Below are 54,594 nucleotides of genomic sequence, written 5' to 3'. Positions count from 1 at the left end.
AATGGAAGAATTCGCTCTATCAATAAATGGCGCAACGCCTAAGAAGCAGGACATTGAAGATGCGTTTTTCGTTCTTTTACCGCCCATAACTCGCCTGCCGTAGGATCCGCTCAACTTCAAATTGGAGTGGCATTCCAAGAAAGCAAAACGCTGCTGCGGTTTCGTACTTCTTTCTGACGGCCTTACTGCGCGAACCGCCCATGCTTGTAGAGTTGGCGCAGAACCCATGAAATCCCGGTTGCTCCGCGGGGGCGCGAGCAGATAGCGCGGTATTGACATGCACTGCCGCGAGGCAAATACTTCACCGAATGGTTGAGTATTTTTGGCTCGCCCGCCGCGCGTCCGTCGCGCAATGGGCTTCACAGGAGACTCCCATGCTCGGAAACATCAACGCCGTGGCCAACCTCGCGGTGAAAGACCTGGCCGTGGCGCGCCGCTTCTACGAAGGCACGCTGGGCCTGACGCAGGTCGATGCGCAAGGCGAGGAGGTGATCGTCTATCGCAGCGGCACTACGCGGATCAACGTCTACCGCTCCTCATTTGCCGGCACCAACCAGGCCACGGCCGTGACCTGGTCGGTCGATGGCGATATCGAGCGGCTCGTGGCGGCGCTCAAGGCCAAGGGCGTGCGCTTCGAGCACTACGACATGCCCGGCATGAAGCTCGAAGGCGACATCCATGTCATGGACCACATGAAGGTCGCCTGGTTCAAGGACCCGGACGGCAACATCCTCAACCTGATCAACGGCTGATGAGGATGCCGCGCCCGGACCCGGTTCAGCCGAAGTTCTTCGCCGCGAAGTCCCAGTTCGCCAGCTTGGCCAGGAAGGTCTCGACGAACTTCGGGCGCAGGTTGCGGTAGTCAATGTAGTAGGCGTGTTCCCACACGTCCACCGTCAGCACCGGGGTGTCGCCGGTGGTCAGCGGCGTGCCCGCGGCGCCCATGTTCACGATGTCCAGCGAGCCGTCGGCCTTCTTCACCAGCCACGTCCAGCCCGAGCCGAAGTTGCCCACGGCCGACTTCACGAAGGCTTCCTTGAACGCGTCGTAGCTGCCCCACTTGGCGTCGATGGCCTTGGCCAGGGCACCGGTCGGAGCGCCGCCGCCCTGGGGCTTCATGCAGTTCCAGAAGAAGGTGTGGTTCCAGATCTGTGCGGCGTTGTTGTAGATACCGCCGCTGGACTTCTTGACGATCTCCTCGAGCGTCATCGATTCGAACTCGGTGCCCTTCTGCAGGTTGTTGAGGTTCACCACGTAGGCGTTGTGGTGCTTGCCGTAGTGGTATTCGAGGGTTTCCTTCGAATACTCGGGCGCCAGTGCGTCGAGGGCGTAAGGCAAGGGAGGGAGCATGTGTTCCATGGTGGGTTTCCTTTGGTGGTGATGAAAAAAATCAGGTGCCCTGCCTGGGGCTGACCTGGTAGGCGCAGCGCCGCGCGCCCGCGAGCACGTGCTCGACGCGGCTGACGCTCACGTCGGGCCCCAGCACCGCGTCGAAAAGCTGCAGTTCGCTGCGGCAAAAGCCCGTGCAGGCCTGTGCCGCGGTGCAGATGGGGCAGTGGTTCTCGATGAAGAGGAAGCCGTCGCCCTCGGGCCGGAACTCGGCCATGTAGCCTTCGCGGCTGCGAATGTCGGCCAGCCGCTCCAGCCGCGTCTGGAGGCTGCGCGCGCCGCGCAGGGCCTCGGCGTAGTTGGCGCGCATGGTGTCTTCGCGCGCGGCGATGAGCTGGTCCATGCCGGTGTTTCCGAACACGCGGATCACGGCACTGATCATCTGCACCGTCATCTCGGCATGCGTGTCGGGAAAGCGCTTGTGGCCTTCGCCGGTGAGCCGCCAGATCTGCGTCGGCCGCCCGCGCCCGCCGGGGCGGCTTTGCGCATCGACCAGGCCGTCGGCCTCCAGCTTGACCATCTGCTGGCGCACCGCTTCCACCGTGACCTTCAGCACCTTGGCGATGTCGGGAATGCCGAGTGCCCCGCGCGTCTTGAGCGTGGACAGGATGCGGTCGGCCGGCTGGTGCGGCAACCAGGCGGGCTTGGCGTCGATGGGCGTGGGCATGGACGGCTTCGTGAGGGATGCGCAGGATCGACCTGCCATTTATCAAGCAAACGCTTTGATTATTGAGCAAGGCCGCGAACGCTGTCGAGGACTGCGGCGCGATGACCTCGGCAGGCCGCGGGGCTATCGGGGACGGGGGCGCGTTTTTACGTTTTCTTTATGCGGCCCCACGGACTCTGTTCCCCGTTTTTATGCACCGCTGCCGAGACTGAAGGTCTTGAATTTCGCTGCAGGAGTTGATGAATGGACATCGTCTGGATGGGCGCCTTGGTGGCGCTGTGGGCCGTGGTGGGGGCCATGGTGGTCAGGCTGAACAGGCTCGATGCGCCGAAGAACCCGTCGAACAAGGCGTCGAACGCCGCCGATGGAGCCGCGTCGTGATCAGCCTCGAAGTTCTTTACGGCTTCGGCGCGTTGATCGCCGTGGTTCTTTTCGCGTACCTGGTGTTCGCGCTGATCTGCGCGGAGGAATTCTGAAATGACTTCTTCCGCCTGGGGCCTGCTGGCCCTTTTCCTGGTCCTGCTGGGACTGCTCGCGTGGCCGGTCGGCAAGTTCCTTGCCGCACTGTGCAACGAGCGCGTGCCGCGCTGGATGCAGCGCGTCGAGGCGCCGCTCTACAAGCTCGCCGGCACCAAGCCCGAGCAGTCGATGCACTGGCTGCGGTACGCCTTCGCGCTGCTGGCCTTCAATGCCATCGGCGCGATCTTCGTCTACGCCCTGCAGCGCCTGCAGGCCTGGCTGCCGCTCAACCCCGCGGGCATGGCGGCCGTGTCGCCCGACTCGGCCTTCAACACCGCGGTGAGCTTCGTCTCCAACACCAACTGGCAGGGCTACGGCGGCGAGTCGACCATGAGCTATCTCACGCAGATGCTCGGGCTCTCGGTGCAGAACTTCTTCTCCGCCGCCACCGGCATCGCGGTGGCCTTCGCGCTGGTGCGCGGCTTCGCGCGCCGCGGCGACGGCAAGGGTCTGGTGGGCAACTTCTGGGCCGACATCACGCGCGTCACGCTGTGGGTGCTGGTGCCGATCTCCTTCGTGCTCGCCGTGGTCTTCGTCGGCCAGGGCGTGATCCAGAACTTCGACGGCTACAAGGAGGTGAGCACGCTCGAAACCACCGCCTTCCAACAGCCGAAGAACGGCGCCGACGGCCAGCCCCTGAAGGATGAAAAGGGCCAGCCGGTGATGGAAGACGCCACCACCAAGACGCAGACGCTCGCCATGGGCCCGGTCGCTTCGCAGGAAGCGATCAAGATGCTCGGCACCAACGGTGGCGGCTTCTTCAACGCCAACTCGGCGCACCCGTACGAGAACCCGACGGCGCTGGTGAACCTGCTGCAGATGCTCGCCATCTTCCTGATTCCGGCGGCGCTGTGCTTCACCTTCGGCCACGTGGTGGGCGACATGCGCCAGGGCTGGGCCGTGCTCGCGGCGATGACGGTGATGTTCGTCGTTGCCGTGATGGTCATCACGCCCGCCGAGCAGGCCGGCAACCCGCTGCTGACTTCGCTGGGCGTCGACCAGATGCACGGCGCGCTGCAGGCCGGCGGCAACATGGAAGGCAAGGAAGTGCGCTTCGGCATCGATGCCTCCTCGCTCTTCGCCGCCATCACCACGGCCGCTTCCTGCGGTGCGGTCAACGGCATGCACGACTCGCTCACCCCGATGGGCGGCATGGTGCCGCTGGTGCTGATGCAGCTCGGCGAGGTGGTGTTCGGCGGCGTGGGCTCGGGCCTGTACGGCATGCTGATCTTCGCGATGCTCGCTGTGTTCATCGCCGGCCTGATGATCGGCCGCACGCCCGAGTACCTCGGCAAGAAGATCGAGGTGCGCGAGATGAAGCTGATCTCCATCGCCATCCTGGTGACGCCGATCCTGGTGCTGGCCGGCACGGCGGTGGCGGTGATCGCGGACGCGGGCAAGGCCGGCATCGCGAACCCCGGCGCGCATGGTTTCTCCGAAATCCTGTACGCGCTGACTTCGGCCGCCAACAACAACGGCAGCGCCTTCGCGGGCCTGTCGGCCAACACGCCGTTCTACAACGGGCTGCTCGCGCTGGCCATGTGGCTCGGCCGCTTCGCGATGATCGTGCCGGTGCTCGCCGTGGCCGGCGCGCTCGCGGCCAAGAAGCGCCTGCCCGTCACCAGCGGCACGCTGCCCACGCACGGCCCGCTGTTCGTCTCCTTGCTGATCGGCACCGTGCTGCTGGTCGGCTTGCTCAACTACGTGCCGGCATTGGCCCTCGGGCCGATCGTCGAACACCTCGTGCTCTGGAAATAAGGAGCGCACCATGACTGTCCACACCAAAACATCTCTTTCGCTGTTCGACGCAGCGCTGGTCAAGCCCGCCCTGTGGGGCGCCTTCGCCAAGCTGAATCCGCGCACCCAGTGGCGCAACCCGGTGATGTTCATCGTCTACATCGGGAGCATCCTCACCAGCCTGCTCTGGGTGCACGCGCTGAGCTTTCCCGGTGACACCGGCATGAAGCCCGCCTTCGTGCTGGCCGTGACCATCTGGCTGTGGTTCACCGTGCTGTTCGCGAACTTCGCGGAAGCCTTGGCCGAAGGCCGCAGCAAGGCGCAAGCGGCTTCGCTGCGCGGCCTGCGCAAGGACACCTGGGCCAAGAAGCTGCACGAGCCGCATCACGGCGCGCAGTGGCTGCCGGAGCAGGCGCCCAACCTGCGCAAGGGCGACGTGGTGCTGGTCGAGACCGGCGACGTGATTCCGCTCGACGGCGAAGTGATCGAAGGCGTGGCCTCGGTCGATGAAAGCGCCATCACCGGCGAATCGGCGCCCGTGGTGCGCGAATCGGGCGGCGACTTCTCGGCCGTGACCGGCGGCACCCGCGTGCTGTCCGACTGGCTGGTGGTGCGCATCTCGGTGAACCCGGGCGAGTCGTTCCTCGACCGCATGATCGGCATGGTCGAGGCGGCCAAGCGGCAGAAGACGCCGAACGAGATCGCGCTGACCATCCTGCTGATCGCGCTCACCCTCGTGTTCCTGATGGTCACGGTCACGCTGTTGCCGTTCTCCATCTTCAGCGTGGAGGCCGCGGGCGCCGGCACCGTGGTGTCGCTCACCGCGCTGGTCGCGCTGCTGGTGTGCCTGATTCCCACCACCATCGGCGGGCTGCTGTCGGCCGTGGGCGTGGCCGGCATGAGCCGCATGATGCAGGCCAACGTGATCGCCACCTCGGGCCGCGCGGTGGAAGCGGCTGGCGACGTCGACGTGCTGCTGCTCGACAAGACCGGCACCATCACGCACGGCAACCGCCAGGCCAGCGCATTCCTGCCCGCGCCTGGCGTGACCAAGTCGCGCCTCGCGCGCGCCGCGATGATGGCCTCGCTGGCCGACGAGACGCCCGAGGGCCGCAGCATCGTCGAGCTCGCGCGCCGCGAAGGCCTGGAGCCGACGCCGGTGGAGGGTGCCCGCTTCGTCGCCTTCACCGCGCAGACGCGCATGAGCGGCGCCGACCTGCCGGCCGCGCCGAACAGCCTGGACACCGACCCCGTGCTGCTGCGCAAGGGCGCGGTCGACGCGGTGCGCCGCCACGTCGAGGCCATCGGCGGCACGGCGGCGCCAGAGGTGCTTCGCGCGGCCGAGGAAACGGCGCGCCGTGGCAGCACGCCGCTGGCGGTGGCAGAGGGCAACCGCGTGCTCGGCATCGTCGAGCTCAAGGACATCGTCAAGACCGACATCAAGGAGCGCTTCGCCGAGCTGCGCCGCATGGGCATCAAGACGGTGATGATCACCGGCGACAACAAGCTCACGGCAGCAGCCATCGCCGCCGAAGCCGGCGTGGACGACTTCCTGGCCGAGGCCACGCCCGAGGACAAGCTCGCGCTGATCCGCCAGTACCAGTCCGAAGGCCGCCTCGTGGCGATGACCGGCGACGGCACCAACGACGCCCCCGCGCTCGCTCAGGCCGACGTGGCCGTGGCCATGGGCAGCGGCACGCAGGCCGCGAAGGAGGCCGGCAACATGGTCGACCTCGATTCCAACCCGACCAAGCTGCTGGAAGTGGTGGAGACCGGCAAGGCGCTGCTGATGACCCGCGGCTCGCTCACCACCTTCTCGATCGCGAACGACGTGGCGAAGTACTTCGCCATCATTCCGGCGATCTTCATCTCGACCTATCCGCAGTTGGGCGCGCTCAACGTGATGCGGCTGGCGAGCCCGTCGTCGGCGATCCTGAGCGCGGTGATCTTCAACGCGCTGGTGATCGTGTTCCTGATTCCGCTGGCGCTCAAGGGCGTGCGCTACCGGCCGGTGGGCGCCGCCGCGCTGCTGCGCCGCAACCTGGCCATCTACGGCCTGGGCGGCCTGCTCGTGCCTTTCATCGGCATCAAGCTGATCGACTGGCTGCTTGTCGCCGTGCATCTCGTCTGAGGAGTATTCCGTCATGAACAACAACATCGTCAATGGCAACGGCAATGGCAGCGAGGGCGGCATCGTCCGCCCCGCGCTCGTGCTCTTCGTGCTGCTGAGCGCGCTCACCGGCCTGATCTACCCGATGGCCGTCACCGGCGTCGCGAAGACGGCGTTCCCCGCGCAGGCGGACGGCAGCCTCATCGTGCTCGACGGCACCGTGGTGGGCTCCAAGCTCATCGGCCAGAACTTCAGCGATCCGAAGCACTTCTGGAGCCGCCCCTCGGCCACCGCGCCGCAGCCCTACAACGCGAGCGCTTCGGGCGGCTCCAACCAGGGGCCGCTCAACCCCGCGCTGGCCGATGCGGCGAAGGCGCGCGTGGAAGCGCTGCGCGCGGCCGATCCGGACAACACCGCGCCGGTGCCCGTCGACCTGGTCACGGCCTCGGCCAGCGGGCTCGATCCCGACATCAGCCTCGCCGCCGCTCAGTACCAGGCGGCGCGGGTGGCGCGCGTGCGCGGCATGCCGCTGTCCGAGGTCCAGTCGCTGATCGACAGGAACACGCAGAAGCCCCTGCTGGGCTTTCTGGGCGAATCGCGCGTCAACGTGCTGGCGCTGAACATCGCGCTCGATGCGGCTTCGGGTTCCTTCAGCCCTTCCACTGCGCGTTGAGGAGAAACAAACCATGGCTTATGCCGCTTACCGAGAACACCCCGGCGTGCCGAGAACGCACGCCCTCATGAACACGCAGGACAGCAAGGGCAACAGCCCGTTCTACGTGCTCGACGTCACGGTCTGCTGCGCCGACGCGCTGCGCGTGCGCCGCAGCATCGCCGGCTGCCCCGAGGCCGGCGTGGTGCGCTGCGAGCCGCTGCTGCATGCCTGCAGCTCGCAGGAAAGCGACGCGCCCTGCGTGTGCCTGATGATCCGCCTGCCGCTCGCGCGTTATGCCGACGTGCTGCACCGGCTGATCGAATGCGTGCCTTCGGGCGAGATCGGCCGGCTCGTGAGCTGGCGCGAACACCTCGCGCGCTGCGGCCTGCGCCATGGTCACTGACCTGTTGATGGCGCTGCTGGCCATGGCGGCGCTGTTCGTGCCGCCGGGCTTTGCCTGGTGGGTGCTGTCGCGCACCGCTCGGCGCCATGCAGGCCGCCGCAAGGATCGCCCGATGCGCTAACCTGTGCCGCCGATGAACGAAGTGCTCCGCCCCGATCCCGACGCGCTGCTCGCGCAGCTGCGCAGCGACGAGGCGCGCGCCCAGCGCGGCAAGCTGCGCATCTATTTCGGCGCCAGCGCGGGCGTCGGCAAGACATGGGCCATGCTCAGCGCCGCGCAGCGCGAGCGTGCCACCGGGCGCGACGTGCTGATCGGCGTGGTCGAGACCCATGGCCGCAGCGAGACCGCCGCGCTGCTCTCGGGGCTGGAGGCGCTGCCGCTGCGCGAACTGGACTACCGCGGGCGCACGCTCGCCGAGTTCGACCTCGACGCCGCGCTCGCGCGCAGGCCCGCCGTGCTGCTGGTCGACGAACTGGCCCACACCAATGCCCCCGGCTCGCGCCACGCCAAGCGCTGGCAGGACGTGCAGGAGCTGCTGGCCGCCGGCATCGAGGTGTGGTCGGCGCTCAATGTGCAGCATCTCGAGAGCCTCAACGGCACGGTCGGCGCCATCACCGGCGTGCGCGTGCACGAGACCGTGCCCGACACCGTGCTCGACGAGGCCGACGAGGTGGTGCTGGTCGACGTCACGCCCGACGAACTCACCGCGCGGCTCGCGGCCGGCAAGGTCTACCTGCCCCAGCAGGCCGAGCGCGCCGCGCAGAACTTCTTCCGCAAGGGCAACCTGATCGCCCTGCGCGAGATCGCGCTGCGGCGTACCGCCGAGCACGTGGAGGACGACGTGCGCGGCTGGCGCGTAGAGCAGTCGGGCCCGGGCGGCGCGGGCGCAAACGGCAAGGGCCCCGGCCTGCAGGCCTGGAACACATCGGGGGCGATCCTCGCGTGCGTCGGTCCGCACGAGGGCGCGGCGCAGACCGTGCGCACGGCCGCGAGGCTCGCGGGACAGCTCAACGTGCGCTGGCACGCGGTGTACGTCGAGACGCCCCGGCTGCAGCGGCTGGCCGCGGCGGAGCGCGACCGCATCCTCGCGGTGCTCAAGCTGGCGGAAGAACTGGGCGCGGCCACGGCCGTGCTCACCGGCTCCGACGTGGCCGAGCAACTCGCCGAACAGGCACGGCGGCTCAACTGCGCCACGCTGGTGCTCGGGCGCTCGCAGCCCGAGGCCGGCTGGCGGCGCTGGTGGCCCGCGAGGGCGGTGCCGCTCGCGCGCGCATTGGCGCAGCGCGCGCCGGCGCTCGACATCATGGAAGTGGCGCCCGCCGAAAGCTCGCGCCGCCTGTCGCGCGCGCCGCTGCAGGGCGCGAGCATCGACAGCGACGACCACGAGAAGGCGCCCATCTACTGGCCCGGCTACGCATGGGCGGCGGCCACCAGCATCGCGCTCACGCTGGCGTGCACGCCGCTGGTCGGCGTGCTGGAGCTGTCGAACATCGTCATGCTGTTCCTGCTCGGCGTGGTGGGCGTGGCGATGCGTTTCGGGCGCGGGCCCTCGGCACTGGCCGCCCTGCTCAACGTCGCGGCTTTCGACTATTTCTTCGTGCCGCCGCGCCTGTCGTTCGCGGTGAGCGACGTGCAGTACGTGCTGACCTTCGCGGTCATGCTCGGCGTCGGCCTGCTGGTGGGCCAGCTCATGGCGGGCCTGCGCTTCGCGGCCGGCGTGTCGACCAGCCGCGAGCGGCGCGCGCGCTCGCTGTTCGAGCTGACGCGCGAACTGTCCGCCGCGCTCGAAAGCTCGCAGGTGATCGCGCTCGGCGCCGCTGCCGTGCGGGGCCACTTCGGTGGCGATGCGCTCGTATTGGTGACCGATACATCCGATCAGCTGGTGCAGCCTTCCGACCCGCCTCAGGGCTTCGACCCGCAGGTCGCCGATTGGGCCTTCCGCCACGGCCAGCCGGCAGGACTCGCCACGGCCACGCTGGCCGCGCAGCCCTGGCACTACGTGCCGCTGCAGGCGCCGATGCGTGTGCGCGGCGTGCTCGCGCTGTCGCCCGCGCAGCCGCGCTGGCTGCTTATTCCCGAGCAGGCGCAGCAGCTCGACACGCTGGCGCGGCAGATCGCGATCGCGCTGGAGCGCGTGCACTACGTCGAAGTGGCGCAGCAGGCCGTGGTCGAGATGGAGTCGGAGCGCTTGCGCAATGCGCTGCTCGGTGCCATCTCGCACGACGTGCGCACGCCGCTCACCGCGCTGATCGCACTGGCCGAGTCGCTGCAGACCCTGCCGCCGGAGGAGCATGGCAACGCCGCGCGCGCCATCGTCGCGCAGGCGCACGAGCTGCATGCGCTGGTGAGCAACCTGCTCGACATGGCGCGGCTCGAAAGCGGCATCGCCGGCGGCGCGGTGAACCTGCGGCGCGACTGGCAGTCGGTGGAGGAAGTGGTGGGCTCTGCCATCCGCGCGGCGCGCACTTCGCTGGGCGGCACCGTGGTGCAGACCGCGCTCGACCCCGAGCTGCCGCTGGTCGAGTTCGACGCCGTGCTGATCGAGCGCGTGCTGGTCAACCTGCTGGAGAACGCCGCCAAGTACGGCGCGCCGCCCATCGTGGTCGGTGCGCGCGCCGAGCCCGGCACGCTGGTGCTCACGGTGCGCGATCACGGGCCCGGCCTGCCCGCCGCGCTGCTGGGCCACGAGCAGAAGCTGTTCGACAAGTTCACGCGCGGCGAGACCGAATCGGCCACACCCGGCGTGGGCCTGGGCCTGGCGATCTGCAAGGCGGTGGTGAGTGCGCACGGCGGTGAAATCGCGGCCGGCAACGCGCGCGACGGCGGTGCAGAATTCACGGTCACCCTGCCGCGCCGCGAGCCACCCGAGCCGGCCGAAGCCCAACTCTGACCCCATGCCAGCCCCCACCGCCATCGTGATCGAAGACGAGCCGCAGATCCGCCGCTTCGTGCGCGGTGCGCTCGAGGCCGAGGGCTGGGTGGTGCATGAAGCCGGCAGTTTGCGCGACGGGCTCGCCGCAGCGGGCACGCGCCAGCCCGACCTGCTGGTGCTCGACCTGGGGCTGCCCGATGGCGACGGCGTTTCGCTGATCCGCGACGTGCGCGGCTGGTCGGCCGTGCCGATCATCGTGCTGTCCGCGCGCAGCGACGAGGCCGACAAGATCGCCGCGCTCGACGCGGGGGCCGACGACTACCTCACCAAGCCCTTCGGCACAGGTGAACTGCTGGCGCGCGTTCGCGCCAACCTGCGTCGTCCGCGTGCGGTGGGCGGCAGCGCGGACGAGGCGCCCGAGGCGCTGTTCCGCTTCGGCGAGATCGAGCTCGACCGCGCCGCGCGCCTCGTCCGTCGTGCGGGCACCGAGGTGCACCTGACGCCGACCGAATACCGCCTGCTGTCGGTGCTGGTCGCCAATGCAGGCCGCGTGTTGACGCAACGCCAGCTATTGCGCGAGGTGTGGGGCCCGTCGCACACCGGCCAGAGCCACTACCTGCGGATCTACATGGGGCATCTGCGGCAGAAGCTCGAAGACGATCCGGCGCAGCCTCGGCATCTGCTGACCGAGACGGCTGTGGGGTATCGGCTGGTTGTTTAGCTCTCGGGTGCGTGCGTTCAGGGCGCAACGTTCAAACAGCAACACCCTTGTTCGGATTCAGCAAGAACTTCTCCCCCGTAGCCTGCTTCCCATAAACCCCGATCGCATCGAGCTGCAGCGCCTCGACCAGCGAAACCTCACGCGTGTACCTGCTCGCGAACGTGGTCTTCAGCTCCGCGACGACGCGCGCCTTCAAACGCTTGGTGCCTTCGTCGCCGAGCTTCCCGAGGAACGGGAACAGCAGCCACCCGCCCATGCCCCACGCCATGCCGAAGTTGCGCACGAACTCGGTCGGGCTGCGGTCGAGGCCGCCGTAGATGTACACCTGCTTGTGCGTGGTCGAACCGTAGCGGCTGTATTCCTTGGCCGTGCGGTTGATCGCGGCTTCCATGCAGCCGAGGATCTGCCCGGCGAGCTTGCCGCCGCCGGTGGCGTCGAAGGCCAGCGTGGCGCCGGTCTCGACCAATGCCTGCGTCAGGTCTTCGAGGAAGGTGGGCGAGGTCGCGTTGCACACATACTTCGCGCCCAGGCCGCGCAGCAGGTCTTCCTGCTCCTGCTTGCGCACGATGTTGACGAGCGCGATGCCGTCCTTCTGGCAGATCTTGTTGAGCATCTGGCCCAGGTTCGACGCGGCGGCCGTGTGCACCAGCGCCTTGTGGCCTTCCATGCGCATGGTCTCGACCATGCTCAGCGAGGTGAGCGGATTGACGAAGCACGACGCGCCTTCGGCCGGTGTGGTGCCTTCGGGCAGTTCCATGCACTGGGCAGCGGCGAGGCAGCGGTACTGCGAATACATCGCGCCGCCGATGGCCGCCACGGTCTTGCCGAGCAGCGCCTGCGCAGCCGGCGACGAACCGGCCTTGACCACCACGCCCGCGCCTTCGTTGCCGACCGGCAGCGACTGGTCGAGCCGCGCCGCCATGGCGGGAAGCGCGCGCTCGGGCACCGTGGCGGTGACGACCGGGCGCTCGGCGGTGCCCGAGGCCTTGGCGGTGCTCATGTCGGCCGCACCGAACAGCAGGCCGAGGTCCGACGGGTTCAACGGCGACGCCTCGACGCGGATCACGACTTCGTGGGCCTGCGGTTCGGGGATCGGGTCGTCGTGCAGCGAGAGTTCGAGTTCGCCGTTGGCGCGGATGAGGGAGCGGATTTGCAGTGCCATGGGAGGCCCCTTTTCAGACGGTTCGCAGATGGCCTGTGGCCACGGGGCGGCCAGTATAGGAGCGCGGTGCGAAAGCTGCAGGCGCCTTCAGGACACCACGGGAACCACCGGCGCATGGGCCAGCGCGTGGCGCATCCTCACCGGGTCGAGCCGCTCGATATAGCGCGGAATGTTGCGCCACAGCGTGTGGTAGCCGTAGCCGCCGCGCAGCATTTCGTTGCGTGCGCTGTCCTTGTCCCAGTCCTGCACCGCCATGCGGTAGACCGCCGCGATCACGCCGGTGCGGTCGGCGCCGTGCATGCAGTGGATGAGCACCGGGCCATGCTTCCCGGCCTCGCGGATCGCCACCAGCGCGCGCAGCACCTTGGCGTCGTCGATGGACCAGGTGTTGATCGGCACGCGCACCAGCCGGATGCCGGTGCCCGCGAACACCTTCCTGTCGTCGTTGAAGGAGCGCAGGCTCACCACGGTGCGGATGCCCAGCGACTGCAGCGCCGCCATGTTGGCGCGCCGCGGCTGCGCGCTGCGGTAGAGCGTGGGCGTGATGCGGTGCAGGTTCTCGACCTGCAGTTCGTCCAGTGGGTCGGCCCAGTGGCCGGGGCGCGGGTCGGCGATGCCTTCTTCCGCTGTTGCTGCTGCTGTCCAGTGCTTCTTCGTCATTGCTTTTTCTTCTTCTCGCGCCGCCAGTGCCGCGTCCCCAGGATCAGCGCCGCCACCGCGAGCCCGCCCCAGTAGTCGACCGGTGCGCCCCACACCCAGTGCTTGTGCCAGAACGCATCCACCGCATTGAAGCGCGCCCAGCCGAAGGCCGGGTTGATGATGAACCACAGGAAGTCTTCGCACACCCAGAACACGATGAGCCCCGCCACCGCTAACCCGACGTCGCGCCACGTCCAGCGCCCGTTGAAGGCCAGCGGCGAGAAGAACACCAGCGCCATGAAGGTGAACACCCAGGCGTGGTAGCCCGTCATCGCGCGGCCGCCCCAGAAGAGATCGAGCCAGATGCTGTTCTCGATGCGCCAGGTCGGCAGCGAGGTGGCCCAGCCCGCGCCGCCTTCGATCTGGATCTCGGCGTTGGCGAAGAAGAAGGCCATGACAGCCACCCAGGCGAGATAGCCGAGCGTGCGGGCCACGCCCGTCTTTTCGGCGGCGCCGCTCACGCCGTCGTTCCCGCCGGCGCAGCCAGCACGTGCTGCAGTACCGTGCGCGCGGCCTGCGGCTTGCCCAGCGCCCGGCTGCGCGAGGCCATGTGCGCGAGCTTGGCGGGGTCGGCCATCAGGCGCGCCACCTTGTAGTCGAGCCCGATGGCGTCGTAGGCGAGCCAGGCCGCGCCTTCCTCCATCAAGAAGCCGGCGTTGTGTTCTTCCTGCCCCGGAATGGGCGAGATCAGCAGCATCGGCTTGCCGAGCGCCAGGCACTCGGACACCGTGAGGCCGCCGGGCTTGGTCACGACGAGGTCGGCCGCGGCCATCATCTTGTGCATCTCGTTGGTGAAGCCGATGGCCACCACGCGGCCCGGGTGGCGCCTGGCCAGGGCTTCGAGCTTGCCGTGCGCTTCCACGTTGCGGCCCGCCACGGCGATGACCTGGAAGTTGCCTTCACCGCCGAGGCCGAGCACGCGCTCGACCATGCTCGCGAGGTCGCCGACCCCCGCGCCGCCAGACGCCATCAGCAGCACGGGCCGAGAAGGATCGAGGCCGAGTTCCGCCACGCAGGTGTGGCGTGCGAGCGCCGGCACATCGGGTTCGGAAAACGCCGGCATCACCGGAATGCCGGTGACGTGGATGCGGTCTGCAGGAATGCCGCGCGCGCGCAGGCGGAACGCCACCTCTTCGGTTGCGGCCAGGTAGCCGGCCATGCCCGGCACCAGCCACATGTTGTGCAGGTCGTAGTCGGTGATCTGCAGCCACACCGGGTAGTCGATGCGGCCGCGGTTGCGCTCGCGCATCAGCAGCTCGGCCGGCAGGAAGTGCGTGCAGACCACGGCATCGGGCTTCTCGCGGCGAATCTCCTTCACGAGCGCGCCGGTGCTCAGCCGTTCGATGCCGCGGCGCAGGCGTTGCGAGGGCGCGTGGTGCGGCGTGGTGTCGGTGCGCTGGTGCAGGTACGACCACAGCTCGGGTGCGCGGTTCACGAGCTGGATGTACCAGTCGGTGTAGACCTTGCGGAAACCGCCGGCCACGTGGGCCATCGCGTCGATGTGGACCGCTGTGCAGGGCGGGGCGAGGGACTGGGCGGTGGCGGCAAGCGCCTGTGCTGCACGCACGTGGCCGTTGCCGGCGCTCACGCTGAGGATCAGGAGTTTGGTCATGAAATCCGGAAGTTGCGCGGATTATGGCGATGCCTTGTGGCACTTGCTGCGGTCTTCGGGGCCTGTGCACACGCCCCGAAAGACCGCGCCTCAGAGCGGCGCCCGAGAGGTAATGAACTGATTCACCCCAATGGCCGCCCGCTCCCGAACAGCCTCAAACGTAGTGCTCTCGACGATGCGACCGTTCTCGAACACCGTCTGCAGCAGATCGCTCTGCCCCGCCGAGAGCGCCTCTTCGCGCAATGTCTGCACCTCGCCGCGCGCGTTCTTCACCAGCGCGAGCCGTCCCTTCTTCGAGGCCTTGCCCACATCGCCCACCGGCGACTTGTACACGTCGCGCCACTCGCCGTTCACCTGCATGGCGGAGGACTTCATTGCCCACTGCATCGTGTCGCGGTTGACCTGCTGCAACAGCCCGCCGCCCATGCCGAAGGAGATGTTCTCCGTCGAGAAACCGTTGTGGAAGAAGTTCGACAGGCACAGCCGCAGCGAGTCGAGGTTCACGCCATCGCCCTGGATGATGCGCACGTTGTTCAGCACGCGAAAGCCCTTGGCATTGGTCGTCGTACCGAAGCGCTCGGCCAGGATCTGCGCCACCTTGAGCGTGGTCTCGGCCGGGTCGCCCGAGTCGGGCCGCACCACCAGCGTCGCGCCCGAAGCCACCACCTTCGCCTTCAGCTCGCCGCCCCAGATGCGCGCGCAGGCGTTGAAGATGTCGTAGCTGTCGCTCACCACCGCGAAGGTCGCGCCGGGCTTGCCGAACTGGTCGACCATGTTGCTGTACGCGTCGGCTTCGTGCTCCCGGCCCCAGCCCGTGATGGTGCTGTGTTCCGCGGCTGGAATCGAGAAGCCCGCCACGTCGCAGTCGTAATACCGGCGCGCGGCCACCAGCGCGGCCAGCGTGTCGGTGCCCATGAAATTCACCAGGTGGGCCATGCCGCCGAGCGCGGCCGATTCGAGGCTCGACACGCCGCGCGCGCCGAAATCGTGCAGCCTGAAGGCGATCTGCCCTTGCGGGTCGTCGCAGGTCGCCTCGAGGTACCGCAGCAGCGTGGTGCGCGCGGCGGCCGAGAGGGTTGCCACCGTGGTCGGATACCAGATGGCGCGCAGCAACTCGGTCTCGAGGAAGCTCGTGACCCAGAAGAACTCGGGGTCGGTGTTCTCGATGGTCGCGAGCACGTTGTGCACCGGCAGCACGCTGCCCTCGGGCACCGCGCGGATGCGCACCGGCATCAGCCCGCCATGCTTCTCGATCAGGCGCAGCCAGCCTTCGCGGTTGAAGGGCTCGCCGTGCACTGCCATGAGTGCTGCGGCTTCCTCCACGTCGGCCAGCGTCACGGGCGTCTGCAGGTATTCGCGCAGGTAGGCCTGCAGGCCGAAGAAGAGGGAGTGGCTGAAGATGCCGCCGCGCGATTCGATGTAGCTGTACACCGTCTGCGTGCCGGGCGGGTACTGCATCCAGTGCGACACCTTGTAGGAGTCGGTGCGAAGCAGCAGGTTGTTGCCCAGGGGCGTGGAGGTGAGATTGCGGTTCATGTGTGAAAGCTCCTTTCACTGTGGCGCCCGTCAACCGGGGCCGTTCTTGCTGACAAAGCCTGGTCGTTCAGTTCTTGCCCAGGCCACCCAAAAAATGATTCGCGATGAAGAAGTGGTCTTCGTAGATGCGCTCCTGCATGTCGAGGAACTCGGCGATGGGCACCCAGCGCACCTCGGCCGCATCGTCGTCGGCGCGCACCTCCGACAGGCCTGTCCACTGGTTGTGCGCCAGCTCGAAGAAGAAGCCATGCGTGATGGTGCGCCCGCGCTGCGAGCGGTCGGGCGCGTCGAACACGTGGCTGGCCTTCATGCTGCCGTTGAGCACGGGCACGGGCACCTTGATCCGGGTTTCTTCCTTCAGCTCGCGGATGGCCGCGTCCTGCAGGCGCTCGTGCTGGCCGACGAAGCCGCCGGGCAGCGCCCAGGTGCCCTTGCCGGGATGGAACTTGCGCTGCACGAGCAGGATGTGGCCGGCCTCGACCACGATCGCGTCGACCGTGGTGTAGATCGGCGGAAAGCTGCTGCCCGCATAGCGGTACTTGTCGCGATAGTCGGCAAGGAACGCGCGCTCTTCGCAAAGCTCGGCGTAGTCGGCGGTGTTCGAGAACTGCTCGAGGAAGGCCGCGGTGCCGTCGGGCAGGTCGGCGCGTGCCAGCTGGCCGCGGTTCTCGGGGTCGAAGTAGAGGCTGCGCACGTCGGTGGCGTTGAGGCTCTCCACGCTGTTCTGGCCGGCGAACTCCCAGTGCGGGAAGAGCTTCAGGTAGTAGCTCGATGCGTCCTTCAGGTGGCCCACCAGTGCGACCCTGGCCTTGGCCGGCGCATGGCCGTCCTGCGTGATGAGCCGCTCGACCGCCGACTGGATCGACGCGATCCAGATCTGGTCGTTGTAGGGCGAATCGCCCACGCCCACCACGCTCACGCGCATCTGCTCGGTGCCGCGCAGGCAGGCGCGCACCATGCGTTCGCGCTCGTCGAAGGTGAAGGGGTTCTTGACGCTGCGTGGCTTGCGGTCGGAGCCGACCACCACGATGACCCGATCGGCGGCGCGAAGGCCTTCTTCGATGAGTCGTTGATGTCCGAAATGGACGGGCTGGAAACGCCCGATGACGATGGCGTATTGAAACTTGCGTGTGCTCACTTGGGAATCCCCCAAAAAGGGCGCGATCAACTCGCGCTTGCGTTCAGGATAGCATCGGTGCCGCACATTGATCAAGCCTTCCGATGACCGAGCCCTCCACTTCCCCCACTGGTGCCGTGCGCCTCAACAAGCGCATGGCCGAACTGAAAATGTGCTCGCGCCGCGAGGCCGACGAATGGATCGCCAACGGCTGGGTGAAGGTCAACGGCAAGCCGGCCGAGATGGGCGTGAAGGTCGTGCCGTCCGACCGCATCGAGATCGACAAGGCGGCCAGGGGCCAGCAGGCCAACCAGGTCACCATCCTCATCAACAAGCCCATCGGCTACGTGAGCGGGCAGGCCGAAGACGGCCACGAGCCCGCGGTCACGCTGTTCACGCCGCAGAACCGCTGGGCCGACGACAACGCGCGTTTCTTCTTCAGCCCGCAGCAGCTGCGCGGCCTCGCGCCGTGCGGGCGGCTCGACATCGACTCCATCGGCCTGCTGGTCATGACGCAGGACGGCCGCATCGCGCGCCAGCTGATCGGCGAAGACTCGGTGATGGAGAAGGAATACCTCGTGCGCGTGGCCTACCACGGCCTGGGTCAGCCCGCGCCCACGGGCCAGCTGGTGCGCATGGACGACGACGATCCCGTCACCACCAACGTGCAGGCGGTCTTTCCACCGGCCATGCTGGCGAAGCTGCGCCACGGTCTGAGCCTCGACGGCCAGGCGCTGAAGCCGGCGCGGGTCGAATGGCAGAACCCCGAGCAGCTGCGCTTCGTGCTCACCGAAGGCAAGAAGCGGCAGATCCGCCGCATGTGCGAGCTGGTCGGCCTGAAGGTGGTGGGGCTGAAGCGCGTGCGCATCGGCAAGGTGATGCTTGGCAACCTGCCGCTGGGGCAATGGCGCTACCTCGGACCGCACGAGAAGTTCTGAGCCTGCGGGCGCTGAACCGCGCCACGCTGGCACGGCAGATGCTGCTGGCGCGGCGCAAGCTCACGGCGGTGCAGGCCGTCGAACGGCTTGCCGGGCTGCAGGCACAGGCACCCAACCCGCCCTACATCGGCCTCTGGAGCCGGCTCGAAGGCTTCGAGCGCGAGCAGCTGACCGAGGCAATGCGCAGGCGCCGCATCGTGCGCATGTCGACGATGCGCTCCACCCTGCACCTGATGACCGCGCACGATGCGCTGGCATGGCGTCCGCTGCTGGAGCCGGTGCATCAGCGCGGCCTGCTTGGCAACCACAAGCGCGCGCTCGAAGGCCTCGACCGCGAGGCGGTGGTGGCGGCGGCGCGCGCGCTGCTCGGCGAGAAACCGCACACCAGCGCCGAACTCGGCCAGGCCCTCGGCATGCGATGGAAGGGCTGCGAGACCGCCTCGCTCGCCGCGCTGATCCGCAACAACCTGCCGCTGGTGCACCTGCCGCCGGCCGGCAGCTGGAACTCGCACCAGAGTGCATTGCTGCAGCCCCTGGGCGACTGGCTGGGCAGCGTCGAGGCACCCCGGGCCACGCAGGACGATCTGCTGCTGCGCTACCTCGGCGCCTTTGGTCCCGCCACGCTGGCCGATGCTGGCGCATGGTCGGGCCTCACGGGCTGGAAGGCGGTGGCCGAGCGCCTGCGGCCGCAGCTGCGCGTGTTCGTCGGCGAAGGCGGGCAGGAGCTGTTCGACCTGCCCCGCGCGCCGCGCCCCGACCCCGACACGCCCGCGCCGCCGCGCCTCGTGGCCGAGTGGGACAGCCTGCTGCTTGCGCACGCCGACCGCAGCCGCGTGCTGAGCGAAGTGCACCGGGCCCGCGTGTTCACCGTCAACGGCATCGTGCGCGGCACGGTGCTGCTCGATGGGTTCGTGGCGGGTGTCTGGAAGATCGAGCGCGCGAAGAACACCGCGACCGTGGTGCTGGAGCCGTTCACGCGCTGGTCCAAGGCCGACCGTCTCGGTGTGGAGGAAGAGGCCCTGGAGCTGCTGGCCTTCACCTCCGACGGCGAGGGCGAACGCCATGCCGTGCGCGGGCCCTTAAGTCCCACGTAACTCTGCGCCACTACGCTGCGCCACGGCGCAGGCTCTTCCGATCATCCCGGTCGCGTGCTACCTTGCGGCCGAAGGAGTTGCCGCGATGCGCGTGCTGTTGGTGGAAGACGATGAAATGATCGGGCGCAGCCTGAAGCAGGCGCTCGAGGGCGCGGGCTGGTCCGCGGACTGGGTGCGCGACGGCGAACTGGCGCAGAGCGCGCTCGGCGACGGCGGCTACACCTGCGTGCTGCTCGACCTCGGGCTGCCGAAGCACGACGGCACCGAAGTGCTGCGCCGCGCGCGCGAACGCGGCGACGCCACCCCGGTGCTGGTGCTCACGGCGCGCGACGGCCTCGATGACCGCATCCACAGCCTCGACCTCGGCGCCGACGACTACCTGCTCAAGCCCTTCGAGTTCCGCGAGCTGCTCGCGCGCATGCGCGCCGTGGTGCGGCGCCGCGACGGCGCGGCGCATTCGCTGGTCGGCAGCGGTGCATTGCAGCTCGACCTCACCACGCGCGAAGTGGTGGCCAACGGTGCGCGCGAGGCACTCACCGCGCGCGAGTTCGCCCTGCTGCACGCGCTGCTGGAGCGGCCCGGCGCCATCCTTTCGCGCGAGCAGCTCGAGAACCGCATCTACGGCTGGGGCGAGGAAGTCACGAGCAACGCGATCGACGTGCTCATCCACGGCATGCGCCGCAAGCTCGGCGCCGAATCGATCCGCAACGTACGCGGGCTCGGCTGGCGCGTCGCGGCATGATGGTGCTCGCCCCCAGGCTGCCCAGCCAATGAACGGAGCTTCGCGCGGCACCGGCCGCTGGTGGCGGCCGCGTTCGCTGCGCACGCAGCTGCTGCTGTGGCTCGTCACGCTGCACCTGGGTGCGGCGATGCTCACGGCGTGGTTCTCGTTCGTGGCCTACGGCAACCTCGTGCACAACGCGCTGGACGAACAGATGCGCCTCGTGGCCGAGTCGTACGCGGGCAGCGATCCGGCGAAGCTGCCGCGCCCGATGAACGGCGAGGCCGCCTTCTCGCGCGGCGCCTTCATCGTGCAGATCTGGAGCGCCGACGGCCGCACGCTGCGCGCCACCTCATGGCCCGTGCTCGCCGTGCCACTGCAGGCCCAGCCCGGCTTCGGCGACGTGAACACCGGTACGCACGCGGGTTCCGCCTGGCGCGTGTTCACTGCGCCGCCCGGCACGCGCGCCGACCAGCCGCGCGTGCAGGTGCTGCAGAACGAGGACTACCGCCGCCGCCGCGCCCTGCGCCGCGCGCTGCTCGAAGGCCTGCCGATCACGCTGCTGCTGCCGCTGGCGCTGCTGATCCTGTGGATCATCGTGTCGGCCGCCTCGCGCTCGCTGCGCGCAGTGGCGCGCGACGTGGCCTCGCAGGACGAACGCAGTCCCACCGAGCTCTCGCTGGCGCGCGTGCCTGACGAGATCGCGCCGCTGGTGGGCGCCTTCAACAACCTGCTGTCGCGCGTGCGCAGCGCCTTCGCCACGCAGAGGCGCTTCGTGCAGGACGCGGCCCACGAGCTGCGCACGCCGATGGCCGCCATCGGCCTGCAGATCGAGAACCTGCGCGCGCACGTGCCGGCCGGCGAGGCCACCGAGCGCTTCAACCAGCTCGAAGCCGGCGTCACGCGCGCGCAGCACCTGATCGAGCAGCTGCTGCACCTCTCGCGGCAGGACGCGCCGCAGGGCGGCGATGCGCGCGAGCGTGTCGACGTCGAGGTGCTGCTGCGCGAAAGCGTGAGCCAGCTGATGGTGCTGGCCGATGCGCGGCGCGTGGACATCGGCTTCGAGGGCAGCATCGCCGCGGTGGTGTTCGCGCCCGCGGCCGAGCTGCGCAGCGTGTTCGACAACCTTATCGACAACGCGCTGCGCTATGCGCCCGAAGGCGGCGTGGTCGACGTGAAGCTGCACGAGGCCGAAGGCCACGCGGTGGTCGACGTGCTGGACAACGGCCCGGGCATTCCGCCGGCCGCGATCGGCCGCGTGTTCGACCGTTTCTTCCGCGTGCCGGGTGCCGTGGCAGGCGGCAGCGGGCTGGGGCTCGCGATCGCGCGCACGGCGGCCGAGCGGCACGGCCTGCGCATCGAGCTGTGCAATCGCGCCGATGGGCCGGGGCTGATGGCGCGCGTGCATCTGCCCTCGGCGGCGGCGTAGCGGGCAGCGCACCGCTCACGCGCCGCTAACACATCGCTCACCTTCGCCTCAGTCTGGCTGCCTAGAGTGCGTTCAGGTCCTGCCACGCGCAGTTCGCGCGTGCCGGGTGACCGGAGACAACCTGTCCTCAGGAGAGCAAGTCATGCGCATTTCTTTCAAGCTACTCGCCGTCGGTTCCTTCGCTGCGCTGGCCGCGATGGGCGCCGTCACCGCATCGGCCGAGACCACCGATGGCTCGGACTTCCATCCGCTGCAGATGAACTCGCCCGAGAACCCGGATGTCCAGGCCGGCGCGATGGCCGCAGCCCGCCCGGGCGACACCGAGCCGGTGGGCCAGTCGACCAGCGCACCCGCCATGAACTCGACGCTGCCGGTGGCCGACGTCCAGGCCGGCGCCTATGCGGCGTCGCATGCGACCGGCACCGAGCCGATCGGGCAGTCGACCTCGCTGCCGATGGTGAAGTCGGGCAGCGGCAGCTGAAGTAGAAGCTGCACCGCCGCCACTGACGACGATCAGTCGTCGTTGCCGCTGCTGAGCAGTGCGCGGTAGATCACTGCGCCGATGATGGCGCCCGCGATGGGTGCCGCCCAGAACAGCCACAGTTCCGACACGGCATAGGACGGACCGAACAGGGCCGGCCCCGTGCTGCGTGCCGGATTGACCGAGGTGTTGGTCACCGGGATCGAGATCAGGTGGATCAGTGTGAGGCACAGGCCGATGGCCAGGCCCGCGAAGCCGCCGGCCGCGCGCCGGGCGGTGGACCCGAGGATCACGATCAGGAACACGGCCGTCATCACCACTTCGCACAGCAGCGCGGCCGTCATGCCGTACTTGCCTGGCGAGTGTTCGCCAAAACCGTTGGTGGCGAAGCCGCCGATGTCCGCGCCCGGCTTGCCCGTGGCGATGAGATAGAGCACGCCGGCCGCCGCGATGGCGCCGAGCACCTGCGCCACGATGTAGCCCGCGAGCTGCGAGGCCTTGAAGCGGCCCGCAGCCGCGAGGCCGATCGACACCGCCGGGTTGAAGTGCCCCCCCGAGATCGGGCCCAGTGCATAGGCCCCCGTCACCACCGTGAGGCCGAAGGCAAGAGAGACTCCGAGCAGGCCGATGCCGACACCCGGGAAGGCCGCGGCCAGAACTGCGCTTCCGCAGCCTCCAAGCGTGAGCCAGAAAGTACCAATGAACTCCGCGGACCATTTTTTGTAGGTACTGTGTTCCATAAATTCCATTCTTAAGTTGCGAAAACGCGCGGGCGCGAGCCCAGGCGCGGGCGGATTCTAGGAACGGCCGGAGGGGGCGTCGAGCACGTCTTTTGCACTAGTGCGACCTATTCACGGATGGCTCGGTTTTTGTGCAATTGCGCGATCGCGTTGCGTTTTCGAAAGGCCTTGTCTTCAAGGCGTTCAGAGCGTTACGACGACCTTTCCGAACGCTCCGCGTTCGAGGTGATCGAGCGCAGCGGGCAGAGCGTCGAATCCGTACCGCGCAGCGATCACCGGCTTGAGTGCATTCGCGTCGACGGCGCGCACCAGGTCCTCCAGCGCGCGCCGGTGGCCCACGCCGATGCCCTGCACCGTCACGCGGCCCAGCACCATTGCGTAGAAGGAAGCGCCCAGCGTCTCGCCGCCGAGCATGCCGATGATCGACACGCGCCCGCCCTGCTTCACGGCCTGCAGCGAGCGGTCGAGGTTGGGGCCGCTCGCGAGTTCGAGCACGTGATCTGCGCCGCGCCCGCGGGTGAGCCGGCGCACTTCGGCGGGCCAGTCGCCATCGTCGCGCGCCAGCACGTGCGTGGCGCCGAGTGCGAGCGCCTGTGCGCGCTTGTCCTCGCTGCCCGTGACCACGATGGCTTGCGCGCCATGCAGCCGCGCGAGCTGCAGTCCGAACAGCGCGACACCGCCGGTGCCGTGGATCAACACGGTCTCGCCGGCGCGCAGCCCACCGGTCTCGGCCAGTGCGAACCACGCTGTGAGGCCCGCGCACGGCAGCGTGCTCGCTTCGGTCAGGCTCAGCGTGGTGGGTGCGGCCACGGCCCAGGCCGCGTCGATCAGCACATGCGACGCCAGCATGCCCGGGCCCGGGCCGCCCAGCAGCGTGGTGTCGGCGTGCCAGTGGCTGTCGATCCAGCCGCCCCAGAAGGTGTTGACCACGCGGTCGCCCACGGCGAAGCGGGTCACGCCGCGGCCGGCGGCCACCACGGTGCCGGCCATGTCCGAGCCGGGCGTGAAGGGAAGGTCGAGCGACATGCCCATGCCGTCGCGAATCATCAGCAGGTCGCGGTAGTTGAGTGCAACCGCACCGACCTTCACCAGGATCTGGCCCGCGCCCGGCGTGGGCATCGGCGCTTCGGCTTGTGCGAGGTGGGTGCGGCCCAGCCGGGGCAGTTGCCAGCGGCGCAGGGTGTCGGGTTCTTGCATTGAAAGGCTCCACGAATGACAGGAAGCCGTCATGCTATTGAGGATGCGAGGTATCCGGTGGTGGATAATTTTCTCTTCACTGGTGCTTGAAAGTATCCAATGGGACAGCGTCTCCAAGGCATCGAAGAGTTCGTCGCAGCAGTCGAGGCCGGCAGCTTCGCGCTGGCGGCGCAGCGCCTGCATGTCACCCGCTCGGCGGTCGCCAAGAGCATCGCGCGCCTCGAGGCGCGGCTGAACACGCGGCTGTTTCTGCGCACCACGCGCAGCCAGAGCCTCACCGAGGAAGGTCACGGCTACTACGAGCGCTGCCGGCGCGTGCTGGACGAACTCGATGCGGCGCAAGCGCTGACCGATGTGGCGCGCAGCATCGCGACCGGCGTCGTGCGGATCAGCATGCCGGCGATGCTCGGCCGGCTCAAGGTCGGCCCGTTGCTGCTGGCACTGGCGCGGCAACATCCGCAGCTGTCGCTCGAACTCGCGTTCAACGACCGGCGCGTGGACCTCGTGGAGGAGGGGCTCGACCTCGCGATCCGCAGCGGCGAACTGGCCGACAGCGCGGAGCTGGTCGCGCGGCCGGTGGGCACGCAGTGGATGGCACTGTGCGCCGCGCCGGCCTACCTGGCCGAGCGCGGGCGCCCTGCGAACATCGGCGACCTGATGAAGGAACCGCACGAGGCCGTGCTCTATGCGCGCGACGGGCTGGTCTCGTCCTGGCGCTTCCACGATGCCGGGGGCCGGCTCGTCGACCTGACGCCGCCGTCGCGGCTGCGCTGCGACAGCGCCGAAGTGCTGCTCGAGGCCGCCGTCGGCGGCATGGGCCTCGCACGACTGCCGGCCTGGCTCGCGGCCGATGCGTTCGCGGCCGGCACGCTGGTGCGCGTGTTCGACGAGCCGCAGCCCTTCGGCTTCGCGCTGCACGTGATTCGCTCGCGCAGCCGCTACCTGCCGCTGAAGACGCGCGTGGTGACCGACTGGCTGGCCGAGCACCTGCCGCCGCTGCTGGCCGCGCGCTGAACGCCCGCGGGCGCTATCCTGCGCCTTCGAAGAACCACCAGGAGACCCGCGCATGCACCCCATCCGACACATTGCCGCTGCCGCATGCGTTGCGGCAACGGCCCTCCTGGGCGCACCGAACGCCGCGGCGCAGGGCACCGTCAACGCGCTGTGCAGCACCGACGCCGGCTGGTGCGAGGCGGCCGCCACCGCCTTCACGCGCGAGACCGGGATCAAGGTGCAGCAGGCGCACAAGGGCACCGGCGAGATCGGCGCGCAACTGCGCGCGGAAGCCGCCAACCCCAAGACCGACATCTGGTGGGGCGGCACCGGCGACCCGTTCCTACAGGCGGCCGAGCAGGGCCTGCTCGAACCCTATCGCCCGGCCTACATCAACGACCTGCACGACTGGGCGGTGCGGCAGTACGCGCTGTCGCAGAACATGGTGGGCGGCTTCTACACGAGCGCCATCGGCTTCGGCTTCAACACCGACCTGCTGAAGAAAAAGAAGCTGCGCGAGCCGAAGTGCTGGGCCGATCTGGTCAGGCCCGAGTACAAGGGCGAGATCGAGATCTCGCACCCGGCCTCCAGCGGCACGGCCTACACCATCATTGCGGGCCTGGTGCAGCAGATGGGCGAGGACGCGGCCTTCGAGTACCTGAAGAAGCTGCATCGCAACATCACCAGCTATACCCGCAGCGGGCAGGCGCAGGCGCCCAACGTGGCCAAGGGGGAAGTGGCCATCGGCGTGAGCTTCATCTTCGGCTTCGAGCGCTGGCGCTACGACAAATTTCCCGTGAAGACCGCCGCGCCCTGCGAAGGCACGGGCTACGAGGTCGGCGGCATCGCGCTCGTGAAGGGCGCGCGCAACAAGGAGAACGCAAAGCGCTACTACGACTGGCTGATGAGCCCGGCGGGCCAGGCCATCGGTGGAACCGTCGGCAGCCTGCAGTCGCCGGCCAACAAGACCTTCAAGCCGGACCCCCGCATCCCCTCGATGGCCGACGTGAAGCTCATCAAGTACGACTTCGAGAAATACGGAAAGGCGGCCGAGCGCAAGCGGCTGATCGACCGCTGGACGCGCGAAGTCGAGTCGCAGCCGCGGTAGGCCGTTCGCAGGAGCCTGTTGTTTTCCCGGACACAGGCCCCAGATCACGAATTTGGCGAGCCCGGCCCGATCCTGGCGGCTGGACTTAGAATTTTTTGTTCGATATCTTTTTTCCCCATGGCTGACTCCTCCAACACCAAACTCCCGTTCCAGGCCGAAGTCGCGCAACTGCTGCACCTCGTCACGCATGCGCTCTACTCGAACAAGGAAATCTTCCTGCGCGAGCTGATCTCGAACGCGTCGGACGCATGCGACAAGCTGCGCTTCGAGGCGCTCGACCATCCCGAGCTGTACGAAGACCAGCCCGAGCTCGACGTGCGCCTGTCGTTCGACAAGGCCGCGCGCACGCTCACGATCACCGACAAGGGCATCGGCCTGTCGCGCCAGGAGGCCATCGACAACCTCGGCACCATCGCCAAGAGCGGCACCAAGGACTTCATGAGCCGCCTGAGCGGTGACCAGAAGGCCGACGCGCAGTTGATCGGCCAGTTCGGCGTGGGCTTCTACTCGGGCTTCATCGTGGCCGACAAGATCACGGTCGAATCGCGCCGCGCGGGCCTGCCGGCCGACCAGGGCGTGCGCTGGGCCAGCGGCGGCGCCGGCGACTTCGAGGTGGCCGACATCACGCGCGCCGCGCGCGGCACCAGCATCACGCTGCATCTGCGCGACGACGCCGACGAATACCTCAACGCCTGGAAGATCAAGCAGATCGTCGGCAAGTATTCCGACCACATCTCCCTGCCCATCCTGATGGAAAAGGAAGAGTGGAAAGAGGGCGAGAACGACCAGCCCGGCGACATGGTGAAGACCGGCGAGTGGGAAACCGTCAACAAGGCCAACGCCCTGTGGAGCCGCCCCAAGAAGGACATCACCACCGAGCAGTACGAGGAGTTCTACAAGAGCATCAGCCACGACTACGAGGCACCGCTCGCCTGGAGCCACAACCGTGTGGAAGGCAGCACCGAGTACACGCAGCTGCTCTACATTCCGGCCAAGGCCCCGTTCGACCTCTGGAACCGCGAGAAGAGCGCGGGCGTGAAGCTCTACGTGAAGCGCGTCTTCATCATGGACGACGCCGAGGCGCTGATGCCCAGCTACCTGCGCTTCGTGAAGGGCGTGATCGACTCGGCCGACCTGCCGCTCAACGTGAGCCGCGAACTGCTGCAGGAAAGCCGCGACGTGAAGGCGATCCGCGAAGGCAGCACCAAGCGCGTGCTCGGCATGCTGGAAGACCTGGCGAAGAAGCAGAAGACCGCGCCCGAGAGCAGCGAGGGCAAGATCGACGTGGGCTCGGGCGAATCGGTGCCTGCACCCGAGCCGACCGAGGCAGTGACCGACGTGGTCGACAAGAACGCGCCGACCGCCGCTGAAGCCGCCGTTGCGGCCGCCGACGAATCGGGCAAGTACGCCAAGTTCTACGCCGAGTTCGGCGCCGTGCTCAAGGAAGGCCTGGGCGAAGACTTCGGCAACCGCGACCGCATCGCCAAGCTGCTGCGCTATGCCTCCACCACCACCGATGCGGTGAGCGTGAGCTTCGCCGACTACAAGGCGCGCATGAAGGAAGGCCAGGACGCGATCTACTACATCACGGCCGACACGCTCGCCGCCGCGAAGAACAGCCCGCAGCTCGAGGTCTTCAAGAAGAAGGGCATCGAGGTGCTGCTCATGACCGATCGCGTCGATGAGTGGGCGCTGAACTACCTCAACGAATTCGACGGCACGCCGCTGCAGAGCGTGGCCAAGGGCGCGGTCGACCTCGGCAAGCTGCAGGACGAGTCCGAGAAGAAGGCCGCCGAGGAAGCCGCCGAGTCGTTCAAGCCCATGCTCGAGAAGCTCAAGGAAGCCCTCAAGGACAAGGCCGAGGACGTTCGCGTGACCACGCGCCTGGTCGACTCGCCCGCCTGCCTCGTGGTGCAGGACGGCGGCATGAGCACGCAGCTCGCGCGCATGCTCAAGCAGGCCGGCCAGCCCGCGCCCGAGTTGAAGCCGGTGCTCGAAGTGAACGCCGAGCATCCGCTGGTGAAGAAGCTCGAAGGCTCCTCGCACTTCGACGACCTCGCGAACATCCTGTTCGACCAGGCGCTGCTCGCCGAAGGCGGGCTGCCGGCCGATCCTGCCGCGTACGTGAGGCGCGTCAACGCGCTGCTGGTGTGAACACCCGGCCGCGCGTCCTTCGCGCAGCGGCGGTCGTTCCGGCCGCGCTGCTGTTGCTTCTGACGGGCGGCTGTTCGCACTATCACATCGGCATTCCGCTGGTGCCCGGGCTCTCGCTCGGGCTGGGCGCCACCAAGGACGGCAATTTCTCGGTGGGGCTCAACACCGGCTTCGGTCCGCTCGGCGCCGGCGTGGCCGTCAACAACGGCGGGCAGGTGTCGGGCTCGGCCGGCGTGGGCGTCGGAGTGGGGCCGGTGGGCGCGGGGGTCAGCAAGGGCACGGTGCTCTACGACCCCAAGGCGGCGCCGGCGGGCACCGTGGCGCCGGGCGCGGTGGCCGCCGCACCGGCTGCGCCCGTCCAGCCTGTGCCGCCGATCGCGTCCGCTGCACCCGCCGCAGCGGCCAGGGCGCCTCTCGTCAAGATCGCACGGCCGCCGCCGGAGCCCCAGGCGCCGGCCGTGAACGTCACCTACCGCACGCCGGTCGCTGCGCCAGGCTCGCTGCGCGAAGCAGGCACGCCCGGCAATCCCGTCGCCCCCTGAGGCGCGGCGCGGCAAGGCCTCGAGACCAGCAGGGCCGCCCGAACCCGGCCTAACATCGAGCCGGAGACGCCCCGCCCATGACTCGCCGCCCGCTGCTGCTGCATTTCCTGGCCGTGGCCGCCCTTGCGGCGGCGGCGCTGCCCCGCGCGGCGAAGGCGCAGCCGGCCTATCCCGCCAAGCCCATCCGCTGGATCGTTCCGTACCCCGCCGGGGCCGGGGCCGACATCGTCGCGCGCACCATCGGCACCCAGCTCGCCATCGACGCGGGCCAGCCGGTGACCATCGAGAACCGCGCGGGCGGCAACACCGCGCTCGGCGCTGTCGAGGCCGCGCGCGCGCCGGCCGACGGCTACACGCTGCTGTCGGCCGACAACGGCACGCTGGTGTTCAACCCGGCGCTGTACCGCAACCTCAGCTACAACCCTTCGCGCGACTTTGCGCCCGTCACGCTGCTGGGGCGGCTGCCGATGGTGCTGCTGGTCGGCCCGTCCAGCGGCGTGAAGGACGCGCGGGCCTTCATCGACGATGCACGGGCCTTTCCCGGCAAGGTCAGCTTCGCCTCGGCCGGCACCGGCAGCCCGCAGCACCTTGCGATGGAGCTGCTCGAGCGGCAGGCCGGGCTGCAGATGGTGCACGTGCCCTACCGCGGTACCGCGCCTGCGCTGGCCGACGTGGCCGGCGGCCAGCTGCCGGTGATGATGTGCGACCTGGCCGCGTCGCGCCGCTTCATCCAGAGCGGCAAGCTGCGCGCGCTCGCGGTGGCGCATCCCACGCGCCTCGCACAACTGCCCGGCGTGCCGACCTTTGCCGAGCTTGGCATGCCGCGGGTGGAGGCCGCCGCGCTCATGGGGCTGGTGGTGCCGGCCAATACGCCGGGCGAGATCGTGGCGCGGCTGCAGCGATCGGTAGCCAGCGCCATCCACAATCCCTCCGTGCAGCGCAAGCTCGCCGAGTTCGGCGTCGAGCCGGTGGGCGACGCACCCGCGCAGTTCGCGGCGCTGCTGCAGGGAGAGTCGGCGCGCTGGCATCCGTTGATCCGCGACCTCAACCTGTCGCTGGACTGAAGCCTGCAAGGCTTGCCCTTTACGCCAGCTTTGCGCAGGCGTGGCGCCTTTCTCACGGCGGGCTAAGAGTCGCTGCCTAGATTGGCGCATCGCACAGAAAAAGGTCGGCGAGACGGCTTGCAAAAGGGCAGGCCGGTCCTCCCGAGGCCCATGACCACTCGCCGGTTCCATCAAGTCATTCTTGCGGACGACTTCTTCCGCTCTCCTGCCAACGGGCTTCAGCACCACGCGGCCAACCGGCGCTTCCTGCGGGGCTTTTTCGACACCGCGCTGGGCCGGCTGGGCCTGCCGGCGCGCGAGATCGCGCCGCTGTCCGAGGGCGGCGATATCGACGTCGCGCGCCTCATGAAGAGGCTGGAACTTCCCTGCACCCCGGCCGGCTGGGCGCGCGCCTGCATCGCCGACCTGCTGCCGCTGGCCGGGCGCGAAGGCCTGCCGATGCTCGAACCCGGTTGCCTCGTGATCGGCTGGGGCCTCACGCCCGCGCTGCAGCACTTCATCGACGGCAGCGGTGCGAGCTACCTCGACATCGAGATCGATCCGCGCCGCTTCACGGAGCACCTGCACTTCTGCGCGCGCACCAACGACCCGGCCATCGAGGCAGCGCTGCGGGCGCTCCGCGTGGACGAAGAGCTGTTCTGGAACCACGCGAGCGCGCTCCAGGGCCGCTTCGCGCGCCACGGCATGGCTTCGCTGTTCGATGCGCGCCTGCGCGTGGGGCTGTTCTTCGGCCAGAGTCTGGTCGACCTGTCACTGGTCAGCGGCGGGCGCACCATGCATCCGGCCGGCGTGATCGCGCCGCTGCGCGAACTGGCGAACGGCGTGGACCTGCTGGTCATCAAGCCGCACCCTTACGAACCCGCACTGCACGATCTGGCGCCCATCGCGCGCGCCATTCCCAACGTGGCGTGGACGCAGGGGAACACCTACGCGCTGCTGTCGGCGGCCAACGTGCACTTCGCCGCCAGCCTGTCGTCGAGCGTGCTGACCGAGGCGCGCTACTTCCGCAAGCCCGCCCACGCGCTGATCTGCGCCGACCGCAACGCGGCCGCATTGCTGCCCGCAGCCTGCTCGGACTGGATGCCGGTGGGCGCCGTGCTGGGGTCGATGGACTTCATGGCGGCGGCTTGCGGCATGAGCGGCGTCAACGGCGATGCGGCGCCGAAGCTCTTCCCGGCCTGGCCGGCGGCGGCGATCGATCGCGCCTTCCTGCTGCGCTGGGGCCTCGACGACCAGGCCCACGGCCTGCCGGAAGTGGCCGGGCTGCAGCCGGGCCGCCCCTATCTGTTCCACCCCGGCAGCCCCGCGACGAGCTGGCTGAGCCACGGCTGGTCGGGCTTCGATGGCGAGGGCGCGCGCAGCGAGGGAGAACTGGCCTGCCTCGTCGTGCCGCTGCCCGCGCTGACGCACCCGCAGCCGCACCGCGTCGAGGTGCGCATCGATTACCGCAGCAATGCCAAGGCCACCGGTGTTCACGCCATGTTCGACGGCGTGGTGCTGCCCGGCCAGCGCGTCACGGGCGCGCGGCGGCGCAGCCTGGTGTTCGAGATCCACCCGGTAGCGGGGCGCAAGTGCCTGGTGCTGCAATTCGTCGTCGCCGGCACCGGGCCCGGCGGCAGCGCGCGCCGGGGCGCAGTGCGGCCGGCCTTCACGCTCAGGAAGCTGCAGGTGTCGCTGCGCATGGGCCGGGGCGTGATCTCGGCACCGCCGCAGGCCAGGCCCGCACGGTGGTCCGAGATGTCCCCGGTGCGCGCGATGACGCGTGCATTCCGCGCGCTGGTCGATTCGGCGCGCGGGGTCACCGGGTAGCCGGCGCGGCCGCCAGGCGCAACAGCAGCGCGACCCAATGCTGCAGCCGGTCGATGGCCGCCTGGCGACCCTCGACGGCATGCGATGCATCCGCCGGAGGGGCGCGCAGCTCGCTGGCCGCAGCAGCCACGGCCCGCGCGAACTTCGGGGCATCGCCGCGCCACACCACCACGCGGTGCGCCAGGCCGAGTTGTGCCGCGCGGCCCGCGTTGATCGCCTGCTCGGGCTGGTCGGTCAGCAGCAGCAGGATCGGCTTGCGGTAGACCGCCGCGATGGACAGCGCCGCCATGCCTGGCGCAGAGACGATGAAGGCGCTGTGCGCGGCCGCCTCGATCCAGCGCTCGTCGCGCGCATGCCAGTGCGGCCGGTGGGCGTAGCCTTCGCCGACGAAGTGCGCGGGCAGGCCCGCGTCGGCGAGGCCCTGTTCGAGGCCGTCGGCCAATGCCGGGTCCCTGAAATGCGGGTTGAGGTACACGGCGACGGCATGCTCCGCGGCATCGCTCCGGTCCACGGCGTCCACCACCGCGACGGGTGTGGCCAGCCGGTGGCGGCCATGCCCGTCGTGCTGCGGCTCGCCGTACGCGAAGTCGTGCTCGATGCGCGCGAGGCTGCGGTCGATCTGCCACGCCACGATGCCGCCGAACAGCTTCGCGACGGCGTCCGGCATGCGGCCCTTGAAGTTGGTTTCGAGCGCGCGCCGCAGGCTGGCGCCGTACACGTGCACCACCTTGCGCCGCCAGAACGGCAGCCAGCCCATCAGCAGCAGCGCGGGGTGGAAAGAGTCGTTCACCACCAGGTCGGCATCGCGGAAATGCGCACGCAGCCGCCACACGTCGCGCAGCATGCGCTCGGGCCGGAACATGTAGTGCGCCACGTTGCGGTCGGTCTCGCGGCGCAGCATGTTCTGCTGCGCGTCGAATTGCACCGCATAGTGGGGCGAAAGCACCGGCGCATCGATGCCGAAGCCGGCGAGGAAGCGCGCGCCTTCGTCGGACGTGGTGAGCACCTGCACCTGCGCGCCGGCCGCGCGCAGCGCATGCGCAAGCAGCTGCGCGCGCATCAGGTGGCCGCGCGCGTCCGCGGTCGCGAGGTAGAGGATGCGCGGCGGCATCGCTCAGGCGTGGTGCCGGACGGGCCGGGCTGCGCCGGGGCGCAGCCGCAGCGCCATGCCGGCGAGCCACATGCCGGCCGCGCCGGTGATGCCGAAGCCGCGCTCGGTGTCGCGCACCTCGCGCATCAGCTGCACGAGCCGCGCCTGCTCGTGCGGCGCCACGCAGCGCTGCAGCGTGCGGCTGCACAGGCGGATGTGGCGATCCTCGTCGGCCAGCACGCGCGACAGCAGCGGGTGCAGCGCATGCTGCGAGCCGATCAGCGCGCAATGGCGCTGCAGGATGCGCGAAGCCATCTGCTCGGCCGCGAGGCCGATGGCATAGGCCGGCACCAGCCCGCCGTGCGCGAAGTGCGGTGCATGGCGGCGAATGAGCGCCTGCCAGCGCGCGAGCTTGCGGCGGCTGAACCAGTCGGGCTGCGGCGCCTCTTCGGGCGATGCGGCGGCCAGCGCACTGCCGCCGCGCTCGACGATGGCTTCGGCGAACAGGCGCGCATGCAATTGCTCGTCGGCCAGGTGCTGGTCGAGCTGGCGCACCAGCCACTCGGGCGGGGCGATGCGCAGCTCGCGCTGCAGCGCCTGCTCGGACGATTCCTCGCCCACGAGGTAGAAGCGCAGCAGCAGCATCTCGCCCGCGTTGCTCGCGTGCAGCTGGCGCAGCGCGGCGCGTTTGACGTGGTGCACGAGGCGCGCCTGCAGGGCGGGCCAGCCGCGCAACGAAGGCGGGGCGAGGCAATCGAAGCCGGGCGCGGCGCCGACCGGGTCAGCGGCCATTGGCCCCGGCCTTCGCGGGCTGCTGTTGTTGCTGCCAGCCCAGCACCAGCCCGATGAAGCTGTCCTGCAGGAAGGCGCGCGCGGCGGCGTCGGCGCCTGCGAACTCGCGCTGCTGGCCGTCGTAGCGCACGTAGCCCTTGCCGTTGACAGCGCCAAGCACCAGCTTCTCGTTCTTGTGGAAGCCGCGCTGCAGCAGCGGCTGAAGCAGCGACTGCGATTCGAGCCCGTACAGGAACAGGTCGCGCTGCACCACCTGGCGCGGAATCTGGCCGCTCAGGGCTTGCAGCTCCAGTGTCCAGTTGCCCTGCTGCATGGCCTCGGCCAGCTCGCGTCCCTTGGCGCCCGGTGCGCGAAAGCGTGCGCGCGCCACCGACTTCGAGGCCTTGCCCAGGCCGAGGCCGATGGTGATGTCGGCATCCTTTGCGCCATCGGTGCGGTTGTCGTCGACCTGCACCAGCACGTTGGCCAGTCGCGCGGTCAGCGAAGGCCTGGCCAGCGCCGCGACGACCTGGTCGGCCGTGAGCACCACGCGCTCGGCGTTGTTCGCCTCGCTCACGACCACCTGATAGGGGTCGATCCTGATGTCGCTGAACTCGTCGCCGACGGGCGAGTGCGCATGGCTGCTCACCGACCAGTCGCTGCCCGAGCGGCTCAGCAGCGCATGGAAGGTCAGCGGCACGCGCTGACCGTTGCGCGCCTGGCCCGAGCCCTGCAGCAGCACGTCGCCGACGATGGTCTTGCCGGCGTAGCTGCGGGTGTTGGTGAAGCGGATGGTGTGCGCGGCGCTGTCGAGCGCGGCGCGCGTGTCGGGGTCGTCGAGGGCGAGGCGGTTGCAGTCGTTGCCGGCGCCCGCGAGCGCGGCGAAGGGGCAGCCGGCTTCGGACCTGAAATTGAAGACGCCGCGGCCGGTGAAGTCGGCGGCGCTGGCAAGGGTGAAGGCGCCCGCGAGCGCGAGGCCGAGCGTCGCGCGGCGAACGGAAAGCGAAGAGAGGATGTGCATGGTCTTTGGTTGTTGTTCTTCTGGACAGCGGCGATCAGGGCCGGTGATACGAAAGCGCCTGCGCGTCGGCGTTGGTGCGGCCCGTGGTGTGCCAGCCGATGCCGCGCGCGAACGCGCCCAGCATGTCGACGGCCGAGAAGCCGAGGATGAGTGCCACGCCCGCCAGCCAGCGCAGTCCGCGCAGCGGCGGCAGGTCCTGGTGGTTCAGCGCCTTCATGCTGAAACCCAGCCGCGTGAACAGCACGCACAGCGGCCCGATCGGCCCGCTCCTGGCGAGCCACTGCCAGCGCGGCGACACATAGCTGCGCAGCAGGTGCGGCGTGAGCGAGTACGTGTCCTGTCCGCGCATCCAGCGCAGCTTGAGCGCCTCGGCGCGCGTGTCGGGCAGGCGATGTTCGGTGTGGGCCGCCGCGGCGTAGTGGATGGGCACGCCCGCCGTCTTCAGCCGCATGCCCAGCACCTGGCAGTGCGCGCGGTACACGCCGTCGAGCGCCTGGTAGCTGTGCTCTTCGAACACGTCGCGGCGGAAGGCCACGTTGTTCGCGTAGAAGTTGCTCGTGGCGCCGGCATGGCCGGCGTTGGGGAAGTACATGAAGTCGATGGTCGTGAGCGCGGTGCCCACCACGTTCGCGGCGTAGCTGGTGCGGCCGGCCACCACGGCGGGGGCATCGGCCCGGGTGAAGGGCAGCAGCATCTGCAGCAGCCAGTCGTCGTCGGGCAGGCAGTCGGCGTCGGCGAACACCACGTGCGAGCAGCGCTGCGCATCGGTGGCCGCGAAGCCGGCGTTCTTGGCGTCGTAGTAGCCGGTGCTCGCGTCGATGCGCACGAAGTCGACCGGTCGGCCCGCGAGCGCGCTCACGGCCTCGCAGGTGGCGGGGCTCAGCCCGTCGTGCGTGATGACCACCTGAGCGAGCGCGCCGAGCGGCAGCTTCTGCTTCGCCAGCAGGGCGACCAGGCGTTGCAGGCTGCTGCCCGCCCTGGCTTCGGCATCGGGTCCGCCGCGCAGGTTGTTGGTCTCCAGCACCAGAGCGCATCGCGCAGCAACTTCATCGGGCATCATCGAATTTTCCTGTCCGGACATTTGTTTTGAAGGCTTGCATCCTGCTTTTATCTCACAACCGCGCCCTCCACCAGCGTCGGGCGCCATGGGCCCGCCCATGAAGGTCAGCATCTTCGGCGCCGGCTACGTGGGCCTGGGCTTCGCCGCCTGCCTGGCCGAAGCGGGCCACGAGGTGCTCTGCGCGGACACCGACCCGGCGCGCATCGAGGGCCTGCAGCGCGGCCTGATGCCGCTGCACGAGCCCGGTCTGGAGGCACTGGTCGTCGCCGGCCTGGCCGCCGGAACACTGCGATTCACTGCCGACGAGCGCGACGCCTGCCTGCACGGCGACGTGCTCTTCATCGTGGTGAACACGCCGGCCGATGCCGATGGGCGGGTCGACCTGCGGCACGTGATCGCGGTGGCGGCCGGCATCGGGCATCACCGCGACCGAGAGGCGGTGGTCGTGTGCAAGTCGACCGCGCCCGTGGGCACGGCGGCGCAGGTCGAGGCCGTGCTGAACGGCGAGCTTTCGCGGCGCGGTGTTGCGCCTCGCATCGCGGTGGCCGTGAACCCGGAGTTCCTGCGCGAAGGTTCGGCCGTGCGCGACTGCCGGCGGCCGGACCGCGTGGTGATCGGCAGCGAAGACCCCTGGGCCGTCGACCTGCTGACCCGGCTCTACGCACCGTTCGTGCACGACCCCAGGCAGGTGCTCGTGATGGACCGCCGCTCGGCCGAACTGACCAAGTACGCGGCCAATGCGATGCTCGCCACCCGCATCAGCTTCATGAACGAGATGGCGCGCGTGGCCGAGCATGCGGGTGCCGACATCGAGATGGTGCGGCGTGGCATCGGCGCGGACCGCCGCATCGGGCCCGACTTCCTGCAGGCCGGCGTGGGCTATGGCGGCTCGTGCCTCGCGAAGGACGTGCGGGCGCTGACGCATGCGGCCGAACGCGACGGCCACGTGCTGCGCATCCTCTCGGCGGTCGAGGCGACGAACTACGCGCAGAAGGGCCGGTTGTTCGATCTGATGGTGCACCACTTCGAAGGCCGCATCGCCGGCAAGACCATCGCCGTGTGGGGCCTTGCCTTCAAGCCCGACACCGACGACATGCGCGACGCGCCCAGCCTCGTGCTGCTGGAGCGCCTGCGGGCGGCCGGCGCGGGCGTGCAGGCCTACGACCCGGCGGCGATGCCGAATGCGCGCAGCCTCGTCGGCGAGCGCGACGATGTGCGCTGGTGCGCCACGGCGCAGGAGGCGCTGAGCGGCGCCGACGTGCTGGCGCTCGTCACGGAGTGGCCGGAGTTCCGCCGGCCCGACTTCGCGCGCATTGCGAAGGAGCTGCGCACGCCGGCCATCTTCGACGGCCGGAATCTCTACGACGCGGCCGAGGCCGAGGCCGAAGCCGCGGGCATCGCGTACTACGGCATCGGCCGCGGGCGATCTTCACTGTTGCGTTGAATCGCCCAGGGGAAGGAACGCCTCGCCCGGCGTGAGCGGCGCATGCCGGTAGCTTGCCGGCGTGCGGCTCAGCTTGACCGGCGCGCCGATGCCGCGGTAGCCGCCGGGCATCTCGACCACCATCTCGCGGTGCAGCGTGTGCGGGTGCTGGAGCGCGGCATCGACCGGCAGCACCGGCGCGGCGGGCACGCCGGCGGCCATCAGCTGCTCGACGAGCGCGCGGCCGTCGAACACGGCCATAGCCGCTTCGAGCTGCTGCTTGAGTCCGTCGCGGTGCACCGAGCGCGCGCCGGCCGTGCGGTAGAGCGGATCGTCCGCCAGGTCGGGCAGGCCGATGCAGCGGCACAGGCTCGCGAACTGCCGGTCGTTGCCGACCGCGACGAACACGGGATCGGTGCCGGTGGCCAGCGCGTCGTAGGGATAGATGTTCGGATGCGCATTGCCGGTGCGGCGCGGCGCGGTGCCGTCCATGAACCAGTTGGCGGCGTGCGGATGCAGCAGCGAGAGGCCGCTGTCGTACAGCGCCGCCTCCACGAACTGGCCGCGTCCGCTGCGGTTGCGCTCCTGCAGCGCGAGCAGCACGCCGATCACCGCGTTGAGGCCCGTCACCATGTCGACCACGGGCAGGCCCACGCGCAGCGGACCGCCGTCGGCCTCGCCGTTGATGCTCATGATGCCGGTCATGGCCTGCACGGCGGCGTCGTAGCCCGGCAGCGCGCCCAGCGGGCCATCGGCGCCGAAGCCCGACACGCGGCACCACACCAGGCGGGGGAAGCGCTTCGACAGTGCTTCGTAGCCGATGCCCCAGCGCTCCATGGTGCCGGTCTTGAAGTTCTCGATCAGCACGTCGGCCTCGGCCACCAGAGCGAGCAGTGCGTCGCGGCCTTCTTCGGTCGAGAAGTCGAGGTGCTGCACGCGCTTGTTGCGGTTCAGGCCGTGGTAATACGAAGCCACGCCTTCCTTGAACGGCGGGCCCCAGGTGCGCGTGTCGTCGCCCTGCGGCGGCTCGACCTTGAGCACGTCGGCGCCGTGGTCGCCGAGGATCTGGCCGCAGTAGGGACCGCCGAGGATGCGGGAGATGTCGAGGACTCGGATGCCTGCGAGGGCGCCTAGGGCTTGTGTCATTTCTTGTTCCTTTTGTCTTGTCTTTCGGGGCGCGTGCACAGGCCGCCGGGTACTCCCCTGCGCGAATGTCCCCCATCGGCGTGAGCGCGCCCCGAACGACAGCGGTATCAATCGAGCTGAGCCCCAGACTTCTTCACCACGTCCTTCCACTTGGCCGACTCGGCGCCAATGAACTGCCCGAGCTTCTGCGGTGACGTATCGGCGGGCACCTCGAGGCCCTGGGACGCGAACATCTGCTTCACCTTGGGCGAGTTGAGCACCTCGGCGAAGGCATGGTTGAGCTTGGTCACGCGGTCGGCGGGCGTGCCGGCCGGCGCGACGATGCCGAAGAACACGCTCACGTCGTAGCCCTTGTAGCCCTGCTCCGAAATCGTCGGCACGTCGGGCAGCGCCTGCGAACGCGCGACGGTGGCCACGCCCAGCGCGCGCAGCTTGCCGGCCTTGACGTAGGGCAGTGCGGTGAGGATGTCGGTGAAGGTCATGCTCACCTGGTTGCCCAGCAGGTCGTTGAGCGCGGGGCCCGTGCCCTTGTACGGAATGTGCTGCAGGTCGGTGCCCGCCACCGAGTTGAACAGCACGCCCGCGAGGTGCGACGACGCGCCGTTGCCCGACGAGGCATAGCTCAGCTTGCCGGGGTTGGCCTTGGCGTAGGCCACGAGCTCGGGCACGTTCTTCACCGGCAGCGCGGGGTTCACCACCAGGATGTTGGGCAGGTAGCCGACCTGGATCACCGGTGCGAAGCTTTTCACCGGGTCGTAGTTGATCTTGCGGTACAGGCTCGCGTTGATGGCCAGCGGGCCCGAGGTGCCGAACATCAGTGTGTGGCCGTCGGCCTCGGCGCGCGCCACGTACTCGGCGCCGATGTTGCCGCCCGCGCCCGCACGGTTCTCCACGATCATGGGCTGGCCGAGACGGTCCTTCATCCCGGCGGCGAGCGTGCGCGCCATCGCGTCGGTGGGGCCGCCAGGCGGGAAGGGGACGACCAGCATCAGCGGCTTGGTGGGAAAGGCATCGGCCGCGTGAACGACCGGCAGTGCCGTGATGAACGTGGCGCAGGCGGCCAGCAGGAAGGTGAGGCGTTTCAAGGGATGTCTCCGATTCTTGTGAATTGACAAAGAGGCTCAGGCGAGCGCTTTCGCAGGGCGCACCGCGGCGGCGTTCCAGTCCGCGGGCATGGCATCGGGCGAGAGCGGGTCGCGCGGCAGCACGCGGTGCAGCAGCACCAGCTGGGCCCAGCGCAGGCGCGCAGCGGAGCCGCCGTGCGCAGCCTCCCAGGCCATCGCGATGGCGCTGGTGCAGTGGTAGAGCGCCGAGGCGGCCTGGCGCGCGAGCACGTCGCCGCCTTCGCGCGCGGCGGTTTCGGCCAGCGCGGCGGCGCGCTCCAGCGCATCGCGCAGCGCCTTGGCGAAGCCGGGGGCGAGCGCCGCGTCGTCGAGCAGCTTCTCGCAGTGCGCGCGCAGCACCGGCAGCGAGCCTTCGCGCTTCACCGCGCGGATCACGTCGAGCGCCACGATGTTGCTCGTGCCCTCCCAGATCGAGCCCAGGTGGGCGTCGCGCACGAGGCGCGCGTCGCTCCACTCCTCGATGTAGCCGCAGCCGCCGCGCACTTCCATCGCGTCGCCCGTGACCTTGCGCGCATCGCGGCAGGCGCGGAACTTGATGAGCGGCGTGAGGATGCGCAGCAGCGCATAGGCGTCGGGCTCGCCGGCATCGGAGCGGGCCAGCGCCAGGGCGGTCTGGCACACCATCGTGCGTGCCTGCTCGGCGGGCAGGCGCAGCTTGTCGAGCTGGCGCTGCATCAGCGGCATCTGCTCGAGCGTGCGGCCGAAGGCGCGGCGTTCCGAGGCGATGAACTCGGCCTCGGCCACCGCGCGGCGCATCAGGCCGGCGGCCCGCACGCCGTTCGACAGGCGCGAGTTGTTGACCATGTCGGCCATCTGCACGAAGCCGCGGCCCGCTTCGCCCACGAGGTACGCGACCGCGCCTTCGAGGCGGATCTCGCCGCTGGCCATCGAGCGCGTGCCGAGCTTGTCCTTCAAACGGATGATGCGGTAGTGGTTGAGGCTGCCATCGTCGAGCCGGCGCGGCAGCAGGAACAGCGACACGCCCTTCATGCCCGCCGCGCCATCGTCGGCGCGTGCGAGCACCATCGCGAAGTCGGCGTCGGGGTTGGAGCAGAACCACTTGTCGCCGGTAAGGCGCCAGCTGCCATCGGCTTCGGCGTGCGCCATGGTGGCGGTGGCAGCGATGTCGGAGCCGGCGGCCTGCTCGGTCATGAACATCGCGCCCTGCGCGAGTTCGTCGAAGTCGAGCGAGGTCAGGCGTGGCAGGTACCTGGCGACCAGCGCGGGGCTGCCGAACTTCTTCAGCGTGCGCGTGAGCGAGTCGGTCATCGACACCGGGCAGCACAGGCCGAACTCGGCCTGCACGAACAGGTAGGTCAGCACGTATTTCACGAGCGGCGGCATCTTGCCCTTCCAGCCCAGCGTGTCGTCGCGGTGCGAGATGGCGGCCAGGCCGAACTCGGCGAGCGCGAGGCGCTCCATTTCCACGTACGCGGGGTGCTTGACGACCTTCTGCTCGTCGAGACCGGTGCGCGTGCGCTGCTTCAGCGTGGGCGGGTTGCGGTCGGCGGTGCCGGCCAGCTCGTCGAGCAGGCCGCCCGCGAGGCCGCCCAGGCGCTCGAAGTGCGGCCGCATATGTTGCCGCAGGTCGTCGGGCAGGTAGAGCGCGAGCAGGGCGTGCAGCTCGGCATCGGTGGTGAACAGGTTCTGGCCGTGGCGATCGGGAATCGGGTGGGCGTGCTCTGCGGACATGCGCTTTGTCTCCTTGGTTCGCCGCATTGTTGAAGCCGCAACGATCCGTGTCTAATATCAATTTGGTCTTGTTCGATTCGATCTGACTATCCATGGAACTGCGGCACCTGCGCTACTTCTCCGTGCTCGCCGAAGAGCTGCACTTCGGGCGCGCGGCGCGGCGCCTGTCGATCTCGCAGCCGCCGCTGTCGGTGGCGATCCGGCAGCTGGAGGACAACGTGGGCGCGCGGCTGTTCGAACGCAACAGCAAGGAAGTGCGGCTCACGCCTGCCGGCGAGGCGCTGCGCATCTCGGCGCGGCGCGTGCTGTTGCAGGCGGAAGAGGCCGCCATCGAGGCGCGCGATGTGGCGCTGGGCTCGGCGGGTCGGCTGCGCATCGGCTTTGTCGGCGCGATGCTGTACCGGGGCTTGCCGCAGGCACTGCGTGCCTTTCAGGCGAAGCACCCGGCGGTGCGCATCACGCTGAGCGAACTCAACTCCGGCGTGCAGATCGCCGAGCTGCTGAACGACCGGCTCGACCTCGGCTTTGCCCACACGCGCCGCGTGCCCCTCGAACTGCAGCACCGGCTGCTGCTGTCCGAGCCCTTCGTTGCCTGCCTGCCGGCCGGGCATGCGCTCGCCCGCAAGCGCGTGCTGGCGCCGGCCGACCTGCGCGAGCAGCCCTTCGTGCTGTTCTCGCGCGAGGCCTCGCCCGACTACCACGAGCGCATCCTGTCGATCTGCGCCGACGCGGGCTTCCTGCCCGAGGTGCGGCACGAGGTGCGCCACTGGCTGGCCGTGGTCTCGCTGGTGTCGCAGGGCATGGGCGTGGCGCTGGTGCCGCAGGCGATGCGGCATTCGGCCTTGCGCGGCGCGGTGTTCAGGCCGCTCGACCGGGTGGTGGCGCAGTCGGAGGCCTATGGCATCTGGCGCGCGGGGCCGAGCAACGTGCTGGTCGAGCGTCTGCTGCAGGGCGTGGCCGACGTCCAACCGGCCGCCGCCGGGCCGCCCCAAGGCGGCCGGGCCTCCCCCACGGGGGGTGGCGAATTACACGCAGCGAAGCGAAGTGAAAAGCCGGGGGGCCGGCATCCCTAGGCGTAGAGCGGCTCTTCCGCCATCTGCTCGCACTGGTCTTCCAGCACGAGGATCTGCCCCTTCCAGTAGTCGCTGGAGCCGAACCACGGAAAGTTGATCGGAAAGATCGGGTCTTCCCAGCGCCGTGCCAGCCACGCGCTGTAGTGAATGAGCCGCAGCGTGCGCAGCGGCTCGATCAGCGCCAGCTCGCGCCGGTCGAATTCGCGGAACTGCTCGTAGCCGTCGAGCAGGCCCGACAGCTGGGAGGTGCGCTGTGCGCGGTCGCCCGACAGCAGCATCCACAGGTCCTGCACCGCGAAGCCGGTGCGCGCGTCGTCGAGGTCGACGAAGTGCGGGCCGCCGCCAGGGCGGTCGGTGGGCGTCCAAAGGATGTTGCCGGGGTGCACGTCGCCGTGCAGGCGCAGCTTGCGGGGCTTGAAATCGGAGGCCGGCGGCTGCAGTGCGAGAGCGGTTGCGCGGACCATGTCCAGCGCCGCGTTGCAGGCCGTTTCCCAGTCGCGCTGCACGTCGAGCGGGATCTTGTCGTTCTCGAGCAGCCAGTCGCGCGAATCGAGGCCGAAGGTCTGCAGGTCCAGCGCGGGGCGGGCCTCGAAAGGCTTGGCGCTGCCCACGGTGTGGATGCGCGCGAGGAAGCGGCCGACCCATTCGAGTACTTCGAAGTCGTCGAGCTCGGGCGCGCGGCCGCCGCGGTAGGGGCTCACGCTGAACCCGAAGCCGGCGTGGTTGTGCAGGGTGCGGCCGTCGAATGCCAGCGGCGCCACCGCGGGCACTTCCGCCGCGGCCAGTTCGAGCGAGAAGCCGTGCTCCTCGAGGATCTCGGCCTCGCTCCAGCGGCCGGGGCGGTAGAACTTGACCACCACCGCCGAGCGATCCTCCAGGTAGACCTGGTAGACCCGGTTTTCATAGGAGTTCAGGCCGGTGAGCCGGCCGTCGCCGTGCAGGCCGAGGGTCGCGAGCGCGTCGAGCACCACGTCGGGCGTGAGGCTCTCGTAGGGATGGGTGTTGGCGGGCGCTGCGGGAGAAGGGGTCATGCAGCGATTGTCGCCACACGGGCCCCGGGGGGCGTTACAGCCCGCCCGGTTGCTTGTAAAGCGAAAGGATATGCCCGGTGCGCGGGTCGCCCTTGCCGGCCAGCACCTGCGCGTAGGCGGCCTGCACGGCTTCGCCGCCATGGTGGTGCTCGGCGTGCAGCCAGGGGTTGTTGACGTCGGTCACCGTGGCGAGGAAGTTGCGCCAGGCCGCCACCATGCGCCGGCCGAATTCGTCCGTGCCCCATTCGGCGGTGCGCTTCTTGATCTGCGCCGGTGCGAAGAACAGTGTGGCGCGCGGGCCCGACAGGGCCTTGCCCGCGCCCTTGGAGGCGAGTTGCTCCACGTGCGTGCCGCCGATCGAACAGCTGTACTTCAGATTCGTGAAGCGCTCGTGGATGGCGTTGCGCAGCCCGCCGTTGCCGGCGAAGTCGACGTACACGCAAGGCGTGTCCGCCGCGATGCCGTCGAGCGCGTCGTAGGTCATCACGCGGTGGTAGCAGCCCAGGCTTTCGCAGAAAGCGACGTTGGCTGGCGAGGTCAGGCCGATCACCTCGATGCCCTTGCGCTGGTGCAGCTGAAAGGCCGTGCCGTAGGCCGTCTTGCTCGATGCGCTCGACAGCAGCATGGTGCTCGCGCCGAAGAAGTCGTTGTCGGCCATGAAGTCGTCGATGAGCCACGAGGTGATGAACAGCGGGCGCAGCAGCGCCTGCAGGTCTTCGGTTTCGGTGGTGTAGAGCGGGTCGGCGTTGCAGCGGAAGTACTGGTTGTAGACCGCGGGCAGCTCGGCGCGGTGCGCGGCGGCGTCGGTGAAGCGCGCGACCGACAGCCGGTCGGGGCTCAGCACCGCGCTCGAGGCCATCGGCCAGTAGCCGTAGAGCCGCTCGCCCACCGCCACGCCGGGGTGCAGCGACTGCACCACGCTCGCAAAGCCCCACACCGGAATGCTGCCCCAGCCTTCTTCCTCGGACGGAAAGAACTGCCAGTAGCTCATCGCCTCGCCGAAGGCGGCGTAGGTGATGTTGTTGGAAGTGAGCGCAAAGCTGTCGATGCGCACGCGCACCTGGCCGTCGGTGAGCGGCTCGTCGCTGGCGGTGTGCAGGCGCGTGGTGGCGAGCTGGTCTTTGCGGATGAGAAGGCTGGTGGTGCTCATGAGCGAGGCTCCGGGCGGTTGGTATGCGGCTACGTTAGCCAGCCTCGATGAAAGGCGCCACCGCGCGGCGCGTTTGCGCGTCACCCGTGAGACATCGGCGGGCATGAAAAAAGCGACCCGGCTTGTGGCCAGGTCGCTTCTTCGCGTGTGCAACAAGCGGTCAGGCGATCGTCAATTCGACGTCGATGTTGCCGCGCGTTGCGTTCGAATACGGGCACACCTGGTGAGCGGCGTCGACCAGCTTCTGCTTGGCGTCGGTGTCCAGGCCGGGCAGCGTGATCGCCAGCTTCACGGCGATGCCGTAGGCGGCGCCGCCGTTCGTTGGGCCGAGCGAAACGCTGGAGTCGATGGCGACGTCCTCGGGCACCTTCACGCCGATCTTCGGGCCCACGGCCTTCATCGCGCCGATGAAGCAGGCGGCGTAGCCGACCGCGAACAGCTGCTCGGGGTTGGTGCCGGGCTTGCCGGAACCGGGCGAGCTCAGCTTGACGTCGATGGCGCCGTCGCTGGACTTGCCTGCGCCGTCACGGCCGCCGACCGTGTGGGCTTCTGCGGTGTAGAGCACTTTGTCGAGCTTGGTGGTCATGGTGATTCCTTTGGTGATGATGGAGGAGGGTGGTGAAAAGCTTCGTTCTTTCCCGAGGGGGCGATCGAAGCGGGAGAAAAAGTTGCGCTGCGTCAGGCCGCTTTCCTGATGCGGTCGCGCAGGGCCTGGATCTGCTGGGTGAGCGAAATCAGCTCGGGCACCGAGCACTGGGCCGCCGCCATCAGGCACTCGGGCACGCCGGCCGCGCGGCCCTTGAGCTTGCGGCCGGCGGATGTCAGCGTGATGTGCACGCGGCGCTCGTCGGCCACGTCGCGCACGCGGGCCACATAGCCGTTGGCCTCGAGGCGCTTGAGCAGCGGCGTGAGCGTGCCGGAGTCCAGAGACAGGCGATCCCCGAGCGCGGAGACCGTGGGGCCGTCCTGCTCCCACAGGGCGAGCATCACGAGGTACTGGGGGTAGGTGAGCTGCAGCTTTTCCAGCACCGGCTTGTAGAGCCGCGTCATGGCCAGCGAAGCGGAATACACGGCGAAACACAGCTGGTTGTCCAGCTTGAGCATTTCGTCGGCGGGGGCTGGGGTGGAGCGCATGGGCGAATTGTAGCGAGCAATTGAATTGTGTGCAATGTAAAGACAAGGTAAACGGCGTGCCACACTTAAGGCTTTGGTTTCGCTCCCGCTTTCCGTTCCGCCCAGCACCCCGCCCGATTCCGTATGCGCCCCTCTCCGATTCCTTCGGCAGGAACCATTCCGGCCCGCGCTGTTCCGTCTCCCGCCGCGCATCGCGACATCCTGTGGGCCCTGGGTGCAATGCTGCTGCTGTGGACCCTCTCGATCGCCGGGTTCTACCCGACCCCGCCCTGGGACAACGTCGAGGAGCTGTTCTGGGGCGGCAGCTTCGAATGGAGCTACTACAAGCATCCGCCGCTGCCGAGCTGGCTGATGGGCGTGCTGATCCACTTGGGCGGACGCCAGCCCTGGCTGACCTATGCCGCCGGCGTCGGCTGCGGGGTGGGCGCGCTCTACCTCGTCTGGCGCTGGTCGACCGCGCTGGTCCATCCGGCCCGCGCGGCTCTGGCCGTTCTGCTCGGCTCGCTGGTGACCTACCACGTGCAGCGCGCGGTCGTCTACAACCACAACACCGTGCAGCTGCTGCCGCTGGCCGGCTACTGGTGGATGCTGTGGCGCGTGCTGCATGCGCCGTCGTCGTCGAGGCTGCGGGACTGGGCCTGGCTCGGTGTCTTTGCGGCGCTGTCGATGCTCACCAAGTACAGCGCGGTGGTGCAGTTCGCGGTCGGCGCGGCCTTCATCGTGAGGCAGGGCCAGTGGCGCGACGCGCAGGTGCGGCGCGGGCTGCTGCTGGCGGGCGGCGTGGCGTTGCTGCTGATGGCGCCGCACCTGTGGTGGGTGCTGGAGCACTCCGCGCGGACGATCGCCTACGCGCGCCATTCCGTCCAACCGGCGGGTGGGCACGGGTACGGCCTGCGCCATCTGGTGCACGTGTTCGTGGTGCAGGTGGCCCGGCTGTCGCCGATGCTGCTGCTGGCCGGCTGGGCCTGGTTCACACGCGCCTCCGTGGCGCCGCCGCCGCTGTCCTCGGCCGCCACGCCGGGACTGAGTGCGTTCGACCGGCGCTTTCTGGCCTGGGCCACGCTCGGGCCCGCGTGCCTGGTGTTTCCCGCGGCCATCCTGCTGAAGATCCCGCTGGCTGCGTCCTGGCTCACCACCTTCTTCCTGCCGGCGGCGCTGTGGGCGGTGGCCGTGCTGCCCGGCCTCGAGGCGGAGCGCTGGAGCCGCCGCCGGTGGCGCGGCGTCGTGGCCACCGTGGTGGTGCTGCATGTGGCCGGCGCGCTCGGCCAGGGGTGGGTCGACGGTGTGCTGAGCAGGCGGCTCGGCTACATCACGCGCGCCAACCTGCCGGCCGGGGCAGTCGCCGATGCCTTGCGCGCCATCTGGCACGACCGCGCCGGCGACCGGCCGTTCAGGCTGCTCGTCGGCGACACCTGGTTCGCGGGCGCGGTGGCGCTGAAGATGGACCCGTCGATGCAGCTGCTGATCGACGGCGACGAGCGCAACTCCCCCTGGCTGGCCCCCGGCGCGCTGGAGCGTGAAGGCGGCATGGTGCTGATCCTCGACACGCAGGAGTTCCGCTCCGAGGGCGCCTTGCTCGAACCCCGGCTCGCGCAGGCTGATTGCCGCGGCACGCTGGACATTCCCTGGGCCGGCACCGACGAGCGCAACAGCTTGCGCGTGCGCTGGGGCATCGTGCTGCCGCACGGCGAGCATGGGGCGAAGAACTGCGGGGCGCACGCGCGTCAATGACGCCGACGCCGCCGGGGCTCGTCAGCCCCTGAACCGCTTGCGCGTCAACGCCAGCGCGATCCAGAAGGCGACGACCGCATAGACGGCCAGCACCGCCGCGTGCACCCACCAGCCGGTCGGCCACTGGTCCATGAAGAGGGGCCGCACCAGCGCCACCGCGTTGGTCAGCGGCAGCCACGCCGCCACGGCCCTCACCGCCGAGGGCAATTGCTCCACAAAGTGAGGAGATCGGGTTGACGCACACGACTGATCGACGATAGGCGACCGCACGGCCCGTCATGCCCTGTTGGAGGCGCCGCCCATTACTCCGCTGACGGCCTTCGTGCGGCAGCTGCGCGATAAGCCGGAGGGACCTTATGCTGAGCCCTATTTCGACCCATGCGACGGAGGCACAGCCGCCGAGTGTCTCTTCCCGCTCGAGGCACCTGGACCGCGTGCGATCAAGTCTGGTTCTGTCTCGCGCAACAATCCGGACGAGACTGCAAAGAACTTCTTCGTACTCCACCAGGAAGCTGGCATCGACCGCACGCGCACGATTGTTTGGAACATCGTCCCGTGGCATGTCGGCAACGCCCAGCAGAGCAAGATCTGGCCGGTGACCTGAGCGGACCTTTCCAAGGCACGCGGTGCTCTGGAAGCAGTGCTGCTTCATTTGTCGGCATTGCGCTTCATTGTTTTGGTCGGTCGCGAGGCCGCCTTGGCTAGCGAATCGATCGGCCAGATCGCCCGACGAGCCCAGCTGTTCTTGATGCCGCATCCAAGTCCCAGCAATGTCAACCGCAGACTAACGGACCGTCGCGAAATCGCTGCTTCGCTGTGCAGGTTGAGGGAAAGGCTCAACGCAGTGAGAGCATTCTTCTGTTCCGCCTGGAGGCAGCAAAACGCCGTATCCGTGCAATCCATCACTCTCCGGACGGTCCATGGCCGTGCGAAAGATAACTCTTCACCTCATTTGCAGGCAACGCGGCCGCACATAATGAATCGGGCGCCTTCCAACATCAGAGAGTCCGGGGTCGAACCTGATGGCGTGGGGACGAAATCGTTTCTTCGCATGCGGGGGATCTCGTCAGAGCAGCTATCCACCGGACTGATGCCTCGGACACATAGGGAGAAAAATATGAGTGGCCGTGAATTCTGCGCACCAGACAATTCCAACTATCCGAAGTGGTCAAGTTGGGATGTCTTCAAATGGCAAGCGCTCTCTGAGAAGTTTGGTGGCGGCCGCGCGTACCTGACCGCCTATAAGGACGGCTGGGTTGTCTACAACAAGAACCGAATCGTCGAGATCGCCAAGCAAGAAAAGATACCGCCTGTCCTCCTCGCATCCGTCGCATGGGCCGAAGTGGGGGGCAAGCCCGATGGCACCAAGAAACCAGTATTCTTCGAACGATCCTTACAGACTTGGTTCAATCAAAGGGGCGGCGCGCCAGGCATTTATGACAAGCCGCCTGGAGGCACTTCCGTTGGCGCCGTCAGCATCCAAATGCGCAATGCCGCAAGAGAATTGGGCTTGTCCATCGAGGAAATGTCCTTCTCCGATCAGGTGGCCATGTTGAACTGCCTCAATACAGACGTCTTCAATCTGACGGTGGTCGCCAAGCATCTACGTGGCTTGGTCCTGCACGACTACCCGAGCGCAGGTACAGCCCATTTGACCGATGAGCAGTTCATTGCCGCGGGCGCGCGCTACAACCGGGGGACAACTCGCCCGCTGGCGGATATCACGAACTCGATCAAGCTCCCGCCGGGTGCCAGGGGCCGGGAATATTCAGAGTACGGACGCAGAATGATTGAGCATCGAGAGCATGTTTCACGCCTGCTCAACAGATTCTGAGCATGAAGAAACTTGGCGCGATCGGCATGTCGTTCTACGCACTTCTGTGCGTGGCAGTTATGTTCATGATGCCGATGAACGAGTACGAATGGATGCTCGACGATCCCAAGGCGCGCGCTGACGGCCTCACCTTTTGCGGGTTGCCCCTTGATGACGGAATCGACGCCAGAATCATCGCGCTCATCGTGCTGTTGCCCCTCGTTATCGCGGGCTGCGCGCTATCCGCAAAGAAGCGCCGGATTCATTACTCCGCCTGGCTCGCATTGGTGGTGCTATTGGTTTGGGGTTGGCGTTTTTTTGTCCACTACCCGCTTTGCCCCGGGCGAGAGGCTTTCTAGGAACATTGGACTCATCGTCCCGAGTACAACCTTCGGGGCAGTACGGTTGGGATGACGCCTTCCCCTCGTGCTAGAAATTCGCGATAAGCAACTTGCGCGACGCGGGCACGGCGACCAGTCTTCAGCTCCCGAGCGTTTCGGCAAGCAGCCTGAGTACGATGGAATCGGCGCCCGTGCGAGACCTAGCCCTGGGAAAACAAGAGAACAGCTACCCCCGAAATCTCTTCCGAGTCAACGCCAGAGCCACCCAGAAAGCCGCAACCGCATACACAGCCAGCACCCCCGCATGCACCCACCAGTTCGCTGGCCATTGGTCCATGAACAGCGGCCGCACCAGCGCCACCGCGTTGGTCAGCGGCAGCCACGCCGCCACGGCCCTCACCGCCGAGGGCAATTGCTCCAGCGGAAAGAACACGCCGCTCAGGAACATCATCGGCGTCATGAACAGCGTGAAGTAGTACGTGAAGAAGTCGTAGCCCTTCGCCAGCGCATTGAAGATCAGCGCGATCGACGAGAAGGTGATGCCGGCGCCGACCAGCACCATCCACGCGACGACGAGTTTCGGGCTGTGGCTGATGCCCAGCCCGAGCATCACGAACAGGATCGCCGTGACCGTGAAGATCGACTTGAACGCGGCCCACAGCATCTCGGCCAGCACGATGTCGTCGAGACCGACCGGCGCGTTCATGATGCCGTCCCAGGTCTTCTGCACATGCATGCGCGAGAACGCCGAGTACAGGGCCTCGAAGCTCGCCGCGTTCATCGCGCTCATGCAGATCGAGCCGCTCGCCAGGAACAGGATGTACGGCACCTTCATGCCGTCGACCGACACCTGCCCCACCAGCGCGCCCATGCCGTAGCCGAAGGCGACGAGCCAGATGAGCGGCTCGGCGATGTTGCCGATCAGGCTCGGAATGGCGAGCTTGCGCCACACCAGCAGGTTGCGCAGGAACACGGGCCACCAGCGCAGCGAGAGTTCGGGCGCGCGCCACACGGAAGGCGCAGGCGGCGACGCAGCGGTCGCAATGTTGTTCATGATTTCCTCTCCATTTCAGGAATACCGCGGAACCGGCTTTGCCGGGCCGCTGGTATTGCCCCCGGCGAGGGGGTAGGAGGCCACACGAAGTGGGCAAGCCTGGGGGTGTGCCGCATTCTTAGCCGTCCTCCCGGATCTGCCTGCCGGTAAGCTTGAGGAACAGGTCCTCCAGGTTCGCGGGCCGATGAAAAGTGCGCAGGCCGCTGTGTCGCGTCAGCGCATCGAGCAGCCGCCGCGCGTCCTGCGTGTAGAAGAAAACGGTCTCCCCGCTGACCTCCACGCGTGCTGCCATCGCCTTCAGTTCGGGTGAGTCGGCCAGCGACAGCGCGCCGTTGCCGTACACCTCGACCACGTCGGGTTCCAGGTGCTCGGCGATCAGGTCGCGCGGCCGGCCTTCGGCGATCTTGCGGCCGTGGTCGAGCACCAGCAGGCGCGAGCACAAACGCTCGGCCTCGTCCATGAAATGCGTGGTCAGCAAGATCGACTTGCCCTGCTGCAGCAAGACCTGCAGCCGCTCCCACATGAGGTGCCGCGCCTGCGGATCGAGCCCGGTGGTCGGCTCGTCGAGCAGCAGCAGCCTGGGATCGTTGACCAGCGCGCGCGCCAGCGACAGCCGCCGCCGCATGCCGCCCGACAGTTCGCCCGGCTTCGCATCGGCCTTGTGCGACAGCGCCGCGAACTCCAGCAGCTGCGGCACGCGAGCGCGCACCTGCGCCTTGCCGAAGCCGAAATAGCGGCCGTACACCACGAGGTTCTCGGCGCAGCTGAAATCCGGGTCGAGCGTGTCGAACTGCGTCACCACGCCGAGCTGCGCCTTGATGGCCAGCGCGTCGCGCGGCATCTGCAGCCCCAGCGCGGAGATGTCGCCGCCGTCCGGCGCGGTGAGGCCCAGGCACATGCGGATGGTGGTGGTCTTGCCCGCGCCGTTCGGGCCGATCACGCCCAGGCACTCGCCGGGCGCGATCTCGAACGAGAGGTCGTCGACGACGGTGGTGCCGCCGTAGCGCTTGTGCAGATGGCTGGCGTGGAAGAGCGGAGACTGAATGGAGGATTGTGTGGGTGGCACGCGGCCATTCTGACGCAGCCGTGCCGCGGGCGCCCCATCGCTTCAATCGATGGACAACCGCGCGTGTTCGGGGCCACTACATGGCGGGCGCGTCCGGCGGACCCTCGATAACCCGGGTCGAACCGCACGCCGGCGGCGGCACAATCGACGCCAAGAATGGCGTTTGTGCGGTGGGAGGCCCAAAGATGCTGCGTTTCTGGCTGGCGCTGCCGGTGCTGATGCTGTTCGGCGCCTGCGCACCTTTTCATCGGCCGCTGGCGGTTGCGGACCGCGACAAGGTTCAGGAAGTCGACGTGCGCGTCGTCGTTGCGCAGGAGAGCTTCATGTTCTCCGCGCAGCCCCCCGGCGTGAGCGCGGCCACGGGCGGCGGGCTGATCGGCGCGCTGATCGATTCGTCGGTGCAGCAATCGCGCCAGAAGGACATGAGCGCCGAGGTGCAGGCCATCGTCGGACCGCTGCTCGACTACGACTACCGCGTGGAGGCGGGCAAGGCCCTCGGCACGCTGCTGGCCGAGCCGAGTTCGTTCCCGCTGAAGATCCGCTCGTCGCAGGTGCTCGCGGCCATGCCGGCGAAGGTCGAGCATGAGGCCCGCATCGCCGCCACGAAGGCAGGTCCCGCCTACATGGTGCTGCTGCTGCAGTACGCGCTGGAGCCCGGCCTGGGCGCCTTCACCACGCGAACCTCGGCCCTGCTGTGGCAGGACGGCCGCAGCGAGCCGAGCTACCGCGCCGCCGCCATCTTCCAGACACCCATCGGCGGCACGGCGCGCGCCGCCGTGCTGCGGCGGCTGACGGCGAACGACGGGCAGGTGCTGCGCGGCGTGATGCGCGAGTCGATGGCGCAGACCCTGCATGCGGTGGCGCTGGACATTGCCGGCGCCCGCTCCGGCGGCGTGAAGACCGCGCGCTTCAACGTCAACGGCTCGTGGGTGACGCTGGCCGGCCAGGGCTTCGACGAGCAGCCGGGCCGCGTGCTGTTCCGCGACCAGGACGGCGCCATGTATTCGGTCAGGAGCGCCGCGCCATGAGGCTGTGCCAAGAACAACTCGCCGCTGCTGCATTCGCCGCGCTCTGCGCCCTGCCCACCCTCTCGCACGCCCTCACCGAGAGCGAGCCGCTCTCCATGGTCTTCGAGCCGGCGCCCGAACCGGCCGAGCGGCCCAACGGCGTACCGGCCGCACCGCTGCGGCTCGCGCGCGACTGCACGCTGTACCTGTCCGCGATCGAGGACACGCGCAGCAACAAGGTCAACGCCGGCAACCTCACGGTGATGATGCCGACGGTGCACGCCACGCCCCGGTCGGTGCAGTCGCTGCGCAGCGGCGACGCGACGGCGTGGACGCGCGGGGCGCTGCAGTCGCTGGGCCGCTATGGACTCCAGGCGGTGCCGGGGGCGCCGCCCGCAGGCGACAGTGGCGCCAGGCAGGCTGTGGCCGACGTTGCGCTGCGCCTCGCCCATGCGTGGTCGGTGAACCTGAACCTGGTTTCGCATGTCGTGCTCAAGGTGAGCTACCGCCTGCCCGGTGGCGGGACCGCCGCGCGCCAGTACCACGGCATGGGCACGCGCACCAACTGGACCAGCGCCAACGGCGAGTTCATGTCGGTGCTGAACCTCGGCCTTGAAGAAGCGGTGCGCGGCATGGCGATCGACGCCGCCTCGCTCTGCGACGGCAGGCCGCTGCCCGAGCCGGTGGGTGCGCCATGAAGCGCGCGCTGAAGCTGCACCTGACGTGCGGCGTTTTGCAGGAATCGCAAATGGCGGCCTTCGTCGTGGTGTGCGAGCAAGTCGGGCTCAAGCCGATGCTGATCGACCTCGCCCACGGCGAGCAGAAGCAGCAGCCCATCGCCACCGGCTGGCTTCGCGGCACGCTCGAGGAAGCGAAGGCCGAGGCCATGGCCTTGGGGCAATGGCTGGCGCGCGCGGGCATGGCGGTGCGGCGCGTGAAGATCGAGGCGTCGGTCCAGGGCTGGGAGCGGCTGAGCCAGCCCGACCAGTATTTCGAGTGGCGCGGCAAGCTGCTGCTGCACAACGCATCCGCGCTGCAGCACCTGTGCGAGACGCACGGTGCGCGGCTGTCGCGCAACAGCCTCATGGGCGAGACCGGCATGCGCTTCGTCACGCTGCGCAGCCGCGAGCCGCTGGCCGGGTTCAAGGCCCGGGTGGCGGCGCTGGCTGGCCAGCTGGAACGCGAAGGCTGGCTGCCGCTGAAGCAGGACAGCGAGATCTGCCTGCACGACAGCCGCGAATCGCTCGACGACGGCTGGCCGGGCAGCGCCGCTTGACGCCGCCCGGGCTCAGAGCCTGAGGCCGCTGAACTCCATCTTCATCCACTCGATGAACGCCCGCGTGCGCGCGGGCAGCAGCCGCGCGTTGGGATAGATCACGCTCACCGGCCGCGGCGGCGGCTCGAAGTCTTCGAGCACCAGCTTCAACCGGCCCTGCACCACGTGCGGCATCACCTGGTACGAGAAGAAGGTGCCGAAGCCCATGCCCGCCGCGCACGACTCGATGGCCGGGGCCAGGTGGTTGAACTCCAGGCGGTTGTTCGGCGTCACGCTGATCGTCTTGCCGCCGTCGCGGAACAGCCACTGCGCCGGTGCGTCGATGCGGCCGCGCACGCAGGGCGCACCGGCCAGGTCGCGCGGATGCCGTGGCGTGCCGTGCTGCGCGAGGTACGCAGGGCTCGCGGCCACCACGCGGCGGATGGTGCCGAGCGTCTGCGCCACCAGCGACGAATCTTCCAGCGGGCTGATGCGGATGCCCACGTCGATGCCCTCCTCGAGCAGGTTCACGGTGCGGTCGTACAGGCGCACGCTACAGCGCACCTTTTCGTGGCGCTGCATGAAGCGCACGATGGCGGGCGCCACGTACATGTGGCCGAAGAGCACCGGCGCGGTGATCGTGAGCTGGCCCGCCGGCTCGCGCGCCTCGGCCTTCAGCGCGAGGTCGGCGGCGTCGGCCGCGAGCAGCACTTCGCGCGCGCTCGGCAGGTAGTGGCGGCCTTCCTCGGTGAGCGACAGCCGGCGCGTGGTGCGGTGGAACAGTCGCACGCCCAGGTGCGCCTCCAGCGCGGCGAGCGAGCGCACCACTGCCGGCAGCGAGCTGCCGAGCGCCTCGGCGGCGCGAGTCAGGCTGCCCTGGTCGGCAATCTGAACGAAGGTCTGCATGGCCTTGAAACGATCCATGGCGCGATTAAACCGGAAAACGCAGCAGTCAAATACTGAATTGGCTATTCATTCATCTGATGCAAGAGAGAACAATCCAGGCAACGCCCCCGCCATCCTCAAACAAGGAGTTCCCATGACCACCGCCCCCCCCCCCCAGCCCCACAAACTCTAATGTTGCGCCAAAAAGGGCCCCCTGCATAGCGTGGGCCTGTTACAAGCGATGATCGGCCGGCCCAT

The 54,594-nt window shown here is 68.7% G+C and carries 54 protein-coding genes and 1 pseudogene; 30 read left to right on the top strand and 25 right to left on the bottom strand.

The features are described from left to right. Positions 1–374: 374 nt before the first annotated feature. The gene (locus ACCD11_RS20605) at positions 375–752 is read left to right on the top strand and encodes a VOC family protein (RefSeq protein ID WP_413315263.1); all 378 of its coding nucleotides are present in this window, start codon (positions 375–377) and stop codon (positions 750–752) included. Between the two features lie 25 nt (positions 753–777). Here the strand turns inward: ACCD11_RS20605 and ACCD11_RS20600 are convergent, their stop codons facing one another. Further along, positions 778–1,359 (bottom strand): superoxide dismutase, encoded by a 582-nt coding sequence (locus tag ACCD11_RS20600; protein WP_413315262.1) that lies wholly within the window; start codon positions 1,357–1,359, stop codon positions 778–780. A gap of 31 nt (positions 1,360–1,390) precedes the next feature. Further along, positions 1,391–2,056 carry a helix-turn-helix transcriptional regulator gene (locus tag ACCD11_RS20595; protein WP_413315261.1) on the bottom strand — a complete coding sequence of 222 codons (666 nt, stop codon included), beginning with the start codon at positions 2,054–2,056 and terminating at the stop codon, positions 1,391–1,393. Between the two features lie 243 nt (positions 2,057–2,299). Between ACCD11_RS20595 and ACCD11_RS20590 the strand changes: the two genes are divergently transcribed. From ACCD11_RS20590 to kdpE, 9 genes are all read left to right on the top strand, one after another. Beyond that, positions 2,300–2,437, top strand: a complete 138-nt coding sequence (locus tag ACCD11_RS20590) for a hypothetical protein (protein WP_413315260.1) — start codon at positions 2,300–2,302, stop codon at positions 2,435–2,437. Continuing rightward, positions 2,434–2,532, top strand: coding sequence for a K(+)-transporting ATPase subunit F (kdpF, locus tag ACCD11_RS20585; protein ID WP_019657711.1), 99 nt, complete (start codon positions 2,434–2,436; stop codon positions 2,530–2,532). Before ACCD11_RS20590 ends, kdpF begins: the two co-directional genes overlap by 4 nt. 1 nt (position 2,533) lies before the next feature. After that, positions 2,534–4,333 carry a potassium-transporting ATPase subunit KdpA gene (gene kdpA, locus ACCD11_RS20580; protein WP_413315259.1) on the top strand — a complete coding sequence of 600 codons (1,800 nt, stop codon included), beginning with the start codon at positions 2,534–2,536 and terminating at the stop codon, positions 4,331–4,333. A gap of 10 nt (positions 4,334–4,343) precedes the next feature. Continuing rightward, positions 4,344–6,443: a potassium-transporting ATPase subunit KdpB gene (gene kdpB / locus ACCD11_RS20575; protein ID WP_413315258.1), complete on the top strand. Its 2,100-nt coding sequence runs from the start codon at positions 4,344–4,346 to the stop codon at positions 6,441–6,443. Positions 6,444–6,456: 13 nt separating this feature from the next. After that, positions 6,457–7,095 carry a potassium-transporting ATPase subunit KdpC gene (gene kdpC, locus ACCD11_RS20570; RefSeq protein ID WP_413315256.1) on the top strand — a complete coding sequence of 213 codons (639 nt, stop codon included), beginning with the start codon at positions 6,457–6,459 and terminating at the stop codon, positions 7,093–7,095. A 67-nt stretch (positions 7,096–7,162) separates the two neighbouring features. Further along, positions 7,163–7,480 carry a hypothetical protein gene (locus ACCD11_RS20565; RefSeq protein ID WP_413315255.1) on the top strand — a complete coding sequence of 106 codons (318 nt, stop codon included), beginning with the start codon at positions 7,163–7,165 and terminating at the stop codon, positions 7,478–7,480. Next, complete coding sequence (locus tag ACCD11_RS20560; RefSeq protein ID WP_413315254.1) at positions 7,470–7,601, top strand: hypothetical protein; 132 nt, start codon at positions 7,470–7,472, stop codon at positions 7,599–7,601. The genes ACCD11_RS20565 and ACCD11_RS20560 overlap by 11 nt, the downstream gene beginning before the upstream one ends. A gap of 12 nt (positions 7,602–7,613) precedes the next feature. Then, positions 7,614–10,370 carry a DUF4118 domain-containing protein gene (locus ACCD11_RS20555; protein WP_413315253.1) on the top strand — a complete coding sequence of 919 codons (2,757 nt, stop codon included), beginning with the start codon at positions 7,614–7,616 and terminating at the stop codon, positions 10,368–10,370. Positions 10,371–10,374: 4 nt separating this feature from the next. Beyond that, a complete protein-coding gene (gene kdpE / locus ACCD11_RS20550) occupies positions 10,375–11,073 on the top strand; it encodes a two-component system response regulator KdpE (RefSeq protein WP_413315252.1) in 699 nt (232 codons plus the stop codon). Positions 11,074–11,104: 31 nt separating this feature from the next. Here the strand turns inward: kdpE and ACCD11_RS20545 are convergent, their stop codons facing one another. The 6 genes from ACCD11_RS20545 to ACCD11_RS20520 form a co-directional block, all read right to left on the bottom strand. Next, a complete protein-coding gene (locus tag ACCD11_RS20545) occupies positions 11,105–12,235 on the bottom strand; it encodes a zinc-binding dehydrogenase (protein ID WP_413315251.1) in 1,131 nt (376 codons plus the stop codon). Positions 12,236–12,322: 87 nt separating this feature from the next. After that, entirely contained in the window at positions 12,323–12,895 is a 573-nt protein-coding gene (locus ACCD11_RS20540; RefSeq protein WP_413315250.1) for a dual specificity protein phosphatase family protein, read from the bottom strand. Beyond that, complete coding sequence (locus ACCD11_RS20535) at positions 12,892–13,395, bottom strand: hypothetical protein (RefSeq protein ID WP_413315249.1); 504 nt, start codon at positions 13,393–13,395, stop codon at positions 12,892–12,894. The genes ACCD11_RS20540 and ACCD11_RS20535 overlap by 4 nt, the downstream gene beginning before the upstream one ends. After that, positions 13,392–14,546: an MGDG synthase family glycosyltransferase gene (locus tag ACCD11_RS20530; RefSeq protein WP_007838080.1), complete on the bottom strand. Its 1,155-nt coding sequence runs from the start codon at positions 14,544–14,546 to the stop codon at positions 13,392–13,394. The genes ACCD11_RS20535 and ACCD11_RS20530 overlap by 4 nt, the downstream gene beginning before the upstream one ends. A 90-nt stretch (positions 14,547–14,636) precedes the next feature. Next, on the bottom strand, positions 14,637–16,082 hold the full coding sequence (locus ACCD11_RS20525) for a nicotinate phosphoribosyltransferase (protein WP_413315248.1): 1,446 nt from the start codon (positions 16,080–16,082) through the stop codon (positions 14,637–14,639). Positions 16,083–16,149: 67 nt separating this feature from the next. Further along, positions 16,150–17,220: a bifunctional nicotinamide-nucleotide adenylyltransferase/Nudix hydroxylase gene (locus ACCD11_RS20520; RefSeq protein WP_413315247.1), complete on the bottom strand. Its 1,071-nt coding sequence runs from the start codon at positions 17,218–17,220 to the stop codon at positions 16,150–16,152. Between the two features lie 83 nt (positions 17,221–17,303). Between ACCD11_RS20520 and ACCD11_RS20515 the strand changes: the two genes are divergently transcribed. The 5 genes from ACCD11_RS20515 (at position 17,304) to ACCD11_RS20495 (ending at position 21,862) form a co-directional block, all read left to right on the top strand. Next, complete coding sequence (locus ACCD11_RS20515) at positions 17,304–18,137, top strand: pseudouridine synthase (protein WP_007838072.1); 834 nt, start codon at positions 17,304–17,306, stop codon at positions 18,135–18,137. Next, the gene (locus ACCD11_RS20510; RefSeq protein WP_413315246.1) at positions 18,104–19,231 is read left to right on the top strand and encodes a winged helix DNA-binding domain-containing protein; all 1,128 of its coding nucleotides are present in this window, start codon (positions 18,104–18,106) and stop codon (positions 19,229–19,231) included. The genes ACCD11_RS20515 and ACCD11_RS20510 overlap by 34 nt, the downstream gene beginning before the upstream one ends. An 85-nt stretch (positions 19,232–19,316) precedes the next feature. Then, positions 19,317–19,973 carry a response regulator transcription factor gene (locus tag ACCD11_RS20505; RefSeq protein ID WP_007838070.1) on the top strand — a complete coding sequence of 219 codons (657 nt, stop codon included), beginning with the start codon at positions 19,317–19,319 and terminating at the stop codon, positions 19,971–19,973. A gap of 28 nt (positions 19,974–20,001) precedes the next feature. Next, entirely contained in the window at positions 20,002–21,381 is a 1,380-nt protein-coding gene (locus ACCD11_RS20500; RefSeq protein ID WP_413315245.1) for a sensor histidine kinase, read from the top strand. A 142-nt stretch (positions 21,382–21,523) separates the two neighbouring features. Then, positions 21,524–21,862, top strand: coding sequence for a hypothetical protein (locus ACCD11_RS20495; RefSeq protein WP_413315244.1), 339 nt, complete (start codon positions 21,524–21,526; stop codon positions 21,860–21,862). A 32-nt stretch (positions 21,863–21,894) separates the two neighbouring features. Here the strand turns inward: ACCD11_RS20495 and aqpZ are convergent, their stop codons facing one another. Beyond that, positions 21,895–22,602 (bottom strand): aquaporin Z, encoded by a 708-nt coding sequence (gene aqpZ, locus ACCD11_RS20490; RefSeq protein WP_042674266.1) that lies wholly within the window; start codon positions 22,600–22,602, stop codon positions 21,895–21,897. Between the two features lie 183 nt (positions 22,603–22,785). Beyond that, the gene (locus ACCD11_RS20485; RefSeq protein ID WP_007838062.1) at positions 22,786–23,799 is read right to left on the bottom strand and encodes a zinc-dependent alcohol dehydrogenase family protein; all 1,014 of its coding nucleotides are present in this window, start codon (positions 23,797–23,799) and stop codon (positions 22,786–22,788) included. 99 nt (positions 23,800–23,898) lie between these two features. On the opposite strand from ACCD11_RS20485, the gene ACCD11_RS20480 reads away from it, so the two are divergent. The 6 genes from ACCD11_RS20480 to ACCD11_RS20455 all read left to right on the top strand — a co-directional run bounded on the left by ACCD11_RS20480 (position 23,899) and on the right by ACCD11_RS20455 (position 31,469). Next, on the top strand, positions 23,899–24,813 hold the full coding sequence (locus ACCD11_RS20480) for a LysR family transcriptional regulator (protein ID WP_413315243.1): 915 nt from the start codon (positions 23,899–23,901) through the stop codon (positions 24,811–24,813). Between the two features lie 52 nt (positions 24,814–24,865). Further along, positions 24,866–25,900 (top strand): ABC transporter substrate-binding protein, encoded by a 1,035-nt coding sequence (locus ACCD11_RS20475; RefSeq protein ID WP_007838058.1) that lies wholly within the window; start codon positions 24,866–24,868, stop codon positions 25,898–25,900. A 117-nt stretch (positions 25,901–26,017) separates the two neighbouring features. Beyond that, positions 26,018–28,054, top strand: coding sequence for a molecular chaperone HtpG (htpG, locus tag ACCD11_RS20470; RefSeq protein WP_413315242.1), 2,037 nt, complete (start codon positions 26,018–26,020; stop codon positions 28,052–28,054). Continuing rightward, the gene (locus ACCD11_RS20465; protein ID WP_413315241.1) at positions 28,051–28,596 is read left to right on the top strand and encodes a hypothetical protein; all 546 of its coding nucleotides are present in this window, start codon (positions 28,051–28,053) and stop codon (positions 28,594–28,596) included. Before htpG ends, ACCD11_RS20465 begins: the two co-directional genes overlap by 4 nt. A 77-nt stretch (positions 28,597–28,673) precedes the next feature. Next, positions 28,674–29,660 (top strand): Bug family tripartite tricarboxylate transporter substrate binding protein, encoded by a 987-nt coding sequence (locus ACCD11_RS20460; RefSeq protein WP_413315240.1) that lies wholly within the window; start codon positions 28,674–28,676, stop codon positions 29,658–29,660. 150 nt (positions 29,661–29,810) lie between these two features. Then, a complete protein-coding gene (locus ACCD11_RS20455) occupies positions 29,811–31,469 on the top strand; it encodes a hypothetical protein (protein WP_413315239.1) in 1,659 nt (552 codons plus the stop codon). On the opposite strand, the gene ACCD11_RS20450 is transcribed toward ACCD11_RS20455, so the two are convergent. Genes ACCD11_RS20450 through ACCD11_RS20435 form a run of 4 tightly spaced genes read right to left on the bottom strand, consistent with a single transcriptional unit; the run spans position 31,459 to position 35,411 of the window. Further along, on the bottom strand, positions 31,459–32,580 hold the full coding sequence (locus ACCD11_RS20450; protein WP_413315238.1) for a hypothetical protein: 1,122 nt from the start codon (positions 32,578–32,580) through the stop codon (positions 31,459–31,461). The genes ACCD11_RS20455 and ACCD11_RS20450 overlap by 11 nt on opposite strands. Before the next feature lie 3 nt (positions 32,581–32,583). Continuing rightward, positions 32,584–33,351 (bottom strand): hypothetical protein, encoded by a 768-nt coding sequence (locus ACCD11_RS20445; RefSeq protein WP_007838046.1) that lies wholly within the window; start codon positions 33,349–33,351, stop codon positions 32,584–32,586. Further along, complete coding sequence (locus tag ACCD11_RS20440; RefSeq protein WP_007838044.1) at positions 33,341–34,351, bottom strand: hypothetical protein; 1,011 nt, start codon at positions 34,349–34,351, stop codon at positions 33,341–33,343. The genes ACCD11_RS20445 and ACCD11_RS20440 overlap by 11 nt, the downstream gene beginning before the upstream one ends. 34 nt (positions 34,352–34,385) lie before the next feature. Continuing rightward, positions 34,386–35,411, bottom strand: coding sequence for a glycosyltransferase (locus ACCD11_RS20435; protein WP_413315237.1), 1,026 nt, complete (start codon positions 35,409–35,411; stop codon positions 34,386–34,388). A 97-nt stretch (positions 35,412–35,508) separates the two neighbouring features. Here ACCD11_RS20435 and ACCD11_RS20430 point away from each other — a divergent pair, with 97 nt between their 5' ends. Continuing rightward, complete coding sequence (locus ACCD11_RS20430; RefSeq protein WP_413315235.1) at positions 35,509–36,855, top strand: UDP-glucose dehydrogenase family protein; 1,347 nt, start codon at positions 35,509–35,511, stop codon at positions 36,853–36,855. On the opposite strand, the gene ACCD11_RS20425 is transcribed toward ACCD11_RS20430, so the two are convergent. From ACCD11_RS20425 to ACCD11_RS20415, 3 genes are all read right to left on the bottom strand, one after another. Further along, positions 36,841–37,980 (bottom strand): CaiB/BaiF CoA transferase family protein, encoded by a 1,140-nt coding sequence (locus tag ACCD11_RS20425; protein WP_413315234.1) that lies wholly within the window; start codon positions 37,978–37,980, stop codon positions 36,841–36,843. The genes ACCD11_RS20430 and ACCD11_RS20425 overlap by 15 nt on opposite strands. Positions 37,981–38,087: 107 nt before the next feature. After that, complete coding sequence (locus ACCD11_RS20420) at positions 38,088–39,065, bottom strand: Bug family tripartite tricarboxylate transporter substrate binding protein (RefSeq protein WP_413315233.1); 978 nt, start codon at positions 39,063–39,065, stop codon at positions 38,088–38,090. Between the two features lie 36 nt (positions 39,066–39,101). Beyond that, positions 39,102–40,796 (bottom strand): acyl-CoA dehydrogenase family protein, encoded by a 1,695-nt coding sequence (locus tag ACCD11_RS20415; protein ID WP_413315232.1) that lies wholly within the window; start codon positions 40,794–40,796, stop codon positions 39,102–39,104. Positions 40,797–40,888: 92 nt separating this feature from the next. On the opposite strand from ACCD11_RS20415, the gene ACCD11_RS20410 reads away from it, so the two are divergent. Beyond that, on the top strand, positions 40,889–41,869 hold the full coding sequence (locus ACCD11_RS20410) for a LysR family transcriptional regulator (protein ID WP_413315231.1): 981 nt from the start codon (positions 40,889–40,891) through the stop codon (positions 41,867–41,869). Here the strand turns inward: ACCD11_RS20410 and ACCD11_RS20405 are convergent. The 4 genes from ACCD11_RS20405 to ACCD11_RS20390 form a co-directional block, all read right to left on the bottom strand. Then, positions 41,866–42,900: a serine/threonine protein kinase gene (locus tag ACCD11_RS20405; protein ID WP_007838336.1), complete on the bottom strand. Its 1,035-nt coding sequence runs from the start codon at positions 42,898–42,900 to the stop codon at positions 41,866–41,868. The genes ACCD11_RS20410 and ACCD11_RS20405 overlap by 4 nt on opposite strands. A 34-nt stretch (positions 42,901–42,934) precedes the next feature. Further along, positions 42,935–44,050, bottom strand: a complete 1,116-nt coding sequence (locus ACCD11_RS20400; RefSeq protein WP_413315230.1) for a DUF2855 family protein — start codon at positions 44,048–44,050, stop codon at positions 42,935–42,937. Between the two features lie 160 nt (positions 44,051–44,210). Continuing rightward, positions 44,211–44,636: an organic hydroperoxide resistance protein gene (locus tag ACCD11_RS20395; protein ID WP_007838334.1), complete on the bottom strand. Its 426-nt coding sequence runs from the start codon at positions 44,634–44,636 to the stop codon at positions 44,211–44,213. A gap of 92 nt (positions 44,637–44,728) precedes the next feature. Beyond that, a complete protein-coding gene (locus ACCD11_RS20390; protein ID WP_413315229.1) occupies positions 44,729–45,184 on the bottom strand; it encodes a MarR family winged helix-turn-helix transcriptional regulator in 456 nt (151 codons plus the stop codon). 123 nt (positions 45,185–45,307) lie between these two features. Between ACCD11_RS20390 and ACCD11_RS20385 the strand changes: the two genes are divergently transcribed. Then, entirely contained in the window at positions 45,308–46,915 is a 1,608-nt protein-coding gene (locus tag ACCD11_RS20385) for a glycosyltransferase family 39 protein (RefSeq protein WP_042674346.1), read from the top strand. 21 nt (positions 46,916–46,936) lie between these two features. On the opposite strand, the pseudogene ACCD11_RS20380 reads toward ACCD11_RS20385, so the two are convergent. Next, positions 46,937–47,131 (bottom strand): annotated as a pseudogene (locus ACCD11_RS20380) (nodulation protein NodJ); the annotation flags it as partial. 70 nt (positions 47,132–47,201) lie between these two features. Between ACCD11_RS20380 and ACCD11_RS20375 the strand changes: the two are divergent. The 3 genes from ACCD11_RS20375 to ACCD11_RS20365 all read left to right on the top strand — a co-directional run bounded on the left by ACCD11_RS20375 (position 47,202) and on the right by ACCD11_RS20365 (position 49,087). Beyond that, on the top strand, positions 47,202–47,519 hold the full coding sequence (locus ACCD11_RS20375) for a hypothetical protein (RefSeq protein WP_413315228.1): 318 nt from the start codon (positions 47,202–47,204) through the stop codon (positions 47,517–47,519). A gap of 513 nt (positions 47,520–48,032) precedes the next feature. Then, positions 48,033–48,749, top strand: coding sequence for a hypothetical protein (locus ACCD11_RS20370; protein ID WP_413315227.1), 717 nt, complete (start codon positions 48,033–48,035; stop codon positions 48,747–48,749). Between the two features lie 2 nt (positions 48,750–48,751). Beyond that, positions 48,752–49,087: a DUF2645 family protein gene (locus ACCD11_RS20365; RefSeq protein ID WP_413315226.1), complete on the top strand. Its 336-nt coding sequence runs from the start codon at positions 48,752–48,754 to the stop codon at positions 49,085–49,087. A gap of 208 nt (positions 49,088–49,295) precedes the next feature. Here ACCD11_RS20365 and ACCD11_RS20360 read toward each other — a convergent pair whose 3' ends face one another. Further along, entirely contained in the window at positions 49,296–50,123 is an 828-nt protein-coding gene (locus tag ACCD11_RS20360) for an ABC transporter permease (RefSeq protein ID WP_413315225.1), read from the bottom strand. Positions 50,124–50,241: 118 nt separating this feature from the next. Next, the gene (locus ACCD11_RS20355) at positions 50,242–51,189 is read right to left on the bottom strand and encodes an ATP-binding cassette domain-containing protein (protein ID WP_007829692.1); all 948 of its coding nucleotides are present in this window, start codon (positions 51,187–51,189) and stop codon (positions 50,242–50,244) included. Positions 51,190–51,374: 185 nt separating this feature from the next. Here ACCD11_RS20355 and ACCD11_RS20350 point away from each other — a divergent pair, with 185 nt between their 5' ends. The 3 genes from ACCD11_RS20350 to ACCD11_RS20340 are packed head-to-tail and all read left to right on the top strand — an operon-like array spanning position 51,375 to position 53,472. Beyond that, entirely contained in the window at positions 51,375–52,217 is an 843-nt protein-coding gene (locus ACCD11_RS20350; RefSeq protein WP_413315224.1) for a hypothetical protein, read from the top strand. Further along, positions 52,214–52,894 (top strand): hypothetical protein, encoded by a 681-nt coding sequence (locus ACCD11_RS20345; protein WP_413315223.1) that lies wholly within the window; start codon positions 52,214–52,216, stop codon positions 52,892–52,894. The genes ACCD11_RS20350 and ACCD11_RS20345 overlap by 4 nt, the downstream gene beginning before the upstream one ends. Before the next feature lie 50 nt (positions 52,895–52,944). Then, positions 52,945–53,472, top strand: a complete 528-nt coding sequence (locus ACCD11_RS20340) for a hypothetical protein (RefSeq protein WP_007829689.1) — start codon at positions 52,945–52,947, stop codon at positions 53,470–53,472. A 12-nt stretch (positions 53,473–53,484) separates the two neighbouring features. Here the strand turns inward: ACCD11_RS20340 and ACCD11_RS20335 are convergent, their stop codons facing one another. Continuing rightward, on the bottom strand, positions 53,485–54,375 hold the full coding sequence (locus tag ACCD11_RS20335) for a LysR family transcriptional regulator (protein ID WP_413315222.1): 891 nt from the start codon (positions 54,373–54,375) through the stop codon (positions 53,485–53,487). Between the last annotated feature and the right edge of the window lie 219 nt (positions 54,376–54,594).

It is taken from the genome of Variovorax sp. Varisp36 (genome assembly GCF_047304235.1).
In the GTDB taxonomy this organism is placed as follows: domain Bacteria; phylum Pseudomonadota; class Gammaproteobacteria; order Burkholderiales; family Burkholderiaceae_C; genus Variovorax.
The sequence above is the reverse complement of the archived record's forward strand: the minus strand, read 5'-3'. Positions and strand labels throughout refer to the sequence as shown.

What these genes read in the sequence shown, in the direction of transcription:
- ACCD11_RS20395 (WP_007838334.1), bottom strand. Translation starts at nt 44,636, where the DNA reads ATGACCACCAAGCTCGACAAAGTGCTCTACACCGCAGAAGCCCACACG.
- ACCD11_RS20500 (WP_413315245.1), top strand. Translation starts at nt 20,002, where the DNA reads ATGAACGGAGCTTCGCGCGGCACCGGCCGCTGGTGGCGGCCGCGTTCG.
- aqpZ (WP_042674266.1), bottom strand. Translation starts at nt 22,602, where the DNA reads ATGGAACACAGTACCTACAAAAAATGGTCCGCGGAGTTCATTGGTACT.
- ACCD11_RS20495 (WP_413315244.1), top strand. Translation starts at nt 21,524, where the DNA reads ATGCGCATTTCTTTCAAGCTACTCGCCGTCGGTTCCTTCGCTGCGCTG.
- ACCD11_RS20430 (WP_413315235.1), top strand. Translation starts at nt 35,509, where the DNA reads ATGAAGGTCAGCATCTTCGGCGCCGGCTACGTGGGCCTGGGCTTCGCC.
- ACCD11_RS20360 (WP_413315225.1), bottom strand. Translation starts at nt 50,123, where the DNA reads ATGAACAACATTGCGACCGCTGCGTCGCCGCCTGCGCCTTCCGTGTGG.
- ACCD11_RS20425 (WP_413315234.1), bottom strand. Translation starts at nt 37,980, where the DNA reads ATGACACAAGCCCTAGGCGCCCTCGCAGGCATCCGAGTCCTCGACATC.
- kdpB (WP_413315258.1), top strand. Translation starts at nt 4,344, where the DNA reads ATGACTGTCCACACCAAAACATCTCTTTCGCTGTTCGACGCAGCGCTG.
- ACCD11_RS20480 (WP_413315243.1), top strand. Translation starts at nt 23,899, where the DNA reads ATGGGACAGCGTCTCCAAGGCATCGAAGAGTTCGTCGCAGCAGTCGAG.
- ACCD11_RS20530 (WP_007838080.1), bottom strand. Translation starts at nt 14,546, where the DNA reads ATGACCAAACTCCTGATCCTCAGCGTGAGCGCCGGCAACGGCCACGTG.
- ACCD11_RS20565 (WP_413315255.1), top strand. Translation starts at nt 7,163, where the DNA reads ATGAACACGCAGGACAGCAAGGGCAACAGCCCGTTCTACGTGCTCGAC.
- ACCD11_RS20415 (WP_413315232.1), bottom strand. Translation starts at nt 40,796, where the DNA reads ATGTCCGCAGAGCACGCCCACCCGATTCCCGATCGCCACGGCCAGAAC.
- ACCD11_RS20510 (WP_413315246.1), top strand. Translation starts at nt 18,104, where the DNA reads ATGGCGCTACCTCGGACCGCACGAGAAGTTCTGAGCCTGCGGGCGCTG.
- ACCD11_RS20560 (WP_413315254.1), top strand. Translation starts at nt 7,470, where the DNA reads ATGGTCACTGACCTGTTGATGGCGCTGCTGGCCATGGCGGCGCTGTTC.
- ACCD11_RS20350 (WP_413315224.1), top strand. Translation starts at nt 51,375, where the DNA reads ATGCTGCGTTTCTGGCTGGCGCTGCCGGTGCTGATGCTGTTCGGCGCC.
- ACCD11_RS20410 (WP_413315231.1), top strand. Translation starts at nt 40,889, where the DNA reads ATGGAACTGCGGCACCTGCGCTACTTCTCCGTGCTCGCCGAAGAGCTG.
- ACCD11_RS20455 (WP_413315239.1), top strand. Translation starts at nt 29,811, where the DNA reads ATGACCACTCGCCGGTTCCATCAAGTCATTCTTGCGGACGACTTCTTC.
- ACCD11_RS20595 (WP_413315261.1), bottom strand. Translation starts at nt 2,056, where the DNA reads ATGCCCACGCCCATCGACGCCAAGCCCGCCTGGTTGCCGCACCAGCCG.
- ACCD11_RS20555 (WP_413315253.1), top strand. Translation starts at nt 7,614, where the DNA reads ATGAACGAAGTGCTCCGCCCCGATCCCGACGCGCTGCTCGCGCAGCTG.
- ACCD11_RS20450 (WP_413315238.1), bottom strand. Translation starts at nt 32,580, where the DNA reads ATGCCGCCGCGCATCCTCTACCTCGCGACCGCGGACGCGCGCGGCCAC.
- kdpA (WP_413315259.1), top strand. Translation starts at nt 2,534, where the DNA reads ATGACTTCTTCCGCCTGGGGCCTGCTGGCCCTTTTCCTGGTCCTGCTG.
- ACCD11_RS20385 (WP_042674346.1), top strand. Translation starts at nt 45,308, where the DNA reads ATGCGCCCCTCTCCGATTCCTTCGGCAGGAACCATTCCGGCCCGCGCT.
- ACCD11_RS20370 (WP_413315227.1), top strand. Translation starts at nt 48,033, where the DNA reads ATGAGTGGCCGTGAATTCTGCGCACCAGACAATTCCAACTATCCGAAG.
- ACCD11_RS20390 (WP_413315229.1), bottom strand. Translation starts at nt 45,184, where the DNA reads ATGCGCTCCACCCCAGCCCCCGCCGACGAAATGCTCAAGCTGGACAAC.
- ACCD11_RS20335 (WP_413315222.1), bottom strand. Translation starts at nt 54,375, where the DNA reads ATGGATCGTTTCAAGGCCATGCAGACCTTCGTTCAGATTGCCGACCAG.
- kdpC (WP_413315256.1), top strand. Translation starts at nt 6,457, where the DNA reads ATGAACAACAACATCGTCAATGGCAACGGCAATGGCAGCGAGGGCGGC.
- ACCD11_RS20400 (WP_413315230.1), bottom strand. Translation starts at nt 44,050, where the DNA reads ATGAGCACCACCAGCCTTCTCATCCGCAAAGACCAGCTCGCCACCACG.
- htpG (WP_413315242.1), top strand. Translation starts at nt 26,018, where the DNA reads ATGGCTGACTCCTCCAACACCAAACTCCCGTTCCAGGCCGAAGTCGCG.
- ACCD11_RS20525 (WP_413315248.1), bottom strand. Translation starts at nt 16,082, where the DNA reads ATGAACCGCAATCTCACCTCCACGCCCCTGGGCAACAACCTGCTGCTT.
- ACCD11_RS20345 (WP_413315223.1), top strand. Translation starts at nt 52,214, where the DNA reads ATGAGGCTGTGCCAAGAACAACTCGCCGCTGCTGCATTCGCCGCGCTC.
- ACCD11_RS20365 (WP_413315226.1), top strand. Translation starts at nt 48,752, where the DNA reads ATGAAGAAACTTGGCGCGATCGGCATGTCGTTCTACGCACTTCTGTGC.
- kdpE (WP_413315252.1), top strand. Translation starts at nt 10,375, where the DNA reads ATGCCAGCCCCCACCGCCATCGTGATCGAAGACGAGCCGCAGATCCGC.
- ACCD11_RS20460 (WP_413315240.1), top strand. Translation starts at nt 28,674, where the DNA reads ATGACTCGCCGCCCGCTGCTGCTGCATTTCCTGGCCGTGGCCGCCCTT.
- ACCD11_RS20405 (WP_007838336.1), bottom strand. Translation starts at nt 42,900, where the DNA reads ATGACCCCTTCTCCCGCAGCGCCCGCCAACACCCATCCCTACGAGAGC.
- ACCD11_RS20590 (WP_413315260.1), top strand. Translation starts at nt 2,300, where the DNA reads ATGGACATCGTCTGGATGGGCGCCTTGGTGGCGCTGTGGGCCGTGGTG.
- ACCD11_RS20485 (WP_007838062.1), bottom strand. Translation starts at nt 23,799, where the DNA reads ATGCAAGAACCCGACACCCTGCGCCGCTGGCAACTGCCCCGGCTGGGC.
- ACCD11_RS20475 (WP_007838058.1), top strand. Translation starts at nt 24,866, where the DNA reads ATGCACCCCATCCGACACATTGCCGCTGCCGCATGCGTTGCGGCAACG.
- ACCD11_RS20445 (WP_007838046.1), bottom strand. Translation starts at nt 33,351, where the DNA reads ATGGCCGCTGACCCGGTCGGCGCCGCGCCCGGCTTCGATTGCCTCGCC.
- ACCD11_RS20505 (WP_007838070.1), top strand. Translation starts at nt 19,317, where the DNA reads ATGCGCGTGCTGTTGGTGGAAGACGATGAAATGATCGGGCGCAGCCTG.
- ACCD11_RS20440 (WP_007838044.1), bottom strand. Translation starts at nt 34,351, where the DNA reads ATGCACATCCTCTCTTCGCTTTCCGTTCGCCGCGCGACGCTCGGCCTC.
- ACCD11_RS20600 (WP_413315262.1), bottom strand. Translation starts at nt 1,359, where the DNA reads ATGGAACACATGCTCCCTCCCTTGCCTTACGCCCTCGACGCACTGGCG.
- ACCD11_RS20340 (WP_007829689.1), top strand. Translation starts at nt 52,945, where the DNA reads ATGGCGGCCTTCGTCGTGGTGTGCGAGCAAGTCGGGCTCAAGCCGATG.
- ACCD11_RS20540 (WP_413315250.1), bottom strand. Translation starts at nt 12,895, where the DNA reads ATGACGAAGAAGCACTGGACAGCAGCAGCAACAGCGGAAGAAGGCATC.
- ACCD11_RS20605 (WP_413315263.1), top strand. Translation starts at nt 375, where the DNA reads ATGCTCGGAAACATCAACGCCGTGGCCAACCTCGCGGTGAAAGACCTG.
- ACCD11_RS20515 (WP_007838072.1), top strand. Translation starts at nt 17,304, where the DNA reads ATGACCGAGCCCTCCACTTCCCCCACTGGTGCCGTGCGCCTCAACAAG.
- ACCD11_RS20435 (WP_413315237.1), bottom strand. Translation starts at nt 35,411, where the DNA reads ATGATGCCCGATGAAGTTGCTGCGCGATGCGCTCTGGTGCTGGAGACC.
- ACCD11_RS20545 (WP_413315251.1), bottom strand. Translation starts at nt 12,235, where the DNA reads ATGGCACTGCAAATCCGCTCCCTCATCCGCGCCAACGGCGAACTCGAA.